General features: G+C 60.4%; 59 protein-coding genes, 2 tRNA genes and 2 pseudogenes (1 of these 63 only partly in view). 48 read left to right on the top strand and 15 right to left on the bottom strand.

Annotated features, from left to right (window positions below; genetic code table 11):
• A protein-coding gene (locus tag HCZ23_RS04800; protein ID WP_167600566.1) for a hypothetical protein crosses the window boundary here: on the top strand, window positions 1–736 show its 3' portion. The gene continues 359 nt to the left of window position 1, outside the view; 736 of the gene's 1,095 nt are visible here — the last part of the coding sequence; its start codon lies off the left edge, out of view; it ends in the stop codon at window positions 734–736.
• Between the two features lie 119 nt (window positions 737–855).
• Here the strand turns inward: HCZ23_RS04800 and HCZ23_RS04795 are convergent, their stop codons facing one another.
• Window positions 856–1,881 carry an alpha/beta hydrolase gene (locus HCZ23_RS04795; protein ID WP_167600565.1) on the bottom strand — a complete coding sequence of 342 codons (1,026 nt, stop codon included), beginning with the start codon at window positions 1,879–1,881 and terminating at the stop codon, window positions 856–858.
• A gap of 55 nt (window positions 1,882–1,936) precedes the next feature.
• On the opposite strand from HCZ23_RS04795, the gene HCZ23_RS04790 reads away from it, so the two are divergent.
• Together HCZ23_RS04790 and HCZ23_RS04785 are read left to right on the top strand one after the other, a co-directional pair.
• Complete coding sequence (locus HCZ23_RS04790) at window positions 1,937–2,548, top strand: GNAT family N-acetyltransferase (protein WP_167600564.1); 612 nt, start codon at window positions 1,937–1,939, stop codon at window positions 2,546–2,548.
• 102 nt (window positions 2,549–2,650) lie between these two features.
• Window positions 2,651–3,490 (top strand): fumarylacetoacetate hydrolase family protein, encoded by an 840-nt coding sequence (locus HCZ23_RS04785; RefSeq protein ID WP_167600563.1) that lies wholly within the window; start codon window positions 2,651–2,653, stop codon window positions 3,488–3,490.
• Here HCZ23_RS04785 and HCZ23_RS04780 read toward each other — a convergent pair.
• From HCZ23_RS04780 to HCZ23_RS04770, 3 genes are all read right to left on the bottom strand, one after another.
• Entirely contained in the window at window positions 3,487–3,888 is a 402-nt protein-coding gene (locus HCZ23_RS04780; RefSeq protein WP_167600562.1) for a hypothetical protein, read from the bottom strand. The genes HCZ23_RS04785 and HCZ23_RS04780 overlap by 4 nt on opposite strands.
• Before the next feature lie 72 nt (window positions 3,889–3,960).
• On the bottom strand, window positions 3,961–4,587 hold the full coding sequence (gene cobO / locus HCZ23_RS04775; RefSeq protein ID WP_167600561.1) for a cob(I)yrinic acid a,c-diamide adenosyltransferase: 627 nt from the start codon (window positions 4,585–4,587) through the stop codon (window positions 3,961–3,963).
• Between the two features lie 530 nt (window positions 4,588–5,117).
• The gene (locus HCZ23_RS04770; RefSeq protein WP_167600560.1) at window positions 5,118–6,038 is read right to left on the bottom strand and encodes a LysR substrate-binding domain-containing protein; all 921 of its coding nucleotides are present in this window, start codon (window positions 6,036–6,038) and stop codon (window positions 5,118–5,120) included.
• Between the two features lie 127 nt (window positions 6,039–6,165).
• On the opposite strand from HCZ23_RS04770, the gene HCZ23_RS04765 reads away from it, so the two are divergent.
• The 14 genes from HCZ23_RS04765 to HCZ23_RS04700 all read left to right on the top strand — a co-directional run bounded on the left by HCZ23_RS04765 (window position 6,166) and on the right by HCZ23_RS04700 (window position 21,296).
• Window positions 6,166–7,296, top strand: coding sequence for a TauD/TfdA family dioxygenase (locus HCZ23_RS04765; RefSeq protein ID WP_254869931.1), 1,131 nt, complete (start codon window positions 6,166–6,168; stop codon window positions 7,294–7,296).
• Window positions 7,293–8,033 (top strand): class II aldolase/adducin family protein, encoded by a 741-nt coding sequence (locus HCZ23_RS04760; protein WP_167600558.1) that lies wholly within the window; start codon window positions 7,293–7,295, stop codon window positions 8,031–8,033. Before HCZ23_RS04765 ends, HCZ23_RS04760 begins: the two co-directional genes overlap by 4 nt.
• A 57-nt stretch (window positions 8,034–8,090) precedes the next feature.
• Window positions 8,091–9,044 carry a LysR substrate-binding domain-containing protein gene (locus tag HCZ23_RS04755; protein ID WP_167600557.1) on the top strand — a complete coding sequence of 318 codons (954 nt, stop codon included), beginning with the start codon at window positions 8,091–8,093 and terminating at the stop codon, window positions 9,042–9,044.
• Window positions 9,045–9,146: 102 nt separating this feature from the next.
• Window positions 9,147–10,181 (top strand): ABC transporter ATP-binding protein, encoded by a 1,035-nt coding sequence (locus HCZ23_RS04750; RefSeq protein WP_368487295.1) that lies wholly within the window; start codon window positions 9,147–9,149, stop codon window positions 10,179–10,181.
• 104 nt (window positions 10,182–10,285) lie between these two features.
• Entirely contained in the window at window positions 10,286–11,398 is a 1,113-nt protein-coding gene (locus HCZ23_RS04745) for an ABC transporter substrate-binding protein (protein WP_167600556.1), read from the top strand.
• Window positions 11,399–11,455: 57 nt separating this feature from the next.
• Window positions 11,456–12,265 carry an ABC transporter permease gene (locus HCZ23_RS04740; protein ID WP_167600555.1) on the top strand — a complete coding sequence of 270 codons (810 nt, stop codon included), beginning with the start codon at window positions 11,456–11,458 and terminating at the stop codon, window positions 12,263–12,265.
• Complete coding sequence (locus tag HCZ23_RS04735; RefSeq protein ID WP_167600554.1) at window positions 12,262–13,074, top strand: ABC transporter permease; 813 nt, start codon at window positions 12,262–12,264, stop codon at window positions 13,072–13,074. The genes HCZ23_RS04740 and HCZ23_RS04735 overlap by 4 nt, the downstream gene beginning before the upstream one ends.
• A gap of 97 nt (window positions 13,075–13,171) precedes the next feature.
• The gene (locus tag HCZ23_RS04730) at window positions 13,172–14,332 is read left to right on the top strand and encodes an acyl-CoA dehydrogenase family protein (protein WP_167600553.1); all 1,161 of its coding nucleotides are present in this window, start codon (window positions 13,172–13,174) and stop codon (window positions 14,330–14,332) included.
• Window positions 14,333–14,337: 5 nt separating this feature from the next.
• Window positions 14,338–16,389 carry an acetate--CoA ligase family protein gene (locus tag HCZ23_RS04725; protein ID WP_167600552.1) on the top strand — a complete coding sequence of 684 codons (2,052 nt, stop codon included), beginning with the start codon at window positions 14,338–14,340 and terminating at the stop codon, window positions 16,387–16,389.
• Complete coding sequence (locus HCZ23_RS04720; RefSeq protein ID WP_167600551.1) at window positions 16,386–17,171, top strand: carnitinyl-CoA dehydratase; 786 nt, start codon at window positions 16,386–16,388, stop codon at window positions 17,169–17,171. Before HCZ23_RS04725 ends, HCZ23_RS04720 begins: the two co-directional genes overlap by 4 nt.
• 12 nt (window positions 17,172–17,183) lie before the next feature.
• Window positions 17,184–18,107: a 3-keto-5-aminohexanoate cleavage protein gene (locus HCZ23_RS04715; RefSeq protein WP_167600550.1), complete on the top strand. Its 924-nt coding sequence runs from the start codon at window positions 17,184–17,186 to the stop codon at window positions 18,105–18,107.
• Window positions 18,104–19,525: a carnitine 3-dehydrogenase gene (locus tag HCZ23_RS04710; RefSeq protein WP_167600549.1), complete on the top strand. Its 1,422-nt coding sequence runs from the start codon at window positions 18,104–18,106 to the stop codon at window positions 19,523–19,525. The genes HCZ23_RS04715 and HCZ23_RS04710 overlap by 4 nt, the downstream gene beginning before the upstream one ends.
• A gap of 13 nt (window positions 19,526–19,538) precedes the next feature.
• Window positions 19,539–20,273, top strand: a complete 735-nt coding sequence (locus HCZ23_RS04705) for a class II aldolase/adducin family protein (protein WP_167600548.1) — start codon at window positions 19,539–19,541, stop codon at window positions 20,271–20,273.
• Between the two features lie 15 nt (window positions 20,274–20,288).
• Entirely contained in the window at window positions 20,289–21,296 is a 1,008-nt protein-coding gene (locus tag HCZ23_RS04700) for an NAD(P)-dependent alcohol dehydrogenase (RefSeq protein ID WP_167600547.1), read from the top strand.
• A 21-nt stretch (window positions 21,297–21,317) separates the two neighbouring features.
• On the opposite strand, the gene HCZ23_RS04695 is transcribed toward HCZ23_RS04700, so the two are convergent.
• Complete coding sequence (locus HCZ23_RS04695; RefSeq protein WP_254869928.1) at window positions 21,318–22,154, bottom strand: NAD(P)-dependent oxidoreductase; 837 nt, start codon at window positions 22,152–22,154, stop codon at window positions 21,318–21,320.
• 560 nt (window positions 22,155–22,714) lie between these two features.
• Window positions 22,715–23,905: pseudogene (locus HCZ23_RS04690) on the bottom strand (IS3 family transposase).
• Window positions 23,906–23,907: 2 nt separating this feature from the next.
• On the opposite strand from HCZ23_RS04690, the gene HCZ23_RS18290 reads away from it, so the two are divergent.
• The gene (locus HCZ23_RS18290; RefSeq protein ID WP_167600827.1) at window positions 23,908–24,261 is read left to right on the top strand and encodes a site-specific integrase; all 354 of its coding nucleotides are present in this window, start codon (window positions 23,908–23,910) and stop codon (window positions 24,259–24,261) included.
• A gap of 255 nt (window positions 24,262–24,516) precedes the next feature.
• Here the strand turns inward: HCZ23_RS18290 and HCZ23_RS04680 are convergent.
• Window positions 24,517–24,606, bottom strand: a tRNA-Ser gene (locus HCZ23_RS04680).
• A 195-nt stretch (window positions 24,607–24,801) separates the two neighbouring features.
• On the opposite strand from HCZ23_RS04680, the gene HCZ23_RS04675 reads away from it, so the two are divergent.
• From HCZ23_RS04675 to HCZ23_RS04640, 8 genes are all read left to right on the top strand, one after another.
• Window positions 24,802–25,707 (top strand): DUF2059 domain-containing protein, encoded by a 906-nt coding sequence (locus tag HCZ23_RS04675; protein ID WP_167600545.1) that lies wholly within the window; start codon window positions 24,802–24,804, stop codon window positions 25,705–25,707.
• Between the two features lie 345 nt (window positions 25,708–26,052).
• Window positions 26,053–26,655 carry a 50S ribosomal protein L21 gene (locus HCZ23_RS04670; RefSeq protein WP_167600544.1) on the top strand — a complete coding sequence of 201 codons (603 nt, stop codon included), beginning with the start codon at window positions 26,053–26,055 and terminating at the stop codon, window positions 26,653–26,655.
• 22 nt (window positions 26,656–26,677) lie between these two features.
• Window positions 26,678–26,947: a 50S ribosomal protein L27 gene (gene rpmA, locus HCZ23_RS04665; RefSeq protein WP_167600543.1), complete on the top strand. Its 270-nt coding sequence runs from the start codon at window positions 26,678–26,680 to the stop codon at window positions 26,945–26,947.
• A gap of 491 nt (window positions 26,948–27,438) precedes the next feature.
• Window positions 27,439–27,921 carry a GNAT family N-acetyltransferase gene (locus HCZ23_RS04660; RefSeq protein WP_254869955.1) on the top strand — a complete coding sequence of 161 codons (483 nt, stop codon included), beginning with the start codon at window positions 27,439–27,441 and terminating at the stop codon, window positions 27,919–27,921.
• A 9-nt stretch (window positions 27,922–27,930) separates the two neighbouring features.
• Complete coding sequence (locus tag HCZ23_RS04655; protein WP_167600541.1) at window positions 27,931–28,470, top strand: GNAT family N-acetyltransferase; 540 nt, start codon at window positions 27,931–27,933, stop codon at window positions 28,468–28,470.
• Between the two features lie 78 nt (window positions 28,471–28,548).
• Window positions 28,549–29,598: a GTPase ObgE gene (gene obgE / locus HCZ23_RS04650; protein ID WP_167600540.1), complete on the top strand. Its 1,050-nt coding sequence runs from the start codon at window positions 28,549–28,551 to the stop codon at window positions 29,596–29,598.
• Window positions 29,586–30,710 carry a glutamate 5-kinase gene (gene proB, locus HCZ23_RS04645; RefSeq protein WP_167600539.1) on the top strand — a complete coding sequence of 375 codons (1,125 nt, stop codon included), beginning with the start codon at window positions 29,586–29,588 and terminating at the stop codon, window positions 30,708–30,710. Before obgE ends, proB begins: the two co-directional genes overlap by 13 nt.
• On the top strand, window positions 30,707–31,972 hold the full coding sequence (locus tag HCZ23_RS04640; protein WP_167600538.1) for a glutamate-5-semialdehyde dehydrogenase: 1,266 nt from the start codon (window positions 30,707–30,709) through the stop codon (window positions 31,970–31,972). The genes proB and HCZ23_RS04640 overlap by 4 nt, the downstream gene beginning before the upstream one ends.
• A 69-nt stretch (window positions 31,973–32,041) precedes the next feature.
• Here HCZ23_RS04640 and HCZ23_RS04635 read toward each other — a convergent pair whose 3' ends face one another.
• Window positions 32,042–32,677: a histidine phosphotransferase family protein gene (locus tag HCZ23_RS04635; RefSeq protein WP_254869927.1), complete on the bottom strand. Its 636-nt coding sequence runs from the start codon at window positions 32,675–32,677 to the stop codon at window positions 32,042–32,044.
• A 66-nt stretch (window positions 32,678–32,743) separates the two neighbouring features.
• Between HCZ23_RS04635 and HCZ23_RS04630 the strand changes: the two genes are divergently transcribed.
• From HCZ23_RS04630 to HCZ23_RS04620, 3 genes are all read left to right on the top strand, one after another.
• A complete protein-coding gene (locus HCZ23_RS04630) occupies window positions 32,744–32,923 on the top strand; it encodes a DUF3553 domain-containing protein (RefSeq protein ID WP_167600825.1) in 180 nt (59 codons plus the stop codon).
• Between the two features lie 188 nt (window positions 32,924–33,111).
• Window positions 33,112–33,900, top strand: a complete 789-nt coding sequence (locus tag HCZ23_RS04625; RefSeq protein ID WP_167600537.1) for a GNAT family N-acetyltransferase — start codon at window positions 33,112–33,114, stop codon at window positions 33,898–33,900.
• Between the two features lie 104 nt (window positions 33,901–34,004).
• Window positions 34,005–34,778: a 1-acyl-sn-glycerol-3-phosphate acyltransferase gene (locus HCZ23_RS04620; RefSeq protein ID WP_167600824.1), complete on the top strand. Its 774-nt coding sequence runs from the start codon at window positions 34,005–34,007 to the stop codon at window positions 34,776–34,778.
• A gap of 5 nt (window positions 34,779–34,783) precedes the next feature.
• Here the strand turns inward: HCZ23_RS04620 and HCZ23_RS04615 are convergent, their stop codons facing one another.
• Window positions 34,784–35,410, bottom strand: coding sequence for a thiamine phosphate synthase (locus HCZ23_RS04615; RefSeq protein ID WP_167600536.1), 627 nt, complete (start codon window positions 35,408–35,410; stop codon window positions 34,784–34,786).
• 116 nt (window positions 35,411–35,526) lie between these two features.
• On the opposite strand from HCZ23_RS04615, the gene HCZ23_RS04610 reads away from it, so the two are divergent.
• Window positions 35,527–36,276 (top strand): RNA methyltransferase, encoded by a 750-nt coding sequence (locus tag HCZ23_RS04610; RefSeq protein ID WP_175580871.1) that lies wholly within the window; start codon window positions 35,527–35,529, stop codon window positions 36,274–36,276.
• Window positions 36,277–36,350: 74 nt separating this feature from the next.
• On the opposite strand, the gene HCZ23_RS04605 is transcribed toward HCZ23_RS04610, so the two are convergent.
• On the bottom strand, window positions 36,351–36,764 hold the full coding sequence (locus HCZ23_RS04605; RefSeq protein WP_167600535.1) for an SH3 domain-containing protein: 414 nt from the start codon (window positions 36,762–36,764) through the stop codon (window positions 36,351–36,353).
• Between the two features lie 188 nt (window positions 36,765–36,952).
• On the opposite strand from HCZ23_RS04605, the gene ctaA reads away from it, so the two are divergent.
• Window positions 36,953–38,110 carry a heme A synthase gene (ctaA, locus tag HCZ23_RS04600; RefSeq protein WP_167600534.1) on the top strand — a complete coding sequence of 386 codons (1,158 nt, stop codon included), beginning with the start codon at window positions 36,953–36,955 and terminating at the stop codon, window positions 38,108–38,110.
• On the top strand, window positions 38,111–39,592 hold the full coding sequence (locus HCZ23_RS04595) for a carboxypeptidase M32 (RefSeq protein ID WP_167600533.1): 1,482 nt from the start codon (window positions 38,111–38,113) through the stop codon (window positions 39,590–39,592).
• 62 nt (window positions 39,593–39,654) lie between these two features.
• Here HCZ23_RS04595 and HCZ23_RS04590 read toward each other — a convergent pair whose 3' ends face one another.
• From HCZ23_RS04590 to HCZ23_RS04580, 3 genes are read right to left on the bottom strand one after another with little or no spacing between them, the layout of a single operon-like run.
• Window positions 39,655–40,833 (bottom strand): HD family hydrolase, encoded by a 1,179-nt coding sequence (locus HCZ23_RS04590; protein WP_167600532.1) that lies wholly within the window; start codon window positions 40,831–40,833, stop codon window positions 39,655–39,657.
• Window positions 40,834–40,839: 6 nt separating this feature from the next.
• Entirely contained in the window at window positions 40,840–41,109 is a 270-nt protein-coding gene (locus HCZ23_RS04585; RefSeq protein WP_167600531.1) for a hypothetical protein, read from the bottom strand.
• A 13-nt stretch (window positions 41,110–41,122) separates the two neighbouring features.
• Window positions 41,123–41,776 carry an alpha/beta hydrolase gene (locus tag HCZ23_RS04580; protein ID WP_167600530.1) on the bottom strand — a complete coding sequence of 218 codons (654 nt, stop codon included), beginning with the start codon at window positions 41,774–41,776 and terminating at the stop codon, window positions 41,123–41,125.
• 386 nt (window positions 41,777–42,162) lie between these two features.
• Between HCZ23_RS04580 and HCZ23_RS04575 the strand changes: the two genes are divergently transcribed.
• The 15 genes from HCZ23_RS04575 (at window position 42,163) to HCZ23_RS04505 (ending at window position 52,416) form a co-directional block, all read left to right on the top strand.
• The gene (locus tag HCZ23_RS04575) at window positions 42,163–42,624 is read left to right on the top strand and encodes an Rrf2 family transcriptional regulator (protein ID WP_167600529.1); all 462 of its coding nucleotides are present in this window, start codon (window positions 42,163–42,165) and stop codon (window positions 42,622–42,624) included.
• Window positions 42,625–42,660: 36 nt separating this feature from the next.
• On the top strand, window positions 42,661–43,710 hold the full coding sequence (locus HCZ23_RS04570; protein ID WP_167600528.1) for an aminotransferase class V-fold PLP-dependent enzyme: 1,050 nt from the start codon (window positions 42,661–42,663) through the stop codon (window positions 43,708–43,710).
• 76 nt (window positions 43,711–43,786) lie between these two features.
• Complete coding sequence (gene sufB / locus HCZ23_RS04565) at window positions 43,787–45,328, top strand: Fe-S cluster assembly protein SufB (protein ID WP_167600527.1); 1,542 nt, start codon at window positions 43,787–43,789, stop codon at window positions 45,326–45,328.
• Entirely contained in the window at window positions 45,328–45,573 is a 246-nt protein-coding gene (locus tag HCZ23_RS04560) for a hypothetical protein (protein WP_167600526.1), read from the top strand. Before sufB ends, HCZ23_RS04560 begins: the two co-directional genes overlap by 1 nt.
• Entirely contained in the window at window positions 45,570–45,881 is a 312-nt protein-coding gene (locus HCZ23_RS04555; protein WP_167600525.1) for a heavy metal-binding domain-containing protein, read from the top strand. The genes HCZ23_RS04560 and HCZ23_RS04555 overlap by 4 nt, the downstream gene beginning before the upstream one ends.
• Before the next feature lie 3 nt (window positions 45,882–45,884).
• Window positions 45,885–46,097, top strand: a complete 213-nt coding sequence (locus HCZ23_RS04550) for a hypothetical protein (RefSeq protein WP_167600524.1) — start codon at window positions 45,885–45,887, stop codon at window positions 46,095–46,097.
• A gap of 12 nt (window positions 46,098–46,109) precedes the next feature.
• Window positions 46,110–46,733, top strand: a complete 624-nt coding sequence (locus HCZ23_RS04545) for a hypothetical protein (RefSeq protein ID WP_167600523.1) — start codon at window positions 46,110–46,112, stop codon at window positions 46,731–46,733.
• 117 nt (window positions 46,734–46,850) lie between these two features.
• Entirely contained in the window at window positions 46,851–47,408 is a 558-nt protein-coding gene (locus HCZ23_RS04540) for a hypothetical protein (RefSeq protein ID WP_167600522.1), read from the top strand.
• A 123-nt stretch (window positions 47,409–47,531) separates the two neighbouring features.
• Complete coding sequence (locus tag HCZ23_RS04535; protein ID WP_167600521.1) at window positions 47,532–47,798, top strand: hypothetical protein; 267 nt, start codon at window positions 47,532–47,534, stop codon at window positions 47,796–47,798.
• Between the two features lie 123 nt (window positions 47,799–47,921).
• Complete coding sequence (sufC, locus tag HCZ23_RS04530; RefSeq protein ID WP_167600520.1) at window positions 47,922–48,683, top strand: Fe-S cluster assembly ATPase SufC; 762 nt, start codon at window positions 47,922–47,924, stop codon at window positions 48,681–48,683.
• Between the two features lie 59 nt (window positions 48,684–48,742).
• Window positions 48,743–49,981, top strand: a complete 1,239-nt coding sequence (sufD, locus tag HCZ23_RS04525; RefSeq protein ID WP_254869954.1) for a Fe-S cluster assembly protein SufD — start codon at window positions 48,743–48,745, stop codon at window positions 49,979–49,981.
• A gap of 4 nt (window positions 49,982–49,985) precedes the next feature.
• The gene (locus HCZ23_RS04520; RefSeq protein ID WP_167600518.1) at window positions 49,986–50,480 is read left to right on the top strand and encodes a YIP1 family protein; all 495 of its coding nucleotides are present in this window, start codon (window positions 49,986–49,988) and stop codon (window positions 50,478–50,480) included.
• Window position 50,481: 1 nt separating this feature from the next.
• The gene (locus HCZ23_RS04515) at window positions 50,482–51,699 is read left to right on the top strand and encodes a cysteine desulfurase (protein WP_167600517.1); all 1,218 of its coding nucleotides are present in this window, start codon (window positions 50,482–50,484) and stop codon (window positions 51,697–51,699) included.
• Window positions 51,700–51,757: 58 nt separating this feature from the next.
• Window positions 51,758–52,234, top strand: a complete 477-nt coding sequence (locus HCZ23_RS04510; RefSeq protein ID WP_167600516.1) for a hypothetical protein — start codon at window positions 51,758–51,760, stop codon at window positions 52,232–52,234.
• Between the two features lie 105 nt (window positions 52,235–52,339).
• A tRNA-Arg gene (locus HCZ23_RS04505) sits at window positions 52,340–52,416 on the top strand.
• A 61-nt stretch (window positions 52,417–52,477) separates the two neighbouring features.
• Here the strand turns inward: HCZ23_RS04505 and HCZ23_RS04500 are convergent.
• Complete coding sequence (locus HCZ23_RS04500) at window positions 52,478–53,323, bottom strand: site-specific integrase (protein WP_167600515.1); 846 nt, start codon at window positions 53,321–53,323, stop codon at window positions 52,478–52,480.
• On the opposite strand from HCZ23_RS04500, the pseudogene HCZ23_RS04495 reads away from it, so the two are divergent.
• A pseudogene (locus HCZ23_RS04495) lies at window positions 53,301–53,714 on the top strand (integrase core domain-containing protein); the annotation flags it as partial. The gene HCZ23_RS04500 and the pseudogene HCZ23_RS04495 overlap by 23 nt on opposite strands.
• 37 nt (window positions 53,715–53,751) lie before the next feature.
• On the opposite strand, the gene HCZ23_RS04490 reads toward HCZ23_RS04495, so the two are convergent.
• Entirely contained in the window at window positions 53,752–54,027 is a 276-nt protein-coding gene (locus HCZ23_RS04490) for a hypothetical protein (RefSeq protein ID WP_167600514.1), read from the bottom strand.
• Window positions 54,028–54,037 lie beyond the last annotated feature (10 nt).

Below are 54,037 nucleotides of genomic sequence, written 5' to 3'. Positions count from 1 at the left end.
CCCGCCAGCCGATTTCCACAGCGCAACGCTTTTCGGCGATGAAATCTTCATCGTTGGAGGATTGCGCTATCCTGACGAACGCGACCAGAGCGATACGCTTGTTTTTCGTTTGCAGCTTTCCGATTTCTCGATCCACTTGGTGGAATCTTGCGGGAATGCTCCATCTTGGCTGTATGACCACACTGCCGAACTCGACAATGCCCGGCAAACGATAGTGTGTTCAGGGGGACAGGTCACTCATGAACCCACGGGTCGGACTGTAGAGAACTTAACGACATGGGAATTCGATCTATCGACGAACACGTGGTCATCCTTAGAAACCAAGCCGTTTCAAAGGTGGATATTGGTCCGGGAGGATGAGGGTTACAATGAGTTATGGGGTATTGAGCAGGTTGCCCGTGCGAGTCAGTCGACAAGAATAGATGACTTTGCAGAGAAATATCGAACAGATTTTGCTGCAAGAGGTCACGAAGTTGATGCCGAACTGTTTGAAGCGCGATTTACACCGCCGCTTCCCCACACACCAATTGAAGCGACCGACCGCTACGGCGACGATTACCGTGTACACCGATTTTTGGTTGAAGGTGTCGTCGTGCGGATATTCGAAGATATGCATGAAATCGTGGTAAATGTTGAAGGGGAACTGTCGCCAGATTTGTTAGCATCGCTTGAGCGTTTCGGGCTGGAAACCTACAGCGCTATTGAAGGTGTGCCTTACAAATCAATTCGTTTGTGATCCTAGCAATCGCTTCGGAAACACCAAAGCAGACATTGAATGAGAAACAGTGGACGGCAGCTCCGCCCGCCTATGAGTCTTTCCCAATTCGCGCAAAACCATCTCCAAACTTCGCCCCTTTACCTTCCCCCCAGATGCGCCATCCCCTCGATCCAGTCGAACATCGTGTTCAGTGCATCGGGCGCGTAGGCGTATCGGCCTTCGAGCAAAAAACGGGCGACAGCAACGCGCGACCAATCGCTGGACAATTGCCAGTTATACTCCGGGGCTTTCAAAAGCCCGTGCGTCGCATGGGGAAACACAACGATGCGGGCGGGGATGCGGGTGCGGTCGGGGCGACTGCCGAGAGTTTCACGGAAAATCTCCGGGTTTCGGACGGGATCGACGTTCAAATCCTCCGCGCCCCAGAGCGCCAGTAGGGGGATGTCCAGCGTTGAGAGGGCCTCTCTAGCGTCTGCGCCTCGGTTCAGGCGGATGAATTGCCACCGGTCGGGGGACATGCCGTCTGGCCTGTTGTCCGGCGTTGCATTTGGGCCAAAGAGGCGGTCGTCTTCGATCTCTTGCGCGGCGAGCGTGGCCGTGATGGCCTCTGGGTCATAGCCTTCGCGCGTCAGTCGCACGGCGGTGTAATAGTCGCCCTGATCCTGCCAGGAGACCGCCGCGCCGATGGTCACCAGAAAATCCACATCTGTACGCGTCAGGCCCGGGAGGACCCAGCCCGCCTGAGAAAAACCGAGGGCGCCGACTGGGGTGCCTTGGAACCGCTCTTTGAGAACCGCAAGAACCGCGCGGGTCTCCGCTGTCCGGTCCGGCATGGTTTGCCGCAACCAGTTGCCCTCGCTTTCGCCAACACCCGGCTTGTCCCAGGACGCGACGGCAAAGCCCCGGTCGAGAAAGGCATTGATCAGGGGCGCGTAGCCGCCCGAGGACGTCCGATCCTGCGCGCCGTCGCCATGCACGAGCGCCACCACCGCAATGGGCGTGTCGTCGGGCAGCCAAATCGTTCCCGCGATGCGCGCGCCTGAGACCGTGACAAAGACCGTCTCGCTGGGGTGGCGCGCCAGATCGTGATCGCCCAGCCGCCAGATCACGACACAAACCAAGAGGGCCACAAACCCGACCGCCCCCAATACCCATCGCTTCATTTGAAATCCGTTACCTTTGTCACCATCTACGCTCTGTACCTATGGAGCGTGTTTAATGAGTACAATATTCCAAACCGAGCCCTTCACTGTGGAACAAGGTGTCAAACCGCAGCATCGTGCGCAGGCGGCGCAAGGATATTGGCGCGCTTTCTCGCGAAAGCTGCGCTATCCTCTGGGGCCCGAGAAAAAGGCCGTCGCCTTTCTTGAGCGCGTCATGGACCCGAGCCACGCGATGTCCGCCGTGTCCAAAGACGGTGCGTTTCTCGGCATGGCGGGGTTCAAATCGCCTCAGGGCGCGCTTGTCGGAGGGGACATGCGGGATATGGCGCGTGTCTATGGCTGGATCGGCGGGAGTGTTCGGGGCGCATTGCTCCATGTTCTGGAGCGCACATGCGACGGCGATACGCTCTTGATGGACGGGATTTTCGTGGAACCGGAGGCGCGGGGCCAGGGTGTGGGGACCGCGCTTTTGAACGCGATAGAGGTCTATTGCGCCCGTCAGGGGCTGCGCCAGATCAGGCTCGATGTCATCGACACCAATCCGCGGGCGCGCGCGCTTTATGAACGGCTGGGATTTGCGGAACGTTCTGTCTTGTCGCTGGGTCCGTTGCGGTCTGTCTTTGGGTTTTCCTCTGCGACCGAAATGACGAAAGCCATCGTGCGCTGAGGGGGCATGGGGCACTTTGGCGATGATCAAAGCGCCTGTGCAGGATTTTTGCTTTACCTTTTCGGCGGAAAAGCCATCCTCGGCTCAACTGGAGGACCCGCTATGAAATTCACACGTTTTGGCCCCAAAGGGGCGGAAAAGCCCGGTTTGATCGACGCCAAGGGCCGGCTGCGCGATCTGTCGGATCATTTGGACGACCTGTCGGGCGATGTTTTGACGCGGCTCCGCGAGTTCAACCGGCTCGACATCGAGACGCTGCCCTTGATCACCGAAGAGGTGCGGTTGGGGCCTTGTGTCGGCGGCACGGGCAAATTCATCTGCATCGGGCTCAATTTTGCGGATCATGCCGAGGAGAGCGGGATGGAATTGCCGAAAGAGCCGGTGATTTTCGCGAAATATACCTCTGCGATTTGTGGGCCGAACGATCCGATCCTGATTCCGCGCGGGGCGGAAATGGTCGATTGGGAAGTCGAATTGGGGCTGGTGATTGGCAAGCCCGCGAAATACGTCAGCGAAGACAAGGCGTTGGAGCATCTGGTGGGCTATTGCCTCGTGAACGACGTCTCCGAGCGCGGGTTTCAACTCGAGCGCGCTGGGCAGTGGTCGAAGGGCAAGTCCTCGGACAATTTCGGCCCCGTCGGCCCGTGGCTGGCGACGCCTGACGAGATCAAAGACCCGGACGCTCTGGCGATGTGGTGTGACGTGAACGGCGAACGCATGCAGGATGGGACGACCGCGACGATGATTTTCAAACCGGCCTTCCTGATTTCCTATCTGTCGCAGTTTTTCACGCTTTATCCCGGCGACATCATCTCGACCGGCACGCCCGCCGGTGTCGGCATGGGCAAGGTGCCGCCGCGCTATCTCAAGGACGGCGATGTGGTCGAGCTGGGCATTGAGGGCCTCGGCACCCAGCGACAGCTCTGTGTGGCGGACGGTTAGGAGCCTGGCTGAAGCTGCAGGTTGCCGATTGAGAATTGGCAACTTGCGCCGTGGTGATAGGTGCATCCGGGGCCTTGATCGAGATCGAAACTGCCCTGTGTGGCGCTTTGGGCGTTGGGCCTGAGCGCGATCAGGCATTGGGTCGTCTCGTAGTCGTCGTCCATGATGACATAATTCCCGAGCTGATCCTGCATCAGCGTGCCGGTCATCTGGCCAAGACAGTTATGGGTGCCGACGGTCAATTCGACCCGGTTGCCCGTCAGCTGAAAGCTGACGTGATAGCCGTCGCTGCCCGCCCGGTAGGTGCCGGAGTAGAGCTGGAGCGGCGGCTCCTGCGCCGACAGGGGCAGGGGGATGCTGACAAGAGCGAGGCAAAGGGCTTTGAACAGGTCGGTCATGCGTAAAATCCATTGAAGAGGCAGATCAATGGAAAAAGCTTACGACAAAACCGCGTAGCTTCGATCAGAAAATCAAAGCTCCACGCCCTTTTGCGCCTTCACCCCGTCCTTGAACGGGTGTTTGACCAGCGTCATCTCGGTCACTAGATCGGCGGCCTCGATCAATTCGGGCTTGGCGTTGCGGCCGGTGAGGCAGACGTGGGTCATCTCCGGCTTTTGGGTCAAAAGGAAATCGACCACCTCGTCGATGTCGAGATAATCGTAGCGCAGCGCGATATTGATTTCGTCCAAGAGGACGAATTGGATCTCCGGGTCGAGGATCTGTTCCTTGGCGATGCGCCAGCCGTTTTGCGCCGCCGCCACATCGCGGTCACGGTCTTGAGTTTCCCAAGTAAAGCCCTCGCCGGAGACGAAAAACCGCACTTCGTCAGAGAACCGCTCGCGCAAGAGGGTCTTTTCGCCGGTCTCCCAGCTGCCTTTGATGAATTGCACGACGGCGGCGGGCATGCCGTGGCCGATGCAGCGCATGATCATGCCGAAGCCGGACGAGGATTTGCCCTTGCCATTGCCGGTGTGCACCATGATGAGACCTTTTTCCTCGGTCTTCGTCGCCATCAACTTGTCCCGCGCGGCTTTGATTTTGCGCATTTTTTCATTGTGGCGGGCGGTGATGTCGTCGGGGGAGGGTGCATCGGTCATGGCGTTTCCTGACAGTTTTTGTTTCTGCCGGGAAACTGGCAGCCAAAGAGAGAGCTGTAAACAGGGAAAGGCGCAAAACCGGGGGCTTCGTCCAGGATTTCAACCATGACAGGGCATCTGGATGTTCTGATCAACAATGGGGCAATGTGGCTGGCAAGCAGCGGTGCCTCCTATGCGGCCTGCCCAATGCTGCGTTGCAGACCGTATCTGATCCCTTCTTCGTGGCAAAGTGGAGTGAGTTTAGGATTTATGGACCCCATAAAATAAGGGTTTTTCTACTGATTTCTGGGAGGAATGGGTATCATCGGCAGTCGAAGGTGGCATAGGAAAATGGCATAGGTGTCGAAGGAGCCTGAGGAAAATATTTCGACCACTGACGGCACATCGCTGCTCTGCGTCGTGTCCTGTCTTCTAAGTGTTGTGAACAGTTAAGTGTCGTGAACAGTGATGGGGGCCGTTTTCAGAATAGAAGACTGAGAAAACTCCAGACGAGTTTATATTCCACGAACGCTCACCGTCCGAAATCTCGCTCAAACGTTAAAGCTGTCTGCAAACCTGGTGCGATGAAGGTCTTCCGCGGTTGCCATCCAGTCAATAAAGTTTTGGCTCGTTTCCGACAGAGGGGATTTCGCGGTGACGAAATAGGAGGTGCCGAGATCGACCTCGCCCTCCGGCCACATCCGCAAAGACCCGTCGCGCAGCGCGCCATCTGCGATGGATTTCCAGCCAAGCATGAGCCCCTGACCGGCCTGCACGGCCTGAACCGCCTGCACATAATTGTTGAAACTTTGCCCTGAGAGCCTCTCGCGAGAGATGCCTTTTGCACGGAAGTAATCCTCCCACCCGGCCCAATGGCTGTTGTGCAGGCTGCGGACATGGATGAGCGGCGCGCGGTCGAGGCCGATGCCCTCGGCTTGTAGGCGCTCCAGAAAGGCGGGGGCTGCCACCGGGCAGACGCGTTCGTCAAAGAGCTTTTGCGTGACGCCCTCGCGCCAGCCGCCGGTGCCGTAGCGGATCGCGATGTCGATGCCGGGCGCCAGATGGGGCAGGTCGGTTGCGGGCGCCTGCACGTTGACGGTGATTTCGGGAAAGCGCGCGTAGAAATCCGGCAGACGCGGCATTAGCCAATAGGTCGCCATGCCCAGCGTGCAGGAAATGGTGATCTGATTTCCGGCCTGTCCGGTGAGGCTGCGGATGTCTTCAAGCGCCGCCGAGATTTGTCCCAATCCGTCGCGCACCGCACGGGCGAGAATCTCCCCGGCCTCGGTCAGTCCGGCGGGGCGGCGGGTGCGGTCGATCAGCGGCGCGCCGACATGGGATTCGAGCGCCTTGAGCGCCTGGCTCACCGCCGGTTGCGTGACGTTCAACAGGGTGGCGGCCTGTTGCATCGAGCCGTGGCGGGCGACGGCTTCGAACGTGGTGAGCAGGCGGAGCGGGGGGAGGCGGTCCATATCATTACCATTTGCTTATATTAAATTAAGACTAAACGCGCTGTTCGGATTTGAAAAGCCGTGAGATGGTTTGGGTCAGAAACCCTCCCTAATCCACTCGAAAACGCTGAGAAATCACATGAATGTCATGAACGCACCCATCGCCGCCCCGGTTCTCAAAGAGCAGGGTTTGGATGTCATCCTGTCCGACGGCCAGCCGCATTACTTTAACTACTACTGGCTGCGCGACAATTGCCCCAGCTCGTTCAATAGCTCCACCCGCGAGCGCAGCTTTGACATTTTCCACCTCGACGACGCGCCGACGCCGAAGGCCGCCGAGATCGTCGGGGATGCGCTTGAGATCGTCTGGTCAGGTGAGGATCACGTCACGTTCTTTCCGCTGAGCTGGCTTGAGACCTACGCCATCGCAGGCCCGCGCAAAGACCCGGCGGATTTGCCGCGCGAGGCTTGGTATGGTGATCACTTTCCGAAGGTGCCGCGCTTCAGCCAGCCGGAGCTGATGGCCGACCCGGAGGTGCGCCGCAAATGGATCGAGGCGATGCTGGTCGAAGGCTTTGTGATCCTCACCGACATGCCCGACAGCAACGAGGCGCTGACGGAGACCGCCAATTTGATCGGCCAAGTGCGCCCGACTTTCTTTGGCGATTATTTCGACGTAAAAACCTATATCAACCCGACCAACACGGCCTATACCTCCGCCGCGCTGGAGTTGCACACCGACACGCCAGCCGAGGAACATGCTCCGGGCGTTCAATTCCTGCATTGCCGCGCCAATACGGTGCAGGGCGGCGAGAGCCTCTATGCCGATGGCGTCGCCGTGGCCAATGATTTCCGCCAACGCGACCCGGAGGGGTTCAAGCTGCTCTCCGAGGTTTCCATTCCCTTTTATTGCGAGCATGATGACTATGACATGCGGTCGCGTCAGACGGTGATCGAACTGGATCAGCATGGCGAAGTCTCCGGCCTGACGATCAGCCAGCACATGCTCGACATCATCGACCTGGATCAGGCGTTGCTCGACCGTTATTACCCGGCCTTCTGCCGCTTCGGGCGGATGTTGCAGGAAGAGAAATACATGATGCGGTTCCTGATGAAGTCCGGCGAATGCATGGTGTTCGACAACCACCGCATCGTGCACGGGCGTGCGGCCTATTCGGCGACCAGCGGTGATCGCTATCTGCGTGGCTGCTACACGGACCGCGCCGAGATGCGGTCGACCTATCGCGCGCTTGTCAGCGAAGGGCGGTTCAAGGCATGAACACCCACGTTTCTCCCGATCAAACGCTCGTTGATCCTGTCGCGTTGCGGCAGGATCTGGCGGATGCCTTCCGGATTTGCCACCAGCTGGGCTGGAGCGAATCCGTCGGCAATCATTTCAGCGCAGCGGCCTCTGACGACGGGGCGCGGTTTCTTTTGAACCCGCGCTGGCAGCATTTCGCGACGATCAAGCCCGAAGACCTGTTGCTGCTCGACAGCCATGATCCAAGTGTTCTGGAGGGGCCGAACGCGCCCGATGCCTCGGCCTGGTGCGTCCATGGCACGCTGCATCGGCGCAAACCGGAGGCGAAGGTGTTGTTGCACTGCCATTCGCCCTATGCCACCGCGCTGGCTTGTCTCAAGGACCCCACCGTCGTGCCCATCGACAACAACACTGCGCGGTTCTATGGGCGCACGGCCTATGACCTCGATTTCGGCGGCATCGCCGATGCGGAAGAAGAGGGCGAGCGGCTGGCGGAGCGTCTGGGCGACAAATCGGTTCTGGTGATGGGCAACCATGGGGTGACCATCGTGGGTGACACTGTGGCGGATGCCTTTGAGGATCTGTATTTCTTCGAGAAAGCCGCGCAGACGCTCATTCTGGCGCGCTCGACCGGGCAACCTTTGGCGGTGCTTTCGGACACGGTGGCGCAGAATACCGCCGATGGTTGGGTCGCCTATCGTGGCATGGCCCAACGCCATTTCGAGTATCTGAGATCGCAACTTCCGCCGCTTTAGTCCCTCTGCGGCACCTGTCTTAAAGTCAGATGTTTTGATCTCGATAGACTGCTCCCGATGCGCTATGCCTCGGGGGCGTCTTTTTATGTCAGGAGAGCTGCCATCAAACGTTTTCCCTCTATCCAGGCGCTGCGCGTTCTTGAAAGCGTCGTGCGCAACGGGGCGCTGTGGCGTGCGGCCTCTGAACTGAATGTCACACGCAGCGCCGTCAGCCATCAGCTTCGTCTCATGGAGCGGGATCTGGGCTTCAAGATCGTCGAACGCAGCGGCAACCGCACCGAGATCACGCCACGTGCGCGTGCCTATGCCGAGGATGTGCGCCGGGCACTCAATATCATTGCAAGCTCCACCGCGCGGGTGTCGCAAGACCGGCTGAACGGGCGGCTGTCCGTGAGTGCGCCGCCGGGCTTTGCCGCCGCCTGGTTGTGCCTCAACATGGGGGATTTTCTGGCCGCAAACCCGGAAGTCATTCTCAATGTCGTCAGCAGCCATCAGCTCGCGGATACCAGCAACCCGGAGGTCGATACCTTCATCACCTTTGGTCATGAACCGCGCGCCCATGTGGCGGCTGAGCCTTTGTTGTCGGTCGAATTCACGCCGCTGTGCAGCCCGGCTTATCTCAGCCGATACAAGTCGTTCAACGATCCGAACATCCTCACACGGGCGACGCTTTTGCATATGCATGACTTCACCGATTGGGAAAACTGGATGCAATTGTCGGGCATGCCGATGGAAAATGCGCATCGCGGCATTTGCTATTCTGACATGAACATCGTGCATACGGCGGTGATCGCGGGCGAAGGAATCGCGATTGGCGATACGGTGCTTTGGGCGTCGGATCTGCGCGAAGGGCGATTGATGCGACCCTTTGCACAATCTTTGCACTCTGATACCGGCTATTTCCTCTGTACGCCGGAGGAAAATCTCGAAAATCCGCTCGTGGTCGAATTCCATAACTGGTTGAAAACACGTCTGGAAGTGAGCCGGATTGGCCCGGATTTTAGACCGTGACAAATTTTGTTTGTCACGCGGAACAAGAAGTTTCATTTGCAGTTTGGCAAGCCACCTCGCACCCTCGGGGCATAACGCACAGACTGAGAAAGCGAGACGATTGTGGCAAACACAACGCAGATCGAAGCCCATTCCGTTGGAAAAATGTTCGGGGATTTCCACGCTTTACGTGACGTGTCCTTGGACGTCAAGGAGGGCGAATTCCTCTCTCTTCTTGGGCCATCTGGCTCAGGGAAGACCACGTTTCTGACAATGCTCGGCGGTTATCAGAACCTGACCTCGGGCAAATTGTTCCTTGAGGGGCAGGACATGACCAACTGGTCGGCCAAACAACGCGGGTTTGGCATGGTGTTTCAGGGCTACGCCTTGTTTCCGCATCTGAGCGTGGCCGAAAACATCGCCTTTCCACTCAAGGTCAAGAAATGGTCCAAGGCACAGATGGCGGATCGCGTCGATCAGATGATCGAAATGGTCGGCCTCTCGGGCCACGCCCACAAGAAACCCAAGGCACTTTCGGGCGGTCAGCAACAGCGCGTCGCTCTGGCGCGCGCGCTGGCCTATGAACCGAAGGTGCTGTTGCTCGATGAGCCTTTTTCAGCGCTCGACAAGAACCTGCGCGGCCAGATGCAAGAAGAGCTGCGGCGGCTGCACCGGGATCTGGGTACGACCTTCGTTTTCGTGACCCACGATCAGGAGGAGGCGCTGGCGCTCTCGACCCATGTGGCGATCTTCAACCAAGGCGCGCTGCAACAGATCGGCACGCCGACCGAGGTCTATGAGCATCCCGCGAACCGCTTCACGGCGGAATTTCTGGGCGACATCAATATCATGTCGCTGGACGCCGAGAAGGGTGGGGTTGCCGGGACGAAGATTGACCTGCCTGCCAATGCCTCTGCTTTCGACCATATCGCGCTGCGTCCCGAACACATGCGGCTTGCGGGTGAGACGGACGTCAACAAACTGCCGGTGACGGTGCGCGACATGGTCTATCTCGGTTCGAAATCCCGTCTCGTGCTTGAGACCAAGGCGGGCGAAGAGTTGATGTTCTACATCGACAACGGCCCCGGCCTGCCGCCGCCCGATCTGGGCGCGGGGCTTCAGGTCGCCTGGGACACCGGCGACAGTTTCGCCCTTTGACACATCCTACCGCATGCCTTCTCAAGAGCCGCAACACGGGCGCTCGACAGAGAAGCCCTGCGCAATAACCACAACACATCCAACACCAACCAACAGGTGAGACAATGCACAATAACTTCCAGAAAGACCTCGTCGACATTCTCAAGGAACGGAGTGCGAAAGGTCAGATTTCCCGTCGCCAATTGATGCAGGGCTTCGCTGCGCTCATGGGCACCTCCGCCATCGGTCTGGGCGCTACGCCTGCGCGCGCCGAAGACGGTCGGCTGGTCTTTGTGAACTGGGGCGGGGATGCGCTCGATGCGATGGATGCGGCCTTTGGCAAACCCTTCGCCGAGGAAACCGGCATCAAGGTGTTCTACGACGGCTCCGGCCCGACCGAAGGCGCGATCACCGCGCAGGTGCAGGGCGGGCGTCCGACCTGGGACCTTGTCGATGCCGAACCCTTCTCGGCGCAGGCGCTGGGTCGCAAGGGCATGATGCAACCTATTGATTACGACATTGTCGATCCGGCGAAACAGCGCGAGGGGTTCCAGTGGGAATACTCCTCCTCCTGCTATTTCTACTCCTATGTGATCGCCTATGACGCGACCAAATACGACACGCCGCCGACCTCTTTGGCCGATTTCTTCGACGTCGAGAAATTCCCCGGCAAACGTTCCATGTACAAATGGGGCGCGGGCATGTGGGAGGCCGCTTTGCTGGCCGATGGCGTGGCGCCTGCGGACCTCTATCCGCTCGATCTGGACCGCGCACATGCCAAGATCGAAGCTTTCAAAGAGCATATCGGTGCCTTCTGGGGCGGCGGTGCGGAAAGCCAGTCTCTGTTGCTCAATGGCGATGTCTCCATGGCGCTGATCTGGAACACCCGCGCGGGTCTGTTGCATAAGGACACAGAGGGCGAAATCACCTTCACCTGGGACGGCGGCATCATCGGGCCGGGCGGCATCGGGGTGCTCAAGGACAACCCGGGCGGCACGGAGGCGGCGATGAAATACATCGCGGCCACCCAGGAACCGGAACGTCAGGTGGTGCTGTTCGAGATGCTGGGCAACGGGCCGAGCAACCCGGCCGCCGATGCGCTCATTGCGGAAGAGGACCGCTGGCTCAATCCGATGGACCCGGCGAACCTGCCGAAACAGGTCGCGCTCAACACGGATTGGTACGAAGAGAACTACAGCGCAGCACTTGACGCCTATCTCCAGATCATTTCCGCCTGATCCATCTGACTTGGCCCTCCGTTTGTCATGAACGGAGGGCGCGCAAAAGGAAGATCCATGCGCCCCTATCTCCTTCTTATCTGCCCGGTGCTTTTGTTCCTGGGCGCGAGCTACCTGTTGCCGTTTCTCGGCATCGTTCAGCTCAGTTTTACGGACCCGGACCCCGGTTTCGCGCAATATGGCCACGTTTTGAGTGATCCTTTATCGCTGGGCGTGATCGGGCGCACGCTGCGGCTCTGTCTGATCGTGACCGTGGTCTCGGTGACCAGCGCCTATGTCATCACCCTTCTCTGGGTGCGTGGCTCGCCCTTGGTGCGGATGATCACCGAACTTTGCATCATGATCCCGTTTTGGATTTCTATCCTGAGCCGGGCGTTTGGGTGGCTGTCCATGCTCTCCAACCGCGGCCTTCTGAACACCTGGCTTCAGGACCTTGGGCTGATCGACAGTGCCATCCAGATGACGCGCAACGAGTTTGCCGTCGTGGTCGGCATGTCGCATTACCTCATTCCCTTCGCCGTCTTCCCGCTGGCCACCGCCATGCGCAATGTCGATGAGCGCGTGCTCACGGCCGCCGATGGCATGGGGGCCTCTCGTTTGCGGATTTTCTGGCAGGTCTACCTGCCGATGACGGCGAGCGGCATCATGGGGGCAACGCTCTTGGTCTTTGTCTTCTCCATCGGCTTTTACGTCACGCCCGCGCTTTTGGGCGGGGGGCAGTCCGTCTTGGTCGCCGAGCTGATCTACCTCTGGATTTTCCAGATCCCGCAATGGGGCATGGCCGCCGCCATGAGTGTGGTTCTGATGATCGCGGTGGGGGGCATTCTCTACCTTCTCATTCGCCGCTACGAGGATGTGACGCCATGACCCGACTTCGTCCCGGCGTGATCGCCACGCTTTTGTCCTCCCTTGTTGCGCTGTTCCTGTTGATGCCGCTCATCGCGGTGGTGCCGGTCAGCTTCACCTCGCGCCGCTACCTCAGCCTGCCCAATGGCGACTGGTCCTGGCGGCACTACCAGTCGCTGTTCGAGAACCCCGAGTGGGGCCACAGCCTCATGACCTCGGTGCAGGTCGGTGTGCTGGCCAGCCTCCTGTCGGTCGCGCTTGCAACGGCGTTTTGCGTCGGCATCTGGCTCCTGCGTCCGCCGTTCGCGATGCTGATGACCGGCTTTGTGCTCTTGCCGATGGTCGCACCGCCGGTGGTGTCCTCGCTCACGCTGTTCTTCTTTCTGACGCAGCTGTCGCAGTGGAACAGCCTGATCGCCTATGACACTTTGGGCGGGGTGGTTTTGGCCCATACGGTGATGGTCGTGCCCTATGCGGTGGTCGTGCTCATGGTCTCTCTGAGCCAGGTCGACCGGCGCATGGATTTGGCCGCACAATCCATGGGCGCAAACCTGTTCACCCGGATTTTCGGGGTGATCCTGCCCAACATTCGCTTTGGCATGCTGGGCGCATTGTTCCTGTGTTTCCTTCTGTCCTGGGACGAAATCGGTGTGACGCTTTTCGTCACCTCGGTGGAAACCATCACGCTGCCACGTCGGATGTGGATGGGGCTGCGCGACAATGTCGATCCTGCCATCGCCTCGATCTCCGTGCTTTTGATCCTTGTGGTCACGCTGGTGATCCTCGCCCGTGCCGCTCACCTTTGGCGAAAGGTGCGCGGCCCCAGTTGATCCGAATTCCCACTTAACCCTTCCGCAGCGCACGGACCTCTCGCGCGCTGTTTCCTCCCTGACAATAACATCCTTTCAACATGAAAGAGGGTGACCCATGCATTTTGGCCTGACCACTGAACAGGAGATGATCGTCTCCACCGTCCGCAGCTTCGTTGAAAACGAAATTTACCCCCATGAAACGCTGGTCGAACGCACCGGCGAAGTCCCCGCCGAGATCGGCCAGGAGATCAAACAGAAGTGCATTGATCTGGGTTTTTACGCCTCGAACTTTCCCGAAAGCGTCGGGGGGCCGGGTCTCTCGCATCTCGAATTCGCGCTGGTCGAGCGTGAATTGGGCCGTGGCTCGATGGCGCTGACCCATTTCTTTGGTCGGCCCCAGAACATTCTGATGGCCTGCGAAGGCGAGCAGATCGAAAAATACCTGATGCCCGCCGTGCGCGGCGAGAAAATGGACGCGCTGGCGATGACGGAACCGGACGCGGGCTCTGACGTGCGCGGTATGAAATGCTCCGCCGTGCGCGATGGGGGCGATTGGGTGATCAATGGCTCCAAGCACTTTATCTCTGGCGCGGAACATGCCGATTTCGTGATTGTTTTCGTAGCAACCGGGGTCGATGAGACGCCGCGCGGGCCGAAGAAACGTATCACCTGTTTCCTCGTCGATCGCGGCACGCCCGGCTTTGAGATTGCACGCGGGTACAACTCCGTGTCGCACCGCGGTTATCAGAACAGCATCCTCTATTTCGATAATTGCCGTCTGTCGGATGCGCAGGTGTTGGGCGAGGTCGATGGCGGCTTCGACGTGATGAACGAATGGCTCTACGCCACACGCATCACGGTTGCGACCAACTCCGTGGGCCGGGCGCGCCGTGTGTTCGACCACGCCCTGAGCTACGCCGCCGAGCGCAAACAATTTGGCCAGCCCATCGGAAAATTCCAGGGCGTGAGCTTTCAGATCGCCGATATGATCACCGAGATCGACGCCGCCGATTGGCTGACGCTCTCCGCCGCCTGGCGACTGGACCAAGGCCTTCCGGCCAATCGCGAGATCGCTTCGGCTAAGGTCTACGCCTCCGAAATGCTGGCGCGTGTCACCGATGCGGCGCTGCAAATCCATGGCGGGATGGGGCTCATGGACGAGCTGCCGATTGAGCGGTTCTGGCGCGATGCCCGCGTCGAACGCATCTGGGACGGCACCTCGGAAATCCAGCGCCACATCATCAGCCGGGACCTGTTCCGGCCTCTGGGGGCGTGACGCGGATGGGTGCCCTGAGCCGGTTCATCTCGCCCAAGGCCATCGCCGTGATCGGCGGCGGCACATGGTGCGAAAACGTCGTGCGCCAATGTCGCGACACCGGGTTCACCGGGCCGATCTGGCCGGTGCACCCCAAGAAAACAGAGATCGGCGGTCTGCCGGCCTATCCCGACCTCGCCAGCCTTCCTGGCGTGCCCGATGCCGCCTTCATCGGCGTGAACCGTGAACTGACCGTCAAGGTTACAGCGGAACTGTCCAAGATGGGCTGCGGTGGCGCGGTGTGTTTTGCGGCGGGGTTCAGCGAGGCCGTTTCCGAACTGGCGGATGGTGCAGAGTTGCAGGCCAAACTGGTCGAAGCCGCAGGCGAAATGCGTGTTTTGGGGCCGAATTGCTACGGAATCGTCAACGCCCTCGACGGCATGGCGCTTTGGCCAGACCGCCACGGTATGGCGCCGGTCGAGCGCGGTGTCGCCGTCATCGGGCAATCCTCCAACGTGTTGATCAACCTGACGATGCAGCGCCGCGGCCTGCCTCTGGCCGCCGTGGTCGCAGCGGGCAATCAGGCGCAGACCTCGATGTCTGATCTCGGCATCGCGCTTTTGGAAGACCCGCGCATCACCGCTTTGGGGCTTCATATCGAGGGGATCAGCGACCTTCCGGCCTTCGAAGAGCTGGCCCGTCGCGCGTCCGATCTCGGCAAACCCATCGTCGCGCTCCGTGTCGGCAGTTCGCAACAGGCGCAGGCCGCCGCTGTTTCCCACACCGCCTCTTTGACCGGGTCGGATGCAGGCGCGCGTGCCTTGCTCAAACGTCTCGGCATCGCGCAGGTGGACACGCCGACCGAACTCGTGGAAACGCTGAAACTCCTGCATGTCACCGGCGGGCTGCGTTCCAACCGCATCGCGTCTGCGTCCTGTTCGGGGGGCGAGGCCTCTCTCATGGCCGATATGGGCGAGGTGGCGGGTGTGGTCTATCCGCCGCTCAACGCCCAGCAAAGCGATGGCCTGCGGGCCGCGCTGGGGCCCAAGGTCGCCTTGGCCAACCCTTTGGATTACAACACCTATATCTGGGGCGACGAGGCGGCTCTGACCGCCACCTTCACGGCGCTCTGCGATGCCGATCTGGGGCTTGGCTGTGTCGTGGTGGACTATCCACGCGACGACCGGTTCGAGGCGCCCGATTACGATCAGGTGTTGCGCGCGGTCGCCAAGGCCCGTGAGGTGACCGGCACGCCGATGGCCATGGTGTCGCTCCTGTCCGAGGGCCTCTCTGAGGCGGTGGCGCAGCGGGCGCTTGATCTTGGCGTCGTGCCGCTGTGTGGCATGGGAGATGCGCTTCGGGCGATCCGTGCGGCGGCCGAAGTGGGCGCGCGTGCGGGCGACAACCAACGTCCCGCGCCGGTGCTGCAACCGGTGAACGGCCATGGCGATCCGCGTGTCTTCTCAGAGGCCGAGGCCAAGGCGCTTTTGTCCGGCTTTGGTGTTCGCGTGCCGAAATCCCAGCGCGCGACGACGGCGACAGAGGCGGGCGCTCAGGCCGAGGAGATCGGCTTTCCCGTTGTGCTCAAAGGCGAAGGCATCGCGCATAAGACCGAGGCTGGGGCGGTGGTTCTCAACCTCACCGAGGCCCGCGCGGTCACCGAGGCCGCAGAGGCCATGCCCGCCGCGAGCTTTCTCGTCGAGGAGATGATCACCGGCACCGTGGCCGAGCTGATCGTCGGCGTGACCCGCGATCCGGCGCATGGATTTGTCCTGACGATGGGCATGGGCGGCATCCTGACCGAACTCATTCGCGATACGGTGTCGGTCTTGATCCCGGCCCGCCGCGACGAGGTACAGAGCGCCTTGTCCGACCTGAAAACCGGCGCGCTTTTGACCGGCTATCGCGGTCGCACGCCCGCCAATCTCGACGCCGTGATCGACACGGTCATGGCGCTGCAAGAACTGGTGACGGAGCACGCCGCGGCCTTGCATGAGATTGAAATCAATCCGCTGATCTGCCGCGCCGAAGATGCGGTGGCGGCGGATGCACTTATCAGAATGGAGGAGCAGCCATGAGCGCTCAAAACGTCCTGACCGACCGCCGCGGTGCGGTTCTTGAGGTCACGCTGAACCGGCCCAAGGCCAATGCCATCGACATGGCGACGAGCCAGGAGCTTGGCGAGATTTTCACCGCTTTTCGCGACGACCCGGAGCTGCGTGTGGCGATCGTCACCGGCGCCGGGGAAAAGTTCTTTTGCCCCGGTTGGGATCTCAAGGCTGCAGCCGACGGCGAGGCGGCGGATGCGGATTACGGCAAGGGCGGCTTTGGCGGCTTGCAGGAGCTGCGCGGGCTGAACAAGCCGGTGATCGCGGCGGTGAATGGCATCGCATGCGGCGGAGGGTTGGAGTTGGCAATCAGTGCCGACATCATTCTGGCGGCAGATCATGCCACTTTTGCCCTGCCGGAGATCAAATCCGGCACGGTGGCCGATGCGGCTTCGATCAAGCTGCCGAAACGCATTCCCTATCACATTGCGATGGAGCTTTTGTACACCGGGCGCTGGTTCGATGCCGAGGAGGCGCATCGTTGGGGGTTGGTGAATCGCATCCTGCCCGCCGCCGATCTGATGGCCGAGGCGCGTAAGATGGCGGATGAGCTGGCCTCCGGTCCGCCGCTGGTCTTTGCGGCGATCAAGGAGATCGCGCGCGAGGCGGAGGACATGAAATTCCAGGACGCGCTCAATCGCATCAACACCAGCCAGTTCGAAACCGTTGAGCGGCTCTACCGCTCAGAGGATCAGAAAGAAGGCGCGCGCGCCTTTGCCGAGAAACGCGATCCGGTCTGGAAGGGCCGGTAAAGGACCAAGACAATGCCACTTCAAATGAACCGAAAACTCTTCCTCACCGCCGCGATCACAGGCGCCGCCGCGACGCAGGACAAAAGCCGCCTCGTGCCGCGTTCGCCGCAAGAGATCGCCGAAGCCGCGATTGACGCCGCCAAGGCGGGCGCCGCCGTGGTGCATTGCCATGTGCGCGACCCGGAAACCGGCGCACCCTGTCGCGACCGTGGGTTTTTCCGTGAGCTGACCGACCGCATCCGGTCGTCCGAGGTGGATGTGGTGTTGAACCTCACCGCAGGCACCGGCGGCGATCTCACCTTTGGTGCGCCGGAGGCCCCGATGACGCTCAACGCCGCCGAGACCGATATGGCGGGGGCGACGGAACGCATGGCGCATATCCGCGATTGCCTGCCGGAGATTTGCACGCTCGATTGCGGCTCGATGAATTTCGGCGATGGCACCTATGTGATGACCAACACGACCGAAATGCTGCGTGCCATGGGGCGGATGATGACCGAGCTGGGCGTGAAGCCGGAGATTGAGGCCTTTGATACGGGCCATCTGTGGTTCGCCAAACAGCTGGTGAAAGAGGGCGTGCTCGAAGACCCGGCCTTGGTGCAGCTTTGCATGGGGGTGCCCTGGGGCGCGCCGAATGATCTCAACACCTTCATGGCGATGGTGAACAACATTCCCGAAGGTTGGAATTGGTCGGCCTTTAGTCTGGGCCGCGATCAGATGCCTTACGTGGCTGCGGCGGCGCTGGCCGGGGGCAATGTGCGGGTCGGGCTGGAGGACAACCTCTATCTCGACAAGGGCGTGCTGGCCACCAATGCGCAGCTTGTCGAACGCGCGGCGAGCCTCTTGTCCAACATGGGCGCGACGCTCATGGGGCCGGGCGAGGTCCGCGCCCAGCTTGGCCTCGTCAAACGCGCGATGCCGGAGGCCGTGGCATGAGCCGGGCGGCCATCATCGGTGGCGGTGTCATCGGCGGCGGTTGGGCGGCGCGGTTCCTGCTCAATGGCTGGGATGTCAGGGTCTTCGACCCGGACCCGGAGGCGGCGCGCAAGATCGGCGAGGTTTTGGACAATGCCCGCGCCTCTTTGCCCGCGATCTACGATCGACCTTTGCCACCGGAAGGCAGCCTGAGCTTTTGCGACAGCATTGCAGACGCCGTGACCGGCGCCGATTGGGTGCAGGAAAGCGTGTCGGAGCGGCTCGATCTCAAGCACCGGGTCTATAGCGAAATCTCGCTCTTTCTGTCGGACGGCGTGTTTATTGCCTCTTCGACGTCGGGGTTCAAGGCCTCCGATCTGGCAGCCAAAGGCGCGCCGGTGGTGGTCGTTCACCCGTTCAACCCGGTCTATCTTCTGCCGCTTCTGGAAATCTCCGGCGCGCCGGGGCTTTGCAGAAAAGCGGCAGAGGTTGCCACTTCCATCGGGATGCATCCACTCATTCTTAAAACCGAAATCGATGCGTTCATCGGCAACCGGTTTCAGGAAGCAGTCTGGCGCGAGGCGCTTTGGATGCTCAAGGACGGCATCGCCACCACAGAAGAAATCGACGACGCAATCCGCATGGGCTTTGGCCTCCGCTGGGCGCAAATGGGCTTGTTCGAGACCTATCGCATCGCCGGGGGCGAGGCCGGGATGAAGAGTTACATCGAGCAATTCGGCCCGTCGCTTCAGTGGCCCTGGACGAAGCTCACCGATGTGCCGGATCTGGATGACGCGCTGATCGCGACGATCAGTGATCAGTCGGATGCACAATCCGGTCATCTGACGATCCGTGAACTCGAACGTCTGCGCGACGACAATCTTGTCTCCATCTTGCGTGCGCTCCGTCATACCAGCAGCGGGGCAGGCGGGGTGGTCGCCAGGCATGAGGCGGATTTGGCCACCGGCGGCGAGATCGACGGTTTGCCAGTCACGCTGCGCCGGGTGGTGCCGGTGACCTGGACCGATTACAACGGCCATATGAACGAAGCCGCCTACCTCGAACTTGGCACCTGGGCGACCGACGGGTTGATGCAGCTCATCGGCGCGGATGCCGCCTATGTCGCCTCTGGCAAAAGCTTTTTCACCGTCGATACCCGGATCCGCTACCTCGACGAGGTGCATCGGGGTGAGGCGCTGACAGTGACGACGCTGGTGCTTGAGGGCGCGGGCAAAAAGATGAAACTGTTTCACCGTGTGCTCAAGGCGGATGGTACGATCTGTGCCACCATCGAGACGCTGTTACTGCACACCGACCTGACCACCCGCCGCGCCTGTGCGCCGGAGGCGCCTGTCGCAGGCGCGCTTGCGCATCTTGCCATGACCCACGCCGATTTCCCCGCCGAAGGCGCGGGCGGGTCGGTCGGGCATCGCAGCTAACCCGGAGAGAGACATGACCCCCGAAGAGCAAAAGACCCGCGAAGACCTCGCCGCCTGCTACCGTCTGGCGGCGCTCTATAAGTTCACCGATCTGATCTACACCCATATCACCGCCCGCGTGCCGGGAGAGGACGGGCATTTCCTGATCAACCCCTACGGCTGGCGATGGGAGGAAATCACCGCCTCCACTCTGGTCAAGATTGATGTGGACGGCAACAAGGTGGACGACAGCCCCTATCGGGTGAACCCGGCAGGCTTCACCATCCATTCCGCCGTGCACATGAACCGTCACGACGCCGCCTGGATCATGCACACGCACACCCGCGCGGGCGTGGCGGTGTCTTGCATGGAGGAGGGGCTTTTGCCGCTCAACCAGATCTCGCTGCAATTCCACAACCGCATCGGCTATCACGATTTCGAGGGCATCGCGCTTGATCTCGAGGAACGCGAGCGCATCGTCGCCGATATGGGGATGTATCCGGTCCTGATGCTGCGCAACCACGGGCTGATCGCCACGGGGCGAAGCGCGGCGGAGATGTTCAACAACATGTTCTACCTCGAGCGGGCCTGCGAAATTCAGGTGGCGGCGACTTCGACCGGCCAGCCGTTGCGTTTGATCGGCGATGACATTGCCGGGCGGGTGCATGAGCAATACATCCAGATGAATGAGGAAGATGGCGATCTGGACCTGGAATGGCAGGCGCATCTGCGCTCCATCGAGGGGATCGGCGCCGACTACCGCAGCTAAAACGAAAGACAGCCCATGAAACAGATCACGCTCAAAGCCCCCGGCGGGCTCGACAACCTTGTGGTTGAGGATGCGGCGGAGCCCGCGGCACCGGGGCCGGGAGAGATCACCGTGCGACTGCGCGCCAGCTCGCTCAATTTCCACGACTACCGGGTCTGCGCCGTCGAGGGGGCCTTGCCCGATGGGCGCATCCCGATGGCCGATGGCGCGGGCGAGGTGGAGGCCGTGGGCGAAGGCGTGAGCGCGTTTCGTCCCGGCGATGCCGTCGTGTCGTGCTTTTTCCCGGATTGGCAGGAGGGCGATGACCGGCCTTTCGATTTTTCCACCACGCCGGGCGACGGGCGCGACGGCTATGCCCGCGAACGCGTGACCTTGCCCGCCAATTGGGTCACCCATGCGCCGAAAGGCTGGAGTGCGGCCGAAGCCGCGACGATCACCACCGCCGGGCTGACCGCCTGGCGCGCTTTGGTGGTCGATGGCGGGATCAAGGCCGGGGATACGGTGGCGGTTCTGGGCACTGGCGGCGTGTCGATCTATGCGCTGCAACTGGCCAAGGCGATGGGCGCGCGGGTGATTGCCACGTCCTCCTCGGACGAGAAGCTCGAACGCCTGCGCGCGTTGGGCGCGGATCACGTCATCAACTATCGCGCGACGCCCGACTGGGGCATGGAGATGCGCCAGCTCTCCGGCGGGCGTGGGGTCGATATTGTGGTCGAGGTCGGCGGTCCCGCGACGCTCACGCAATCCATCGTGGCCGGGCGCCCCGGCGCGCATATCGCGCTGATCGGCGTGTTGACGGGACGGGCAGGCGAAGTGCCTACGGCGGCGCTGATGGCGCGGCAACAGCGGCTTCAAGGGCTGATCGTCGGTTCGCGCCAGCATCAGCTCGATTTCGTCAAAGCCCTCGATGTGCTGGACATCCGCCCGGTGGTGGACCGGACATATCCGCTCGCCGAGCTTGCGGAGGCTTTCCGGTATCAGGAAAGCGGCGCACATTTCGGCAAGATTTGCGTCGAGATGTGACGATTTGATCCGGCGCGTGGTTTAATAGCCGCGCGCAGGATCGACGATGCTGTCACAGGTCTCGCCATCCCGCAGTGCGCGGGCACAGGCGATGACCTGACGCACCAGTTCCTCGGGCAGGGTGTGGCTGGCGAGATGCGGGGTCAGGCGCAGGTTTGGGTGCGCCCAGAATGGATGGTCGGCGGGCAGGGGCTCTTGCCGAAAGACATCGAGTGAGGCGGCGGCGATCTGGCCGCTGTCGAGCGCCGCGATCAGATCGTCCTCCACAAGATGTTCGCCCCGCCCGATCTGGATCAGCCGCGCGCCGGGGGCGAGACGGGCGAAAAGATCGGCGTTGAGTACACCTTCGGTCGCCTTGGTCAGAGGCAGGAGATTGATCAGATAATCCGCGCCGGTTGCGGCCTTCGCCGCGGCCGTATCGCCGGAGAAATAGCGCACACCCGGAAGGGGATCAGCGGGGGCGGAGCGGCTGGCGACGCGCAGCGTAAAACCCAGAGCGGTGAGGCTTTTGACCACCGCTTGCCCCATGGTGCCATGGCCCAGAAGCGCGACGCTCACGGACCCCGGTGACCGGCCCAAGACATCTGTCCAAAGACGGGCTTTGGCATTGGCGCGGAGATGATCGAATTTGCGCTCGTAATGCAGCACCTCATGGGCGGCGAATCCCGCCATTTGATAGGCCTGCTGCGTGTCGCGAATTCTGGCAACCTTCATCTCTGGACGCAATCCAGGATGCGCCAAGAGCCGGTCGACACCGGCGCCTGCCGCGATCACCAACTCGAGCGCGGGGTAGGAGTCAAAGGCATCCGGCGCGGGTTCCCAACAGAGCGCGAAGCGGATGCGTTCCGGGGTCTCCATATCTTCGGGGCGCGAAAGGAGGACGTCATCGGCTTCGGCTGCAAAAACTGCGCCATAGTCTGATTTCAGGTCAAATCCCTGACTTAGATATACCCCGTATATATTTGATCCTGAGTTTTTTTTGGTCATTTTATACTTTGCGCGATGAGAGGGGGAGCTTGTGTCGTCACCGTTATCGAATTCGGTGGGGCGTTTTGCAACCGCAGTTCCGCTGAGGTTTCTGTTTGCGCTTATGAGGCAACAGCCTGAACCGCGCGGTATTGTGGGAGGCACAGGTGAGCGGGTGTCGTTCGGCGGGGGTAATGGTTTTTGCCACTGGTATCATCGGTCAGCTTGGAGGCTCATACCCAACACTATGAGTTTCCTTTCAGATTATGTGGTTTTGCTGCTCCTTGTTGGTCCTTTAGAGAATTTGAGCGGACAGATTTAAGGCTCGATGTTTGCTTCGAAACACAAGGATGACTATCTCCCGACGAAACTTGTCGTCTTAGAACTTCGCTTTCCCGTTGCAATTCGGAATTTGAGCTACTCCCCAAACCTTGGACAGTTTCCAGCGTAATTTAAGCTACTCTTTGCTCCTGCTGATCGGGTTGGGTTTCTTCTTTTCTCAGCCAATAGACCACGGCTGGCGGTCTGCCGCCAAGGGCGGAATGAGGGCGCTTGCGGTTGTAGAAGTCGATCCATTTCCCGACGCCCGCCTTTGCCTCCGATCCGGTCTCCTAGGCGTGCAGATAGACGCACTCGTATTTCAGGCTCCGCCAGAGCCGTTCCACGAAGATATTGTCGAGGAACCGGCCCGTGCCATCCATGGAGATGCGCACGCCTGAGCGCCGTAACTTGTCGGTCCAGACAAACGAAGAGAACTGGCTGCCTTGATCGGTGTTCATGATTTCTGGCGGGCCGAACTTATGGATGGCCTCGTTCAGCGCCTCGACACAGAACTCGGCTTCCAGCGTGTTCGAGATGCGCCAGGCCAGAACCTTGCGCGTGTACCAATCCATGATCGCCACCAGATACAGGAACCCGCGCCGCATCGGCAGATAGGTAATGTCTGCGGCCCAGACCTGGCCGGGCCGATCCACGCGCAGTCCCCTGAGCAGGTAGGGATAGGTTTTATGCCCCTTCGCCGCCTTGCTGGTGTTGGGCTTCTGGTAGATCGGCATCAGGCTCATCAACCTCATCAGCCGGCGGACGCGCTTTTCGTTGACCAGGTGTCCCTCGTTGCGCAAGTGCCATGTCATCTGCCGCACGCCAAAGAACGGTGTCTCAAGGAATTGTTCATCAATTTGGCGCATGAGCGCGAAGTTCAGCGCCGTCTCGCCCTTCGGCATGTAGTAGAACGAAGACCGCGAGATCGACAGCAATCGGCACTGCTTGCCGATGGACAGACCCGAAGTGGCTGGCTCGATCATCTCCCGCCTCACTTTCCTGTCCACGGCTTGAGCTTTCTGGACAAAAAATCGTTGGCCACCGCGTTCTGCCGCTCTCTTGAACGCATGGCGCTCGCGGCCTCACCCCACGATCTTGGCGTGCAACTCCTTGACCTGCTCCTCGTCAATCTCGGGGGCTTTCTTGCCACCACGTTCGAACACGCCGGATGCGCCTTCCAGCAACGCCCGCTTCCAGGTGTGGATCATCGTCGGATGAATCCCGAACCGGCTTGCCAGCTCGGCTACCGTTTGCTCACCCTTCAGCGCTTCAAGCGCCACCTTCGCCTTGAACTCAGGCGAATGCTGCTTCCGTTTCGACATCTCTGATCTCCTTCTCGTCGAAGATCAGCAGACAGCAAATCGTAGCCTACGTCAGTGTCCGATTTTCGGGGGGTAGCTCACCCTATGTATTTTCGAACAAGACGGAGCATGGTTACAACAAAGATCCGTCAAATTTGTTCTGGGAATACGGGCAAGAAACCGGGTTTGGAGCACGGTTGCATGATCTGAGGCATAAGTTTGCGATTGAGCGTCTCAGAGAGGGTTTGTCTATCTATCGTGTCCAACAATACATTGGCCACGGCTCGGTGCTGACAACCGAGCGATATTACCTGAGATATCTCACCCAAGCACAACAGGATAAGGTCAAATCCGATGGCAACAACGGCTTCCGATGAAATGCCTCGCAACTGACTACAGGAATACAGAACGGCCCCACAATTTTGCGGGGCCTTTTTTGTAGCAACATCATATGGCGAAGCCGCCCAATGCAACCCCCTGCAACGTGCTGAGAAGGAAAAGGTGGCATAGTTGGTAAACTCAGAGGCTGAAAAAGCGTCATAGTATGACGCTTTTTGCGGCCACGTTGCGATATAAGAAGACAGCACTGCTCGCGTGCCAATCAAATATATCATTTAATATCAGCTGGATAGTGGCGGAGAGACAGGGATTCGAACCCTGGGTCCCCGTAAAGGGACAACGGTTTTCGAGACCGCCCCGTTCGACCACTCCGGCACCTCTCCGCGGGGGTCTGGTGGCGGGTGATTTATCCTCGCATTCGGGGCGGCGCAACCCCTTTCGTGACATTCTTTTCAGCATATTTACGCGCAACCGCTCGCAAAATCATGCCGGTCGGGCACAAATACGTGTGTGGCCTTGTTCTGCGCTTCACTCTTTGTTTAGCTGTCTGGGTGACACTGTGATCGGAAGGGACCGAAATGACTGCGACTGCCTCTCCTACGATGTTTTCCTGCCTGTCCGGCTTTGCGCCGCGTGGCGGTGTGAAAGACGGTGTGAAATATGCGCTCTTGTCGACGGCGCTCTGTCTTTGCGGTGTGGGCGCGCAGGCGGCCCCCGATGACGCGCAGCTGACGACGCTGATGCAGGCGATGATGTTCGAGGATGTCGTCAATGTGCTCTGCGACGAGGGCGCTGAGATGTCCGAGGATTTCGTCGAGGCAGGCTATGGCGTGCCGAAACCGATGTGGGACAGGATGCTCACGCGTCTCTACGATGAAAAAGTGATGGCCAAGGCGTTTCACGAGGAGATGGGCGAGGCGCTTGGAGATGCCGATCTGGCACCGATGATCGCGTTTTACGAGTCGGACCTGGGCCAAAAAATCGCCCGGCTCGAACTCGAAACCCGCAAGGCGATGTCGGATGAAGCGACCCAAGACATGGCCAGTGAGGCCTGGGCCCAGCTTGACCCGGACACGGAGCGCGCGCATCTGATCGAGGACTACGTGCAGGTCAACGATCTGGTCGAGATGAATGTCGTGGGCGCGATGAACAGCGACATCGCCTATTATCAGGGCCTCTGGAGCGCAGGGTTCGAGAGCGCGCCGGGGTCGAGCGACAGCGACATCTTGAACGAGATTTGGGCGTCTGAGCCCGAGGTGCGCGCGGATGTGTCGGAATGGGTCTATGGCTTCTCGACCATGGCTTATCAGACATTGTCGGACGATGAATTCGAGGCCTATATCGATTTCGGTCGCACGGAGGCCGGGCAAAAGCTCAATCACGCGCTTTTCTCCTCTTTCGATGCGGTCTATGAAGATGTCTCGCGTGGCCTTGGCGCCGGCACTGCGAAGCTGATGCAGGATTTCGACGGCCAACAGCTCTGAGCGACGTCATCGAGAACATCTGAGCGGGGCAGGGTGCTGCCCCGGCTCTGGTCAGTGCAAGACCGACCTGTGAAGCAGTGATGTGAAACAGGCTTACAAGACGGGCGTCATCGCCAATATACGCTTGACTTTTCAGCCCCGATTCCCGATATACGCGCCACCCGGCGGACCCTTGGTGCGACCGGGTGATGTGTTTTTGTCCGGAAGTTTTCCAGGAAAACAGGGCTAAAACCGCATCCTACATGAAAATCTCGTCCCCAAAGGGGCGCGCTGTTTGAGGCACCCAACGCCGAAACGTTACGATTTCGGGGCCACAGAACGCGGGTATATCGAAAGGAAGACTGCATGTTTGCGGTTTTGAAAACTGGCGGTAAGCAATACAAAGTGCAGAGCGGCGACGTTCTTCGCGTGGAAAAACTTGCCGCTGATGCTGGTGAAAAAATCCAGTTCAACGAGATTCTGATGGTTGGCTCCACCATCGGTGCCCCCCTCGTGGAAGGCGCCGGCGTGCAAGCCGAAGTCATCGACCAGATCAAGGGTGAGAAACTCATCCACTATGTGAAGCGTCGTCGTAAGCACTCTTCGCAGCGCAAAAAAGGTCACCGTCAGCAGCTCACGCTGCTCCGCATCACCGACATTCTCGAATCCGGTGCGGACAAATCCGGTGTCAAAGCTGCCATCGGCGCGGGCTCCGTTTCCGCAGCTCCGGCTGCTGCCGCTGCTCCGAAGAAAGCTGCGGCCAAAGCTGAGGCCGCTCCGGCTGCCGCTTCCGCTGCCGGTGCAGACGATCTGACCGCCATCACCGGTGTGGGTCCGGCCGCCGCCAAGAAATTGGCCGAAGCAGGCATCACCACCTACGCTCAGCTCGCCGCTGTCGACGTCGACACCTTCGACGCCGTCAAAGTGAAGCCCGAGTGGGTCGCACAAGCCAAAGATCTGGCTCAGTAAGTTACGTTAAGGAGAGAACACCATGGCACATAAAAAAGCAGGCGGCTCATCCCGTAACGGTCGCGACTCCGCAGGTCGTCGCCTCGGCGTCAAACTCTACGGTGGCCAGTCCGCCATTTCCGGCAACATCATCGTCCGCCAGCGCGGCACGAAGTTCTGGCCGGGTGAGGGCGTTGGCCTTGGCAAAGATCACACGATCTTCGCAACCACCGATGGCGTTGTGACCTTCCGCAAAGGTCTCAAAAAACGCACCTTCGTGGACGTGCTTCCGGTGGCTGAGGCCGCTGAGTAAGCCGACCCGCAGTCCAAACATCGGACATCACAATTGGGGGATCGGCGAAAGCCGGTCCCTTTTCTTTTGCGCTTTCTGACTTAAAGCGTTTCTCAAAAAAAACTTGAGGCATTCAATTTTTGAGAAACGCAGCTATATAAATTCAGTGTGGCAACGTTTTTCGCTCAATCTGGTTCAGATGAAACGAAAAACGCTTTAAATAAAAATCAGAAGGCCTTGAAAAATTTTAAACTTTCAGGCCAAATCAGCTTTCGCGCATGGTTTTGTTCAGTCGAGGTTAACGGAACTGTCGTATCGAGGCGCTAGAGTGTGTCTTCTCATACGACGTCCTGGCGGGACAAAACCCTCTTCAGGGAGGAAGAGGACGCGAAAACTCTTTTGGAGGAAGAGAGATGAAAATGGAGACCGTGAAAGACAGAGCCGCACAGGCTGTTTCGGGCACTGTGGAGGGCGCCGTTGCGCAACCGGTGATCGAAACCGATCGCTTTGTCATGCGCCCGCCGCGTCTTTCGGATGCGGGTCTGTTGAACATGTACGCCAGCGACATCCGCGTGGCGCGCAATTCGCGATCCCTGCCACATCCCATGCCGCCCGGCGCGACCGAAGCCTTCGTGGCCCGCGCGTTGAAACCCGAGACCCGTGAAAAAGTCTGGATTCTCGACGGTTCCGCGCATGGTCTGTCCGAAGTTCTGGGCGTGATCTCCCTCAAACCGCTTGACCGCGATCAATGCGAAGTGGCCTTTTGGGTGGCGCCGAGTTTCTGGGGCACCGGGCTCGCCCGCACCGCGTTGAAGGCGCTGGTCGAGGCCAACCCATTGGGCGCCAAGACCCTGTTTGCGGAGATTTTTCAGGACAATCAGGCCTCGGCCCGTGTCGTGACCGCCGCAGGTTTTGACTATATCGGCGATGCAGAGACCTATTCGGTTGCCCGCGGTGGGCAGGTCCCAACCTGGACCTACCTGCGCAAACTCTAAGGACCTCGGATGTCGGGGTCACCATACTGGAAGACCCCGATGACCCAGCCCATTCTCACCACAAACCGCCTGACGCTCCGTGCCCTTCGACCTGAGGACGCGGGCGATGTCGTGCGCGCTTTGAACGATTTCGAGGTGAGCAAATGGCTGACTCCTGTGCCTTATCCGTACTCTGTTCACGATGCGAACTGGTTCACCCGTAGGGTGGCCTCGAAAGCCTTTGTCTTCGGACTTGAGTTTCAGGGTCGGATCATAGGCACCATCGGCTGCGAAGGGGAGTTTGGCTATTGGCTCGGTCGCGCCTCTTGGGGGCAGGGGTTGATGACCGAGGCGGCGCGGGCGGTGCTCTCCGCCTATTTCGCCAAAGGTCATGACCAGATCGAGGCCGGGTATTTCCGGGAAAACGCCCGCTCGTCACAGGTGCTGCGCAAAATGGGCTTTGTCGAGACAGGTCAGTCGCGCAGTTTTAGTCTTGCCCAAGGCCAAGAGGTCAACCGGATCGACATGATCCTGACCCGCGAGGCCTTCGAGGCGCGAAACGGCAATTGAGTTTAACGTGCGGGCAAGCTACATCTGCCCGAAAGCCCCCATCGACATCCGGTCGCAGGGGCAGCAAAGGATAAGACAATGAAATTCCTCGATCTCGCCAAGGTCTACATCCGCTCCGGCTCCGGTGGTAACGGTTGCGTGTCCTTCCGGCGCGAGAAATTTATCGAATATGGTGGCCCGAATGGCGGCGATGGCGGGCGCGGTGGTTCTGTGATCATCGAGGCGGTCGATGGTCTCAACACGCTCATTGATTTTCGCTACCAACAGCATTTCTTTGCCCAAAACGGCCAGGGCGGCATGGGCAACAACCGCACCGGCAAGGACGGCAAAGACATCGTGCTGCGCGTGCCTGCGGGAACCGAGGTGCTGGACGAGGACGAGGAAACCGTGATCGCCGATCTGACCGAGGTTGGGGATACGTTCATTCTGGCCAAGGGCGGCAATGGCGGCTGGGGCAACCTGCGGTTCAAAACCTCCACGAACCAGGCACCCGGCAAGGCGAACCCCGGTCAACCGGGCATCGACCGCACCATCTGGCTGCGGCTCAAACTGATCGCGGATGCGGGGCTTTTGGGTCTGCCGAATGCGGGCAAATCGACATTTTTGTCGGTGACTTCGAACGCGCGGCCTAAAATCGCGGATTATCCGTTTACCACGCTGCACCCGAATCTCGGTGTCGTCGGCATCGACAACGCGGAATTCGTCGTGGCCGATATTCCCGGTCTGATCGAAGGCGCCTCTGAGGGCCGTGGTCTGGGCGATCTGTTCTTGGGCCACGTCGAACGCTGCGCGGTTCTGTTGCACCTGATCGACGGCACGTCTGAGGATGTGGTGGCGGATTATGAGACCATCATCACGGAGATCAACAATTACTCGCATATTCTGGGTGATAAGCCCCGGATCACGGTGCTCAACAAGATCGACAGCCTTCTCGAAGAAGAAGTCGAAGAGAAACTGAGCGCCTTGCAAGAGGCCTCCGGTGGGCGGGTTTACACCATGTCTGGCGTCTCGCGTGAGGGCGTCGATACGGTGCTGCGCGCTTTGAAAGCCGAGATTTCAATGGACCGTCTTCGGATCAAACAGACCGAAGAGGGGGATGACGAGGAAGACACGCCTTGGCAACCCTGACGGCCTCCAAGCCCGCGTCTCTGGCCGGGGCGAAACGCATCGTGATCAAGATCGGCTCGGCGCTTTTGGTCGAGCGTGGCGAGCTGCGTGCCCAGTGGCTCGATGGGCTTGCGGAAGATGTCGCCATGCTCACGATGCGCGGCGCGCAGGTGATTTTGGTGTCGTCCGGCTCCATCGCTTTGGGGCGTGGTATTTTGGGACTGCCGTCGGGGGAATTGCCGCTGGAGCACTCGCAGGCCTGCGCCTCCGTCGGGCAAATCCGCCTCGCCCGCGCCTATCAGGAGGTGCTGGAACCCCGTGGCATCACCACCTCTCAGGTGCTTTTGACGCTGGAAGACAGCGCGGATCGCCGTCGCTACCTCAACTCGCGCGCCACGCTGGATGCGCTTTTGTCGCTGGGGGTCGTGCCCATCGTCAATGAGAACGACACGGTGGCGACCGACGAAATCCGGTATGGCGACAACGACCGATTGGCGGCGAATATCGCGGTGACGGTGGGCGCGGATCGGCTGGTGTTGCTGTCCGATGTGGACGGGCTTTATACGGCGAACCCCTCGGTCGACATGGATGCCAAACACATCCCGGTGGTCGAAGAGATCACGCCCGAAATCGAAGCCATGGCGGGCGATCCGGTCTCTGGCGTGTCGAAAGGTGGTATGAAGACCAAGGTGATGGCGGCCAAAACCGCAATTTCGGGCGGCTGCTCCATGGCCATCACCGAAGGTTCGCACATGCGCCCGTTGAAAGCGCTCGAAGAGGGCGCGCGCGTCACCTGGTTCCTGGCCAAAGAGGACCCTGCGCATGCCCGCAAACGCTGGATCGGCGCGATGAAGCCCAAAGGCGAAGTGCAGATCGACGCGGGCGCTGTGGCGGCACTTGCGAAAGGTAAATCTCTGTTGCCCGTCGGCGTCGAGGAGGTTGTGGGCCATTTTGGCCGCGGCGAACCAGTCGTGGTGCTCGGACCCGAGGGCGCGCGCATCGGGCTCGGGCTGTCGCGCTACACTTCTGACGAAGCCGAAGCCATCAAAGGCGCGCATTCCGAAGACATACAGGCGATCCTCGGCTATCCCGGCCGGGCTGCCTTGATCCATAGAGACGATTTGGTGACATGACCGATATTGACGTGAAAGACATGATGAAAGACCTGGGTGAGCGCGCGAAAGCTGCGGCGCAGGTGTTGGCGACGGCAACCTCCGAGGCCAAGGAACAGGCGCTTTTGGCTGCGGCAGACGCGCTTTGGGCCAACCGGGCGGAGATCATCGCCGCCAACGAAAAAGACCTCGAATTTGGCCGCAACAAAGGCCTGACGGATGCCATGATGGACCGGCTCAAACTCGATGAGCCGCGCATTCAGGGCATGATCGACGGGCTCAAGGCCATCGCGGGCCAAAAGGATCCGGTGGGCGATGTGATCGCCGAGTGGGATCAACCCACGGGGCTTCACATCAAACGCGTCCGCACGCCTTTGGGGGTGATCGGCGTGATCTACGAGTCCCGCCCGAATGTGACGGCGGATGCGGGCGCGCTGTGCCTCAAGGCCGGCAATGCCGTGATCCTGCGCGGCGGCTCCGAGAGTTTCCACAGCTCCGGCGCGATCCATGCGTGTTTGGCCCAAGGCCTGAAAGCCGCCGGTCTGCCTGAGGATGCGATCCAACGCGTGCCGACCCGCGACCGGGCGGCGGTGAGCGAAATGCTGACCATGACCGATTATATCGACGTCATCGTGCCGCGCGGTGGCAAGGGCCTTGTGGGGCTTGTGCAGCGCGAAGCCCGCGTGCCGGTCTTTGCCCATCTCGAAGGCATCGTGCATATTTTCGTCGACGCTTCTGCCGATCCTGAAAAGGCGATGAAGGTCGTGTTGAACGCGAAAACCCGGCGCACGGGGATTTGCGGGGCTGCGGAATGTTTGCTGCTTCACAAGGATATCGCCGACACGCTGGGGCGTGATCTGGTGGCGGCTTTGGTCGAGAAGGGCGTCGATGTGCGTGGCGATGCGGCGGTGCAAGGGCTGGTCGATCAGGTGACGCCCGCCACCGATGAGGATTGGGGACGTGAGTACCTCGACAGCATCATTGCCGCGAAAGTCGTGGCCGATGTCGATGAGGCCATCGCGCATATCCAGCGCTATTCTTCCTCGCACACCGAATGCATCCTCTCCGAGACGCCGGAAAACGTGAAGGCGTTTTTCTCCCGCATCGACAGTGCGATCCTGATGCACAATTCCTCGACGCAATTCGCCGATGGCGGGGAGTTCGGCATGGGCGCGGAGATTGGCATCGCGACAGGCAAGATGCACGCGCGCGGGCCGGTGGGCGCGGAACAGTTGACGAGTTTTAAATACCTCGTGACCTCGGACGGGGCGGTGCGCAGCTGACCCGGGCCGAAGCTGAGTATTTTGACTGCAATGAAAATAAGGCGCGCCTGTGATCCGGCGCGCCTTTTCTTATACCATCAGAGAAATCACCCCGTCGCCGGAGCCCTGTGTGATGCGGCGGCCAAGAGCCGAAGCCTGCAAGGGGGCGAGGATGAATTGCACTTGAGAGGGTTTCAACCCTTCGGTGCCCGTCACACTGCCAAGCCGGGCCCAGAGATCGGGCGCAGGTTCGAGCCGCGCGGAAGAGGCGCGGATTTTCCATTGGTTGTTGGAATAGGTCACCTTGATTTCGCCGCCACGGGGCAGGGCGGTTTCAAGGCACATCAGCATGAGACAGGCCAGTTTGACCTCTTCGCGCGGCAGGTCTTCGGCGGGCTCCCAGACATAGGTGAGCCGCGGGGTGGAGATCGCGTTCAGGATGCCGGAGATTTCGGCGCGCGAGGTCATCTGGCCGGCCGAGGCCATGCCGAAAGCGATGCGAAAGAATTTCACCCGGGCATTGGCATTGTCGACGCTTTCGGAGATAAGGCTAAGCTCAGGGCCGGTTCCCGCGCCCGACATGGCCATCAATTCGACACCGTTCGAGATCGCCCCCACCGGGCTGATCAGGTCGTGACAGATACGGGAACCGATCAGGGCGGCGATGTCGCGGGTCATGTCACGTTTCGTGTCTTTAGGCGCATCTGTAGGCGTGTCGTGGGTCATTCAAGTCTCCGTTTGTGGCCGGGTCAGGCCGGTATTTCGAGGAAGAAGCCGATGCAAAATCGCGATCTGGACGATCTCAACGCCATGCTGGAGCCGGGCCAGATGGTGCGCCACCCGCAGGAGCCCGATTGGGGGCTTGGGCAGGTGCAGTCGAACATCAATGGCAAGTTGACGGTGATGTTCCAGCATCAGGGCAAGGTTGTGATCGATAGTCGGCGGCTTGCGCTCCTCCCTGTTTTTGACTGAGGCCTCGAGGCGCATCGGGGCATCAGATCGCGTGGCATTTGCGCCCTATGGTGGCGCGAATTGGTCAAACATTCAACCTGAGCGGTATTCGTCCCGCATGGAACCCCGTCAGTCTGTTGCATTGAAATCAACAAAATCTTAAAACCCGCCCACCTGTTACCCGTCAGGGCCAAGCAAAAGAGATCGCCATGAGCGCAGAGGCGCAGCCGTTCCAGTTGAAATTCGCCGAGACCGAGGCCGATCTGCGCGCGGCGCAGCGTTTGCGCTATCGGGTCTTCGTCGAGGAACTGGGTTCGGATGGCGAGATGGTGGATCACGCGGCCATGTTGGAGGCCGACCGGTTCGACCCGGATTACCAGCATCTCATGTTGTTGGACCCGACACGCTCAGACGACCCTCTTGAGCACTGTGTCGGCGTGTACCGGCTTTTGACCGGAGAAAAGGCCGCCGAACTGGGGCATTTCTATTCCGAGGGCGAATACGATCTGACGGCTTTGAGGACCTCTGGCAAGCGGTTGTTGGAGCTGGGACGATCCTGCGTGGCGCGAGAGTATCGTGGTGGCGTGGCGCTGTTTCAGATGTGGGCGGGGCTGGCGAAATATGTGATCGAGGAGGGCTATGATGTGCTCTTCGGCACGGCCTCGTTTTTCGGCGCAGATGTGGCCCAGCATGCCGAGGCCTTGTCTTTGCTGCATCATCGTCACCTGGCGCCGGAGGCCCTGCGTGCCCGCGCACAAGAGGCGCATTTCCAGAACATGGATTTGGTGCCTGAGGATGAGATCGACCGCAAACGCGCGATGCTGGCGATCCCACCGCTGATCAAGGCCTATCTGCGGCTTGGTGGCACGGTGGGTGAAGGGGCGTTCTTGGATCGGGCATTCAACACGGTGGATGTGTTGTTGATCCTCGACGTCGACAAGATCTCCGAGCGTCAGCGGGCGATGTACACCAAGGGTCTCACAGGAGCCGGGTCATGAGCGGTGTGTCGAATGGCCCCCAGAATGGCCCCCAGAATGGACCACTGTGGGAAAGCCGCATTCCGCCGTCCGAACCCGCACCGGTCAAAGGCGGCACCTGGCGGATGATCCGTCGCGGTCTGCCGATCGTTTTGCTCATCGTCATCTGCATGGTGGCGATGTTTGCGACCCGCGCGGTGGAGCGGCTGTTCTACGGTCTGCGCCGTCCGTGGTCGTCGTTTTTCCCGCGCTTCGTGTCACGCAACGCGCTGCGGCTGATGGGCATCAAGCTCAGCGTCAAAGGTCAGCCGATGCGCCACCACGGGGCGGTTGTGGCGAACCATTCGACCTGGCTCGATATTTTCGTCCTGAACGCCGTGCAGCGGATTTTCTTTGTCTCCAAAGCCGAGGTCGCAAACTGGCCCGGCATCGGCACGATGGCCAAGGCGACCGGCACGGTGTTCATCAACCGCGACCGCAAAGAGGCCGCCGAGCAGAAGCGCGTGTTCGAAGAGCGGTTGCACCTCGGGCATAAACTCTTGTTTTTCCCGGAAGGCACGTCGTCGGACAGCCTTCGGGTTTTGCCTTTCAAACCCACGCTTTTTGCCGCCTTTTTTACGCCTGAGCTGCGCGATGAAGTCTGGATTCAACCCGTCACGGCGCGCTACATCGCGCCTGAGGGCCAAGACGTGCGGTTCTACGGCTGGTGGGGCGAGATGGAGTTCGGCCCGTCTCTGGTACAAGTTTTGAAAGCCTACCCGCAAGGCCGTGTCGAGGTGATTTTCCATGATCCGATTGCGGTGAAAGACGTCAAGGATCGCAAGGAGATGGCCGCACGCTGCGAGGCGGCTGTGCGGTCGGGATTGCCGGAAATCCCGGCGGAGTATGTGGATGTGTGAGGGGGTTACCCCATCGCCGCGATCAAATCTCCAAGTGCTGCCACCGGGTCTTCCGCGCCCCAAATCTCCTCGCCCACGGCGAAGAAATCGGTCACGGGGGTCAGCTCTTTGACGATCTCGACCGATAGCGCGCCCTCGGCCACCACGGGCACTTCGATCATGGCCGACCACCAGTCGAACAGATCGCGCGGCGCCTTGGTGCCGTCGCCCAGGTCGGTGTCGCCCACGGGGCCAAAGGCCACGTAATCCGCGCCCGCTTCGCCCGCCGTCATGCCGTCATGACGCGAGGCGCCGCAAAACGACCCGACGATGGCGTCATCGCCCAGGGTCTTACGCACCTTGCGGATCGAACGCGCGCCATCGGTGAGGTGCACGCCATCAAGGCCGTGACGCTCCGCGAGCGCCACATGGCTCTCGATCACGATCGCCACATCGCGAGCATGGCAGACCTCGCGACAGGCGTCGGCGGCCTTGCCCAGCACATACTCATCCTTGGAGGCCAAAGCGAGGCGCACACAGGCCACCTCATGCGCATCCAGCACAGCTGCCAGTTTCGGCGCGAAGTCGTCCGGCTCGAAAGCGGTCGGCGTCAACAGGTAGATCTGCGGCAGTTCGGATTGCGGCTCGGACATTTGGGCACCTCAGGTGGAGTTTTGCCCGCTATAGCGTAAGCGACGCGCCGGGGGAAGCCTTGCTCATAGGGGGAAATGCCGGTAATCGGCAGGCAAAGCCGAAAGGAAACGCCGCCATGTCCGAAACGCCAGACGTCATCACCCCCGCCATGATCCTTGTCCGTCCGCAGATGGGCGAGAACATCGGCGGCGCGGCCCGTGCGATGTGGAATTTCGGGCTGGACCGGATGCGCGTCGTGGCGCCTCGGGATGGCTGGCCGAACCAGAAAGCGGTGGCGATGGCCTCAGGTGCAGGGCGTCTGCTGGATGAGGCGGGGCTGTTCGGCACGGTGCGCGAGGCGGTGGCCGATTGCGATTACGTCTTTGCCACGACCGCCCGGATGCGCGGCATCACCAAACCGATCATGACGCCGGAGCGCGCCATGGAGCACGCCCGCGCTTTGGTCGCGGAGGGCAAGAAGGTCGGCGTGATGTTCGGCCCGGAACGTGCAGGGCTTGAGAACGAAGATGTGGTCGAGGCCAATGCCATTGTGACTGTGCCGGTGAACCCGGCCTTTGCCTCGCTCAATCTGGCGCAGGCGGTGTTGCTCATGTCCTACGAATGGGGGCGTCAGACGACGGAGACCCCGCCCGAGGTCATGGAGATGGCGAAAACGGACTGGGCCGGACATGTGGAGGTCGAAAAGCTCGGCGATCACTACGAAGAGGTGATGGAAGAGGCCGGGTTCTTTTTCCCCGAGCACAAGGCCGAGAATATGAAGCTCAACCTGCGCAACCTCTGGTCGCGCATGCCTTTGACGCGGGCCGATGTGCAAATGCTGCATGGGGTGATGCGCCAGATGAAGCGCTGGAAAGACCGCAGCTAAGCTTTGGTCACTTTGGACATGCGGACAAGAGCGCGAGGGATGCCCCCGCGCTCTTTTGTTTTCCATGTCGTGGATTACGACTGCGGGCGCACCACGAGCGGATATTGCCCTTCGAAGGCGGGTTTGCTTGGGTCGGGTTTCGCTTGCGGCACCACCAACAGACCGTCGGGCTGAGGTGCGGACTCTGTGACCGGAACAAGGTAGCTGCCCGAAACCCAAAGCGGCGCGGAGCCATGCGCAGAGACCTTCACCCAACCGCCGCTTTGCCCCAGAGCGGTGAGCGGCGTGCCGGGGGCATAGGCGGTCACCGCGTGATAGCCGGTGCCGGGGCCAGAACGCGCGTTGAGCGTCACGCCGGGTTTGACCTTGTAGTCCGCATGCGCCACCGCCTGCGTTTGTGCCGTGGCGGCGGTGGGGGCGAGCATCGGGGCGGTGATGAGCGCGGCGCCCATCAGGGTGGCGGCGAGGAATGTGCGTTTCTGTGTCATGAGACGTCTCCTTTCGTCTGTTCGAGGGAGAAACGCGGCAGGTGCCGGGCGGGGTTCCCGACAACTTCGGCCCTCGGCGGTAAGTTGCCACACCGGGGCCCGCGAAATTCATCCCGAAACGCTTGCCCTTCGCGGTGGACGAACCTAGGGTCTGGGCACGCAACGAGACGAGACTCCAAGAGACCCAAATGGCACAAAAACGCAGCATTTTCGAAGAGGTGGGCACGGATCAAAAGCCCAAATCCGCAACGGAGTCCAAACCCAAAGGCGGGCTGATCGAAAAGGGCAACCGCGGCGCGCGCAGGGGCATCCGGGTGTGGCTCATGGTGATTTTCGCGCTGGTGATGATGATGATCGCCGTGGGCGGCCTGACGCGGCTCACGGACAGCGGGTTGTCGATCACCGAGTGGAAGCCGGTGACGGGCGCCGTGCCGCCGATGGATGAGGCCGCGTGGCAGGCGGAGTTCGAGAAATATCAACAAATTCCGGAATATACGCTGCAAAACGAAGGCATGAGCCTGTCGGAGTTCAAGTCGATCTACTGGTGGGAATGGGGCCATCGCCAGCTTGGCCGTGTCATTGGCCTCGTCTGGGCGCTTGGCTACGTGGGATTTGCGGTCGCCAAAAAAGTCCCGACCGGCTGGCACAAACGGCTGATTTTTATCGGTGCCTTGGGCGGGCTTCAGGGTGCGATCGGCTGGTGGATGGTGTCGTCGGGGCTGACCGGCGAGATGCTCGATGTGGCCTCTTATCGTCTGGCGGTGCATCTCGGACTGGCCTTTATTATCCTCGGTTTCATCGCCTGGTATGTCTTTCTCTTGGGCCGCACCGAGGCCGAATTGATGCAGGCGCGCCGGGCCAAGGATGCGAAACTCTTCGGCATGTCCACGGGCATGCTGCATTTCGCCTTCCTGCAAATCCTCTTGGGCGCTTTGGTCGCGGGCATTGACGCCGGGCGCGGCTATACCGATTGGCCGTTGATGGGCGGGCAAGTGTTGCCGCCGGACCCTTTCTACATCGAGCCTGTCTGGCGCAATTTCTTTGAGAACCCGGCTCTGGTGCAATTCATCCACCGCGTCGCGGGCTACCTGTTGTTTGCTTTCGGTGTCGTGACCTGGCTCAAGGGCCGTAAATCCGCCAATAAAACCACCGTGGCCGCCTTCAACATGATGGGCGCGCTGCTGTTCCTGCAAGTCGTTCTCGGCATCGTCACGGTGCTGCATGGCGCGCCTTTGGTGTTGGGTCTTGCCCACCAAGTCGGCGCCGTGGCGCTCTTTGTGGCGATCTCCCGCGCACGGTTCATGAGCCAATTTCCGAAACCCCAATCGGTCCGGGAGGGCCTTTGAATGTCTGCCTATGATGAGTTGATGAGCTACACCCGTGAGACCGAAGCGCTTGGCGCGATCATGGGGCGGCTGAGCTGGGATCAGGAAACCATGATGCCGCGTGGCGCTGCCGAACAGCGGGGCGAGGAAATGGCCGCTTTGGAGGGCGTGCTGCACGCCCGGCGCACCGATCCGCAAATCGGCGCTTGGTTGGAGGCAATCGACGCTTCTGTCTTGGGCGAGGTGGGGTTGGCCAAACTGCGCCACATCCGCCGGTCGTTTGAGCGCAACACCAAGGTGCCCGCCAAACTTGCCGCCGAGATTGCGCGGGTGACATCCGTTGCGCAAGGCACCTGGGCCGAGGCGCGGGCGCGCGATGATTTCGCCCATTTCGCGCCGACCTTCAAAGAGGTGGTGCGCCTGCGCCGCGAAGAGGCGGCCGCTTTGAAGGAGGGCACCGATTACGACCTCTGGGACGCGCTGCATCAGGATTACGAACCCGGCTCGACGGGGGCAGAATTGGACGCCATGTTCGGCGCGCTGCGCCCGCGTCTGGTGGCGCTGCGTGATAAAATCATGGGTGCGGATCAGCCCAAGGGCCTCTCGGGCACCTTCGATGAGACCAAACAAATGGCTCTGACCGAAGGCTTGGCCGCCGCCTTCGGCTATGATTTTGCCCATGGCCGGGTCGACAAGGCGGTGCATCCGTTTTCTTCTGGCTCGGGCCTCGATGTGCGCATCACCACGCGCACCAAGCCGGAAGACCCGCTCAACTCGATCTATTCGACGATCCACGAGACCGGGCATGCGTGCTACGAACAAAACATCTCGCGCGATTACCTTTTGACGCCGCTCGGCGAGGGCGTGTCGATGGGTGTGCATGAAAGCCAGTCGCGGATTTTCGAAAACCAACTGGGTCGTTCGCGCGCCTTTACCGAATATCTCTACGGCCAGATGCGCGACACCTTTGGGGACATCGGTGTGAACAGCGCCGAAGCGTTCTACGCCGCCGTCAACCGCGTCACGCCAGGCTATATCCGCACGGAAAGCGACGAGGTGCAGTACAACCTGCACGTGCTGCTGCGCTTTGATTTGGAGCGCCAGATCATCGGCGGCGCGCTGGAGATCGACGACCTGCCGGAGGCTTGGGACACGCGCTTTGAGGCGGATTTCGGGGTCAAGGTCGACAAGGTCTCGAACGGCTGTTTGCAGGACGTGCACTGGCCTGTCGGGCTCTTTGGCTATTTCCCGACCTATTCTTTGGGCAATGTCTACGCGGGCTGTCTGCACAAGGCGCTCCGGGCAGAGATTTCCGATCTCGATGCACAGATGGCCAAGGGCGACACATCCAAGGCGACCCGCTGGCTGGCCGAGAATCTGCAACAGTTCGGCGGCCTGCGCGAGCCGCGCGACACCATCGTACATGCCTGTGGCTTTGAGCCCACCGAGGCGCCGCTTTTGGACTATCTCGAAGAGAAATTCGCGGGCATCTACGGGTTTTGAGTATTTTTAGCAGCAAAGGAGACGGGGTATAGTGCGTTTCCTTTGCTGGTTAAATACTCATTTTAGAGAGCGTCCCGCGCGACGAACCAAGGTTCGCATTTGGCGCGGATATAGGGCCAGAGCTTCGGGCAGCCGCGGTCGATTTTGACGCCGACGCGGCTGTCGAGTTGGTGCAGTTTCACGTCATAGGTCCGCCAGGAACCACCGTCATCGGCGAGGTTGTGCAGCACCGGCTGGCAGCGGTCGATGGATTTGGCATAGATCGCGGTGGGTGTTTCGGCGGCCTCGAAGTCGTCCCAGATGGCGCGGAACTCCTGCGCCTGATCGGCGGGCAGGAGGCCAAAGAGCCGGTCGGCGGCGCGGAGTTCGGCCTCTTCCTGGGCTTTCAAGGCTTCGGGGGTCACAGCGCCGTGGATCGGCGTGTCGCCCGCGTCAACCTCGACGATGTCGTGCAGCAAAAGCATTTTGAGCGCCAGATCGACGTCCACGCCGTCGCCCGCATGATCCGCGAGCGTGAGCGCGTAGAGCATGATGTGCCAGCTGTGCTCGCCAGTGTTTTCCTTGCGCGACCCATCGGCAATCGGTGTGGCGCGGTAGACGGTTTTCAGGCGGTCCGCCTCGCACCAGAAGGCGAAGCGTTGCGTCAGAATGGGATCGGTGGCCTCGCCCTCAAACGCTGCTTGGGTGAAGGCGAAAAGCTCCGGCAGGATGTCTTTGGTCTTCACGGCGCGGCCTCGGCGGAGGTTGCCCGCAACGATCTCGCGCTCTTCCTCCAATTGCACTTTGGCGCCAATGCTTTGCAGTGCAGGCGCGAGGTAGTCGATGGATTTCGCAAAGCGCGCGGTCTCCGTCTCCATCGCTTCGAATTCGGTCCAGATGGCACGGAAAGTCGTCGCCAGATCCTCGGGCAAAAGCCCATAGATGCGGTCGGCGGCGGCCGCCTCGCGCGCGGCGATGTCGTCGGTGTCGTAGAGAATGTGGATCGGGTGATCGCCCGCGTCGACCTCGACGATGTCATGCAGCATGAGCATCTGGATCACGCTGTTCAGATCGACCTGATCCGAGGCCAGCGGCGCCATGAGAAAGGCCAGAAGACAGGCGTGCCAGCTGTGTTCGGCGGAGTTTTCGAACCGGGAGCGGTCCATGACCTGATTGGCGCGCTCCACCGTCTTGAGCCGGTCGGCCTCCATCAGGAAAGCGTATTGGGCGTCGAGGCGGGGGGAGGCGCTGTCTTTGGGCATGGGGTCCTAGTATTCGATGTCATCCTCTGAGCCCGGCGGAGGCGCGGAGGCTTCGAGGCCAGCCTTGGCCTCGGCGATGCGTTTGTGCAGGTACTGACGCGCGCGGGCCTCCGAGAGGCGAACGCGCGCGGCGGTGAGGAAGGCTTCTTGCGTGGTGATGGACGAGGCGCCGATCACGCGGGCCACGTCCTGGATCAATTCATCGGTGCCGACAATGTCGAGCGCCGCGATGGTCTCTTTCGCCAGATCGTCGGCGATGTCCTCCATGATCCCCATTGCAATCGGCTCCTTAGCGGGTGTTTTCGGTCAGGCGACGGCGGACATATTCGTCCACGGAGCCGATCATCTGTTCCATATGCGGGTCTTCAAAGAAGTGGCCCGCGCCCTCGACTTCCTCATGGGTGATGGTGATGCCTTTTTGCTCGTGGAGCTTGTTCACCAGGGACTGCGTGTCCTTCGGCGGCGCCACACGGTCGGCGGTGCCGTTGATGATCAGGCCGGACGAGGGGCAGGGGGCCAGGAAGGAGAAGTCGTACATATTCGCCGGCGGGGCGACGGAGATGAAGCCGGTGATCTCCGGGCGACGCATCAGCAATTGCATGCCGATCCATGCGCCGAAGGAGAAGCCCGCGACCCAGCAATGTTTCGCATTGGGGTTCATCGACTGAAGATAATCGAGCGCGGAGGCGGCATCGGACAGTTCGCCCACGCCTTGGTCGTATTCACCCTGAGACCGGCCCACACCGCGGAAATTGAACCGCAGCACGGTGAAGCCCATGTTGTGGAAGGCGTAATGCAGGTTGTAGACGACGCGATTGTTCATCGTGCCGCCAAATTGCGGGTGCGGATGAAGAATGATGGCGATGGGGGCGTCTTTTTGCGGTTGCGGGTGGTAGCGGCCTTCTAGCCGGCCTTCGGGGCCGGGAAAAATCACTTCGGGCATAGTCGTCCCTGTCTCCTCATGTCGCTGCGGCCTCATAGGCGGGTCCCGTAGGACATCATCAGGCCGTAGCGCGCTTTTGTGGCAAAGCCGATATGGCGGTTTTGCACTCGTGTTTGTGGCGCGGGCGCTTTATAGTTGACGAAATTGCTCAGGCTATTTAGAAGCATTCTAAATTGACCAGAGGCAAGGCGCACGCGGGTGGTATGGAGGTAAGGCTCTCACGCGCGCACGTCAATGTTTTTGCGCGGCTTTTCGCGGGTCCGCGTCGAGGAATCGGCGAAAGTCGGGGGCGGTAAGGCCGACAAAGACCAGAAGACGCGGCAAAAATGCGGTTGAAGAGAGGGCGTCTGGCCGAAAGGCGGGGCTCAAAACGAAGGGGAAAGCCGATGAAACTGTCCACGAAAGGGCGTTATGCCATGGTGGCGCTGGCCGATCTGGCGCTGCAAAAGGACGATAGCCTGTTGTCGCTGGCGGAGATCGCCAAGCGTCAGGATATTTCTCTGCCTTATCTCGAGCAGCTCTTCGTCAAACTGCGCCGCGCCGAGCTTGTGGCCTCCGTGCGGGGGCCGGGTGGCGGCTACAAACTGGCGCGACCGGCGTCCGAGATTCGCGTCTCCGACATTTTGGGCGCGGTGGATGAGACTGTTTCCGCCATGCACACGGGCGCGGGCGCCTCGGGTGGTGTGTCGGGCTCAAGGGCGCAGTCGATGACCAACCGCCTCTGGGAAGGTCTCTCGGCGCATGTCTATGTCTTCCTGCACCAGACGCGCCTTTCGGATGTGGTGAAAAACGAGCTGCGGCCCTGTCCTGCGGTGCCGACCCTGTTCGCCGTTGTCGACGAAGACTAACCGCTCTTTTGAGTATTTGACCAGCAAAGGAAACCCGTGACCAAGACGCGCACATATCTCGACTGGAACGCTACCGCGCCTTTGTGTCAGGCGGCGCGTGAGGCGATGCTGGCGGCCATGGATGTGGTCGGCAACCCGTCGTCGGTGCATGGCGAGGGGCGCGCGGCCAAGGCTTTGATGGAGCGGGCGCGGGCGCAGGTGGCCGAAGCGTTTGGCGCGCAAGGCGCGGATATTGTTTTTACCTCGGGCGCGACGGAAGCGGCGGCTTTGGCGCTCTCAGGCCGTGGGATACACTGTGCCGAGGTCGAACATGAGGCGGTGTCCTCGTGGTGCGTGGCCGATTTGCCCGTGGATCGTGAGGGGCGTGTGACGGTGACGGCACCGGATCAGAGTGCGCAACAGATTGCCAATTCCGAGACCGGGATCATTCAGGACCTGCCCGAAGGTCTGGCGGTTTGCGACGCGACGCAGGGCTTTGGCAAGATGCCGCTGGCTTTCAACTGGCTGGGCTGCGATATGGCGCTGGTGTCGGCGCATAAGCTCGGCGGGCCGAAGGGCGTCGGCGCTTTGGTGTTGAAACAGGGTCTGGATGTCGAGGCCGGGATCAAGGGCGGCGGTCAGGAGATGGGGCGCCGGAGCGGCACCGAGAACCTGATCGGCATCGCGGGCTTTGGCGCGGCGGCGGCGGCGGCGGCGAAAGCCTTGGCCGACGGCGTTTGGGAAGAGGTCGCGGATAAGCGCGATCATCTTGAGGCGCTGATTGCGAATGAGATCGAAACCCCTATTTTTGTGGGGAAAGACGTGGCGCGCCTGCCCAATACGATGAGCCTGATCACGCCCGGTTGGAAGGGCGAGACGCAGGTGATGCAGATGGATCTGGCGGGGTTTGCGGTCTCCGCAGGCTCGGCCTGTTCGTCGGGAAAGGTCAAGGCGTCCAAGGTGTTGACCGCGATGGGATACACCGAAGACGAGGCGGCCAGCGCGCTTCGGGTGTCGATCGGCCCCGAGGTGAGCAAGGAAGATTTGGAGCGGTTCGCCACGGCGTGGCTGGCCGCCCACGGGCGCTGGCGCAAACGCGCGGCGTGAAGATAAACGAGAGGGTCAGAGGCCCCGGATAGCACATGAGGCGCAAGCCTCCAGAGATACGGTAAGGAGTGATCCCATGGCGGATGACGTACAATTGAAGGACCAAGTCAAAGAGGGCGTCGAGGAAGAAACCGTCGCCGCCGTTCAGGCGCTGGCCGGCAAGTATAAATACGGCTGGGACACGGAAATCGAGATGGATTATGCGCCGAAGGGCCTCTCCGAGGACATCGTGCGCCTGATTTCCGCCAAGAACGAAGAGCCGGAATGGATGCTGGAGTGGCGTCTTGAGGCCTATCGCCGCTGGATCACGATGGAAGAGCCGGATTGGGCGATGGTCGAGTACCCTGAGATCGATTTCCAGGACCAATATTATTACGCGCGTCCGAAATCGATGGAGAAAAAACCGAAGTCTTTGGATGAGGTCGATCCAAAACTCCTCGCAACCTACGAAAAACTCGGCATTTCTCTGAAAGAGCAGATGATCCTCGCGGGTGTCGAAGGCGCGGGCGAGGTGCCGGCGGACGGCGACAATTCCGAGCGCAAGGTCGCCGTGGATGCGGTGTTCGACTCTGTGTCTGTGGGCACGACCTTCAAGAAGGAATTGGAAAAGGCAGGCGTCATTTTCTGTTCCATCTCGGAAGCGATCAAAGACCACCCGGAGCTGGTGAAAAAATACCTCGCCTCCGTGGTGCCGGTGTCCGACAACTACTATGCGACGCTGAACTCCGCTGTCTTCTCCGACGGATCTTTCGTTTACATCCCGCCGAACACGCGCTGTCCGATGGAACTGTCGACCTATTTCCGCATCAACGCGGAGAACACCGGCCAGTTCGAGCGCACGCTGATCATCGCGGACAAGGGCAGCTACGTGTCCTACCTCGAAGGCTGCACCGCGCCGCAACGTGACACCGCACAGCTTCACGCGGCCGTGGTCGAGATCGTCATCGAGGAAGATGCCGAGGTGAAATACTCCACGGTGCAAAACTGGTTCCCCGGCGACGAAGAGGGCAAGGGCGGCATCTACAACTTTGTGACCAAACGCGCCGATTGCCGGGGCGACCGGGCGAAGGTGATGTGGACGCAGGTCGAAACCGGCTCAAGCGTGACTTGGAAATACCCGTCCTGCGTGCTGCGCGGCGACGACAGCCAGGGCGAATTCTATTCCATCGCCATCACCAACAACCATCAACAGGCCGACACCGGCACGAAGATGATCCACCTGGGCAAGAACACCAAATCGCGGATCGTCTCCAAAGGCATTTCGGCAGGTCTGGCGCAGAACACTTATCGCGGTCAGGTCTCGATGCACCCGAAGGCGAAGAATTCCCGCAACTATACGCAGTGCGACAGCTTGCTGATCGGTGACAAATGCGGGGCGCACACCGTGCCCTATATCGAAGTGCGCAACAACTCCTCGCGGGTTGAGCACGAGGCGACCACCTCGAAGGTGGATGACGAACAAATGTTCTACTGCCGCCAGCGCGGCATGGACGAAGAGGAAGCTGTGGCGCTGATCGTCAACGGCTTTGCCAAGGAGGTGCTGCAAGCGCTGCCGATGGAATTCGCCATGGAAGCGCAGCAGCTGGTGGCGATTTCGCTTGAGGGGTCCGTGGGGTGATGATGCATCGCGGGGATCACGTAAGCGACGCGCCGGACATCTCCGGCATGATCGGCGGCACGCTTCGGGTGAAACCGGGGACCAAGACCGTGATCTCCGCTATGATCAACCGCGATTTGATCCTCTCGGAAGGCGTCGAAGCGGAGCTGACCGGGATGGTTCAGAACAACGTGTATCTCAACCGCGGTGCGCTCACCGGCGAGGGCCTGATCGGCGGCACAATCCTGAAGGACGGCAAGACATGATCACCACCACGACCCCCTCCATCGAGGGCCGCAAGATCTCCGCCTATCATGGCATCGTCACCGGCGAAGCAATCATGGGTGCCAATATCGTGCGCGATCTCTTTGCGCAGGTCACCGACATCATCGGCGGGCGTTCCGGCGCCTATGAGCAGAAACTGGGCGAAGGCCGCGAGACCGCCATTCGCGAGATGCAGGAGCGTGCGGCCGCCATGGGCGCCAATGCCGTCGTCGGCGTCGATCTCGATTACGAGGTGATCGGCCAGATGCTCATGGTCTCCGCCTCCGGCACCGCCGTGACAGTGGAGTAACACATGCGCTTCGATCTTTTTCCCGTTTTTCTCGCAAGCTCTGCCGGCATCGGTCTCGGTGTGTTTATCGGCGTTTTCATCGGGCTTCTCGTTCGGGTGAAGGCCGGTAAGCGCGAGGGGTTGTTCATGAACTCCGTCGCCGCCACCGCCTTTCTTGCCTCTGTCGCGGCGCTGGTGATTTCCGCGCTGATCAAATTGGTGACCTACTCCGGCTGACATGATCCATAAATGACCCTGCAAAGCGCACATATGCCCACGTTTGGCCCCGACGGGCCGGAGCTGACCTTCCCCGAGGAGGTCAGGGATGTCGTGTGCGCGCAATATGATGCGGCGGAGGTGATCCTTGAGTATGGCTCCGGCGGCTCGACGGCTTACGGCGCGGCGCAGGCCGGAAAGACGCTCTATTCGGTCGAAGGCGACAAGGCCTGGCATAAGGCCATGCAGAGCCATTTCGCGGCCCATTCGCCGAAAGCAGACCTGCATCTGATCCATGCCGACATCGGCGAAACCAAGGAATGGTCCTGGCCCAAGGGCAATGGCAAATGGTTCCGCTATCCGGACTATTGCTTTGGCGTCTGGCAGCGCGACGATTTGAAAGCCCCCGATCTGGTGCTGATCGACGGCCGGTTCCGGGCGGGTTGTTTCTTCGCGACGATGGTCTCGATCACGCGCCCCACGCGGGTTCTGGTCGACGACTATGTCGGGCGCGAAGACAAATACGGCATCATCACAGAGTTTGCCACGCCCACCGGTTTTCACGGTCGGATGGCGCAATTCGACCTCTCGCCGATCTCGACACTTCCGTCGGCGGCGCTTTACGGCCTGCTCAAAGCCTTTCAGGTGAAAGCATGACCCTGGCTTTTGTTTCCCAAACCGACCTGTCTTGTGCTCCGGCTCTGCCCGAATTTTGCCACGATTCCTTGGTAAACGCGGTTAACGTGGGGCTTACGCAAGGTAAAAGGTATCGTGATGGATCAGCATCAGGACTTTCTAAGCCGCATTGGCCGCGTCTCGGCGGCGCCGAAATCGCGCCTCGAGGGGATGGGGCCGGCACAAACGCGCACCCATGGCCGCAATCAACGCCTCACCGAAATGCTCGAACGGCATCAGGCGCAGGGCGTGCATGGCCGGAGCTATGCGGGCGAACCGCGGCTCAAACTCTCGCAGATCATGTCCTATGTGCTGGCCTTCGCCATGGGCGGAATGGCTGCGGTGATCGCGCGCGTGCTGCGGTTTCAAATCTCCGGGGCGCAAGCGATGGGGTCGGCGGACGCCGATCTGGCGCTCGACGTGATCTTCGCGATCTTTGTTGCCTTTATCCTGCGCGAACTGGTGTCTCTGTCGGCGGTCAAACGCATGGGGACACAATTTGCGGGGATTTTGCTGGCGATCGTCACGATGCACAATGTGGTGCACGAAATGCCCGACCTGTTCTCGAAACTCTTCTCCCAACAATGGGTGCAATATGTGACGGGCACGACCGAGCCGGGCACGCTCTATTTCCGGGGCACCAGCTATCACATCTGACCGCCCGCGCGGGTGACGCTGCGTCATTCGTATCGGGCGCAAGATTGCCCGTAACCTGCCCAAATCTTTCCCAAATTCCCGGCCAATCTGTTCATGAAGACAGAAAAGAGGGGCAGGGAGAAGATGCAGCTACAGCACGCTCAGTTCGCCGACAGGATCAAACGGATCGAAGCCGGGGGGCCGAATACATTCGCCACCGTCTACACGGGGCTACAGGATGTGGACACGCCAAAGGGCAAACGCGTTTCGGGCGTCAGCCATCATGGTGTCGTGCAGGAAGAGCGTCTGCTCAAACGCACGCTTTTGGCCATGGGGCTCAAGTCCGGGCTTCTGAAACTGATCGCACTGGGCTCCGGCCTTTTGATCTTTTTGCATTTTTCGGGCGTCTGATCGCATCAGACCCCCGTTCTGATAGGGCGCGCCCGCGCGCCTCAACCTCCACGCACATGAAAAACACACAGGCGCCTGCCGGGTTCTCCCCGCGCGGGCCCTTCCTCGTGAAAGGGTAATAATATGTTGGAAATCAAAAACCTCCACGTCAAACTTGAAGAAGAGGACAAGCAAATCCTCAAAGGCGTCGACCTGAAGGTCGGCGAGGGCGAAGTGCATGCCATCATGGGGCCGAACGGCTCTGGCAAATCGACCACCTCCTATGTGCTTTCGGGCCGTGACGGCTATGAGGTGACCGAGGGCGAAGTGTTGCTCGACGGCGAAAACATCCTTGAGCTGGAGCCGGAAGAACGCGCTGCCGCCGGACTGTTTTTGGCCTTCCAATACCCGGTCGAGATTCCGGGCGTCGGCAACATGACCTTCCTGCGCACCGCCGTGAACGCGCAACGCAAAGCGCGCGGCGAAGAAGAGCTCTCGGCCACCGACTTTCTCAAAGAAATCCGCGCCAAGGCGAAATCGCTCAAGATCGACGCCGAGATGCTCAAGCGCCCGGTCAACGTCGGCTTTTCCGGCGGTGAGAAAAAGCGTAATGAAATCCTTCAGATGGCGATGCTTGAGCCGAAGCTTTGCATCCTGGACGAAACCGACTCCGGCCTCGACGTGGACGCAATGAAACTGGTGTCCGAGGGCGTGAACGCGCTGCGCGACGGCAAACGCTCCTTCATCGTCATCACCCACTACCAGCGTCTGTTGGATCACATCAAACCGGACGTCGTGCACATCATGTCCAACGGTCGGATCATCAAGACGGGCGGCCCCGAGCTGGCGCTTGAGGTCGAGAACAACGGCTATGCCGATCTTCTGGCCGAGGTGGAGCAAGCCTGATGAAACGCGCAGAGTTGAAACAACGCAAGTTGGACGCCACCAGCGCCCGTGTTGAGGGCATGACCCTGCCTGCAGGGGCTGCCTGGGCCGAGGCGCTGCGTCAGGACGCTTTGAACCGCTTGCTCGCCATGGGCTTGCCGCAGGGGCGTGACGAATATTGGCGCTGGACCCGTCCGGACACGCTGAACGCCGATGCGCCGAAACTCGCCACGGTGTTCGTCGCCAAGGAAGCGCCGGTGTTTTCCGGCATTGATCGGCTAAAGATCGTTTTCGTCGATGGTGTGTTCGATGCCGAAGCCTCGGATGCGCTCGACGGCGAGAACCTTGAGATCATGCGTCTCTCGGATGCGCTCTCCGCCGACATCCATTGGGTGAAAGACGCTTACGGCGTGCAGGAGAAAAAGGCGCAGACCCCGGTCGAGCGGCCTTTCGCGACGCTCAACACTGCCTTTGCCACGGACGGCGTGGTGATCCGCGCCACGGGCAAGGTCGCGAAACCTGTGTCGCTCATCTATCTGCACCGCAATGAGACCTCGGACGCGATCCTGCACCATGTGATCCGCGTCGAAGAGGGCGCTGAGCTGACCGTGTTGGAAAACGGCCCGGCGGCGGCACGGTTCAACAAGGTGATGGAGGTCGAGGTGGCGGACAAGGCCGCCTTCCACCACGTCCGCGCGCAAGGCCGCGATCACGAACGTCGCGCCGTGACCCATATCTTTGGCACGGTCGGGCAGGAGGCTTTGTTCAAAAGCTTCACCATGACCGCCAACGGTGTGCTGACCCGCAACGAGGTCGTGCTCGACATCCAGGGTGACGATTCCATGGCGCATGTCGCGGGTGCCGCACTTGGCGATGGTGATTTCCATCACGACGACACGGTCTTCATCACCCATGACGCCGAGCGCTGTGAAAGCCGTCAGGTGTTCAAAAAGGTGCTGCGCAACGGGGCGAAAGGCGTGTTTCAGGGCAAGATCCTCGTGAAAGCGGGCGCGCAAAAGACCGATGGCTATCAGATCAGCCAAGGCCTTTTGCTCGATGGCGACAGCCAGTTCCTCGCCAAGCCGGAGCTTGAGATCTACGCCGATGACGTCGCCTGTTCGCACGGTTCCACCGTGGGGGCGATCGACGAGGACGCGCTGTTCTACCTGCGTTCGCGTGGCGTGCCGACGGCGGAGGCGACCGACCTTTTGACGCTGGCGTTCTTGGCCGAAGCCATCGAGGAGATCGAGGATGAGGCCATCGCCGAAGACATCCTGCATCGTCTCGAAGGCTGGCTGACCCGCCGCCGCGCAGGCTAAGCGAATGGGCGTCGTCACCGACATTGCAAAGAGCTACCGCGCGCCGCGCGCGGTGCTCCGTCACCGGCTGGCGGGCGGGGAGAATGAGGGCAGTGCCCTTGTGACCCTGATGCTGGCCTGTGGGCTGATTTTCGTGGCGCAATGGCCGCGTCTGTCGCGGCTTGCGTTCGAGACCGGCCAAGAGGTGCAAATGCTGATGGGGGCCACGTTGCTCAGTTGGCTGTTCATCATGCCTTTGGTCTTCTACGTGTTGTCGGGGATTGTCGCGTTTGTTCTGCGTGTGCTCAAGACGCCCGCCACCGGATTCGAGACCCGCATGGCGCTGTTTTGGGGCCTTCTCTGTGCCGCGCCCCTGTGGCTTTTGTGGGGCCTGACCGCGGGCTTTTTGGGCGATGGGGCGGCTACAACCGCGGTGGGCGTTTTGGCGCTGGCCGCTTTGATCTATTTCTGGGGCGCAATGCTGTCCGAAGTCGCCCGCAAGACCAAGAAAGAGAGCTGAGATGTTTGACGTCAACGCCATTCGTGCCGATTTCCCGATCCTGTCGCGGCAGGTCAACGGTCAGCCTCTGACCTATCTCGACAGCGGCGCCTCAGCGCAAAAGCCGCAGGTGGTGATCGACGCGATCACCAAAGCTTATTCCGAGGAATACGCCAATGTTCACCGTGGCTTACACTATCTTTCTAATCTTGCGACCGACAAATACGAGAACGTCCGCCAAGTGGTCGCCAAGTTCCTGAACGCCGGTCATGAAGACGAGATCGTCTTTACCTCCGGCACCACCGAGGGGATCAACCTTGTCGCTTATTCCTGGGCGATGGAGCAGTTGCAGCCGGGCGATGAGATCGTGCTCTCCGTCCTGGAGCATCACGCCAATATCGTGCCTTGGCAATTCCTGCGCGAACGTCAGGGCGTGGTTCTGAAATGGGTCGATTGCGCGCCGGACGGAAGCCTTGATGCGCAAGCCGTGATCGACGCCATGGGGCCGAAGGTCAAACTGGTTGCCGTGACGCATATGTCCAACGTGACCGGTACAAAAGTCGACGTCAAAACCATCTGTCATGCCGCGCGTGAGAAGGGCATCGCCACGCTCATTGATGGGTCTCAGGCCTCGGTGCATGGGCCTGTCAATGTGCAAGACCTCGGCTGCGATTTTTATCCCATCACCGGGCATAAACTCTACGGGCCGTCGGGCTCCGGCGCGATCTATATTCGCGCGGAACGTCAGGCTGAGATGCGGCCTTTCATGGGCGGCGGCGACATGATCGACACGGTGACCAAAGACACCGTCACCTATGCCAAGCCGCCGCTCAAATTCGAGGCCGGAACACCCGGCATCGTCCAGACCATCGGCATGGGCGTGGCGCTCGATTACCTCATGCAGATCGGTATGGAGAATGTCGCGGCCTATGAGGCCAAGCTGGCGGCCTACGCCTCCGAGAAGCTGCAAAACCTCAATTGGCTCAATGTCCAAGGCACGGCGCCGGGCAAGGGCGCGATTTTTTCCTTCACCATGGAGGGCGCGCATCCGCATGACATTTCGACGGTTCTCGACAAGAAAGGCGTCGCGGTGCGCGCGGGCAGCCATTGCGCCATGCCTCTGATGCAGCACCTGGGTGTCACCGCCACCTGCCGGGCGTCTTTCGCGATGTACAACACCACCGAAGAGGTCGACCGTCTGGTGGACGCACTGGAGCTTTGCCGGGAATTCTTTGGCTGAGAGACAAGCCTTGCCTGAAACGGGAGGCCGTGTCACGCTTCGCATGAGGAGTTCGGTGATGCGGCGTTTCATGTTTTTTCTAATGCTCGGGATGGGGATAAGCCCGCTCATGGCGCTGGCGGATATTCAACCGATGTCGGGGACGTGGCAGGGGCAGGTGGCGCTTTTGGCCCATGATGACTGCCCGCCGCAGATGGCCGAGCAAATGCCGAATGCCTTTGCCGAGACCGGCAGCTACGGCCCGCAGCAGATCACCTTTCCCGACCCTTTCACACCAGAGAGCCTTGCGGGAGATTTCACTTGGGTCAGACTGGCGGAAAACCATTGGCGCGCTGCGTTTCAAGAGGTGACCGAGACCGGCGTGGGACCCTTGGTGGCCGGCCAAAGCATTGATTTGTTTGTGCGATCTGAAACCGAGCTGGAACAGCTCTCCCGCTTGCAGGTCACCTTTCCTGCGGCGATGGCGCAAATGCTGGGCACATCGGCGCCCTGCATGGTCTCGTCGCGGGTCGATCATCGCTATGTCGGACCATGACAGGGCGGGAGACGGCGCGGGAGAGGCGAAGCAATTTGCGATGAAAACCGATTGCGCGCCGGTTTTTCATCCCCTATAGAAACCCCACTGACGCGGTCAGCCCGCGCACCCATAGCTCAGCTGGATAGAGCGCTGCCCTCCGAAGGCAGAGGCCTCAGGTTCGAATCCTGATGGGTGCGCCACAAAATCAATAGCTTACAGAAAACGCGATATGCACGTACCTGTTACGCGTAACAAAAACTGTCATTTGCGGCGACGTTCCATGGCTGTTTTTGCACTGTGCATGAAGTCTGGGGCGTGGTGGCCGTAGATCTTTTCTATGGTTTCAGGGCTTGTCACAAAGAAGCCCGCCGCGTCCCAAATGCTCACGCCGTTTTGGAATGCCCAGGTGATGGACGTGTGTTTGAGGGTGTGAGGTGTGACGCCTGAAAGGCCTGCATCTTTCACGGCATTGGCGAATCCACGCTTTGGGTCTTTAATCAATCCACCATTATATTCGACGGCCCAAACGGCACCTTGAGCTTTCCAGCGCTTAAGGTGTGCGAGAAGTTGGCGAGGGATGGGGGCAGGGGTTCTGCGCTTCTTGGTCGACCGCTCTGACGCGCTCATGCGATACATGATGCCATGATCCAGATCGAACCAACCTCCTATGGTGTTCTTCTCAAAACCCATTCTGATGATCGCGTCTTTCCGCGTGCCGGTATAGAGGCCGATGAGAATGAACCGTGCGATGTGTTTGGCCTTGTGGCCTCGATACGCCGTCCAAATCAGACGTGCGGCCTCATCTCGCGTCAGCCATCGTTCCTTCGCTTCTGGCTTCTCAGGCGGAGTGACAAGCGGCGCGCTCGTAAGGAATCCTTCTCTTTGGCAATAGTTCAGCGCGGCCTGTAACGTCCCGAGCTCCCTTCGCACGGTGCCTGCAGAAACTGGCGCCCACTCGATGAGCTCGCCTTCTGCATCGCGCTTAATGACCTTCTTCCGAAACTTCGCATAGCGCCTGCAAGTCTCACCCTTGACGTGCGAAACTTTGAGTTCAGCCCAGAATGGTATGAGTGCATCAAGCGCATACAGTCGGGAATGTCTGGCCATACGCGTGGATCGCAAGCTGAACTTTGGCAACGTCATCGACGCTTTGAGTGACCTGTTCATCCTGCGCGGCGTGCCGGCGTTCATACGTTCCGATAATGGGCCTGAGTTCGTTGCTCGGGCCGTCCAGGACTGGATCAAGGCTGTCGGCGCGAAGACGGCCTACATTGAACCGGGTAGCCCTTGGGAGAATGGATATTGTGAAAGCTTCAACGCTCGGTTCCGCGACGCGTTCTTGAACGGTGAGATCTTCTACAGCCTGCGCGAGGCTCAAATCCTGATCGAAGAATGGAGGAAACACTTCAACACGAAACGCCCCCACAGTGCTCTGGGCTACCGCCCACCGGCCCCCGAAACCATCATCCAGATGGACCAAAGGCCGATCATGCACTAACAATCAAATTGGACCACTCAAGTGGGGCGGATCAAGATTAATTGTCATCTTCCAGATTTGACGGTTCCGCCCTGCTATTGACTGCCTCAGTTATCCTTACTCCTCTGAGTTCCTTTTCCACCTCGCGCAGCATTTCAGCCAAAGCCATTTTCGTCGCTTCGAATCCCGAAATGTCGGCCTCGGAGAAAGCCGTTAAGAGCTCGTTGCGATAAGTCGCCAGCTCAATTCTCAGTGGTGAAGGAGATCGGTCCTGTTGAACCTTCTCCGCCCCTTCTTGGAGGGGATTGGTCAGTAAAAGTGTCTGAATATTCACGGTGGTCCTC

Source organism: Celeribacter sp. HF31, assembly GCF_011806455.1.
Lineage (GTDB): Bacteria > Pseudomonadota > Alphaproteobacteria > Rhodobacterales > Rhodobacteraceae > Celeribacter.
The sequence above is the reverse complement of the archived record's forward strand: the minus strand, read 5'-3'. Positions and strand labels throughout refer to the sequence as shown.

Bases quoted from the DNA above. Each gene is read 5' to 3' on its own strand.
- HCZ23_RS04795 (WP_167600565.1), bottom strand. From the start codon at position 1,881: ATGAAGCGATGGGTATTGGGGGCGGTCGGGTTTGTGGCCCTCTTGGTT.
- HCZ23_RS04790 (WP_167600564.1), top strand. From the start codon at position 1,937: ATGAGTACAATATTCCAAACCGAGCCCTTCACTGTGGAACAAGGTGTC.
- HCZ23_RS04785 (WP_167600563.1), top strand. From the start codon at position 2,651: ATGAAATTCACACGTTTTGGCCCCAAAGGGGCGGAAAAGCCCGGTTTG.
- HCZ23_RS04780 (WP_167600562.1), bottom strand. From the start codon at position 3,888: ATGACCGACCTGTTCAAAGCCCTTTGCCTCGCTCTTGTCAGCATCCCC.
- cobO (WP_167600561.1), bottom strand. From the start codon at position 4,587: ATGACCGATGCACCCTCCCCCGACGACATCACCGCCCGCCACAATGAA.
- HCZ23_RS04770 (WP_167600560.1), bottom strand. From the start codon at position 6,038: ATGGACCGCCTCCCCCCGCTCCGCCTGCTCACCACGTTCGAAGCCGTC.
- HCZ23_RS04765 (WP_254869931.1), top strand. From the start codon at position 6,166: ATGAACGCACCCATCGCCGCCCCGGTTCTCAAAGAGCAGGGTTTGGAT.
- HCZ23_RS04760 (WP_167600558.1), top strand. From the start codon at position 7,293: ATGAACACCCACGTTTCTCCCGATCAAACGCTCGTTGATCCTGTCGCG.
- HCZ23_RS04755 (WP_167600557.1), top strand. From the start codon at position 8,091: ATGCGCTATGCCTCGGGGGCGTCTTTTTATGTCAGGAGAGCTGCCATC.
- HCZ23_RS04745 (WP_167600556.1), top strand. From the start codon at position 10,286: ATGCACAATAACTTCCAGAAAGACCTCGTCGACATTCTCAAGGAACGG.
- HCZ23_RS04740 (WP_167600555.1), top strand. From the start codon at position 11,456: ATGCGCCCCTATCTCCTTCTTATCTGCCCGGTGCTTTTGTTCCTGGGC.
- HCZ23_RS04735 (WP_167600554.1), top strand. From the start codon at position 12,262: ATGACCCGACTTCGTCCCGGCGTGATCGCCACGCTTTTGTCCTCCCTT.
- HCZ23_RS04730 (WP_167600553.1), top strand. From the start codon at position 13,172: ATGCATTTTGGCCTGACCACTGAACAGGAGATGATCGTCTCCACCGTC.
- HCZ23_RS04725 (WP_167600552.1), top strand. From the start codon at position 14,338: ATGGGTGCCCTGAGCCGGTTCATCTCGCCCAAGGCCATCGCCGTGATC.
- HCZ23_RS04720 (WP_167600551.1), top strand. From the start codon at position 16,386: ATGAGCGCTCAAAACGTCCTGACCGACCGCCGCGGTGCGGTTCTTGAG.
- HCZ23_RS04715 (WP_167600550.1), top strand. From the start codon at position 17,184: ATGCCACTTCAAATGAACCGAAAACTCTTCCTCACCGCCGCGATCACA.
- HCZ23_RS04710 (WP_167600549.1), top strand. From the start codon at position 18,104: ATGAGCCGGGCGGCCATCATCGGTGGCGGTGTCATCGGCGGCGGTTGG.
- HCZ23_RS04705 (WP_167600548.1), top strand. From the start codon at position 19,539: ATGACCCCCGAAGAGCAAAAGACCCGCGAAGACCTCGCCGCCTGCTAC.
- HCZ23_RS04700 (WP_167600547.1), top strand. From the start codon at position 20,289: ATGAAACAGATCACGCTCAAAGCCCCCGGCGGGCTCGACAACCTTGTG.
- HCZ23_RS04695 (WP_254869928.1), bottom strand. From the start codon at position 22,154: ATGGAGACCCCGGAACGCATCCGCTTCGCGCTCTGTTGGGAACCCGCG.
- HCZ23_RS04675 (WP_167600545.1), top strand. From the start codon at position 24,802: ATGACTGCGACTGCCTCTCCTACGATGTTTTCCTGCCTGTCCGGCTTT.
- HCZ23_RS04670 (WP_167600544.1), top strand. From the start codon at position 26,053: ATGTTTGCGGTTTTGAAAACTGGCGGTAAGCAATACAAAGTGCAGAGC.
- rpmA (WP_167600543.1), top strand. From the start codon at position 26,678: ATGGCACATAAAAAAGCAGGCGGCTCATCCCGTAACGGTCGCGACTCC.
- HCZ23_RS04660 (WP_254869955.1), top strand. From the start codon at position 27,439: ATGCGCCCGCCGCGTCTTTCGGATGCGGGTCTGTTGAACATGTACGCC.
- HCZ23_RS04655 (WP_167600541.1), top strand. From the start codon at position 27,931: ATGTCGGGGTCACCATACTGGAAGACCCCGATGACCCAGCCCATTCTC.
- obgE (WP_167600540.1), top strand. From the start codon at position 28,549: ATGAAATTCCTCGATCTCGCCAAGGTCTACATCCGCTCCGGCTCCGGT.
- HCZ23_RS04640 (WP_167600538.1), top strand. From the start codon at position 30,707: ATGACCGATATTGACGTGAAAGACATGATGAAAGACCTGGGTGAGCGC.
- HCZ23_RS04635 (WP_254869927.1), bottom strand. From the start codon at position 32,677: ATGACCCACGACACGCCTACAGATGCGCCTAAAGACACGAAACGTGAC.
- HCZ23_RS04625 (WP_167600537.1), top strand. From the start codon at position 33,112: ATGAGCGCAGAGGCGCAGCCGTTCCAGTTGAAATTCGCCGAGACCGAG.
- HCZ23_RS04620 (WP_167600824.1), top strand. From the start codon at position 34,005: ATGATCCGTCGCGGTCTGCCGATCGTTTTGCTCATCGTCATCTGCATG.
- HCZ23_RS04615 (WP_167600536.1), bottom strand. From the start codon at position 35,410: ATGTCCGAGCCGCAATCCGAACTGCCGCAGATCTACCTGTTGACGCCG.
- HCZ23_RS04610 (WP_175580871.1), top strand. From the start codon at position 35,527: ATGTCCGAAACGCCAGACGTCATCACCCCCGCCATGATCCTTGTCCGT.
- HCZ23_RS04605 (WP_167600535.1), bottom strand. From the start codon at position 36,764: ATGACACAGAAACGCACATTCCTCGCCGCCACCCTGATGGGCGCCGCG.
- ctaA (WP_167600534.1), top strand. From the start codon at position 36,953: ATGGCACAAAAACGCAGCATTTTCGAAGAGGTGGGCACGGATCAAAAG.
- HCZ23_RS04595 (WP_167600533.1), top strand. From the start codon at position 38,111: ATGTCTGCCTATGATGAGTTGATGAGCTACACCCGTGAGACCGAAGCG.
- HCZ23_RS04590 (WP_167600532.1), bottom strand. From the start codon at position 40,833: ATGCCCAAAGACAGCGCCTCCCCCCGCCTCGACGCCCAATACGCTTTC.
- HCZ23_RS04585 (WP_167600531.1), bottom strand. From the start codon at position 41,109: ATGGGGATCATGGAGGACATCGCCGACGATCTGGCGAAAGAGACCATC.
- HCZ23_RS04580 (WP_167600530.1), bottom strand. From the start codon at position 41,776: ATGCCCGAAGTGATTTTTCCCGGCCCCGAAGGCCGGCTAGAAGGCCGC.
- HCZ23_RS04575 (WP_167600529.1), top strand. From the start codon at position 42,163: ATGAAACTGTCCACGAAAGGGCGTTATGCCATGGTGGCGCTGGCCGAT.
- sufB (WP_167600527.1), top strand. From the start codon at position 43,787: ATGGCGGATGACGTACAATTGAAGGACCAAGTCAAAGAGGGCGTCGAG.
- HCZ23_RS04560 (WP_167600526.1), top strand. From the start codon at position 45,328: ATGATGCATCGCGGGGATCACGTAAGCGACGCGCCGGACATCTCCGGC.
- HCZ23_RS04555 (WP_167600525.1), top strand. From the start codon at position 45,570: ATGATCACCACCACGACCCCCTCCATCGAGGGCCGCAAGATCTCCGCC.
- HCZ23_RS04550 (WP_167600524.1), top strand. From the start codon at position 45,885: ATGCGCTTCGATCTTTTTCCCGTTTTTCTCGCAAGCTCTGCCGGCATC.
- HCZ23_RS04545 (WP_167600523.1), top strand. From the start codon at position 46,110: ATGACCCTGCAAAGCGCACATATGCCCACGTTTGGCCCCGACGGGCCG.
- HCZ23_RS04540 (WP_167600522.1), top strand. From the start codon at position 46,851: ATGGATCAGCATCAGGACTTTCTAAGCCGCATTGGCCGCGTCTCGGCG.
- HCZ23_RS04535 (WP_167600521.1), top strand. From the start codon at position 47,532: ATGCAGCTACAGCACGCTCAGTTCGCCGACAGGATCAAACGGATCGAA.
- sufC (WP_167600520.1), top strand. From the start codon at position 47,922: ATGTTGGAAATCAAAAACCTCCACGTCAAACTTGAAGAAGAGGACAAG.
- sufD (WP_254869954.1), top strand. From the start codon at position 48,743: ATGACCCTGCCTGCAGGGGCTGCCTGGGCCGAGGCGCTGCGTCAGGAC.
- HCZ23_RS04520 (WP_167600518.1), top strand. From the start codon at position 49,986: ATGGGCGTCGTCACCGACATTGCAAAGAGCTACCGCGCGCCGCGCGCG.
- HCZ23_RS04515 (WP_167600517.1), top strand. From the start codon at position 50,482: ATGTTTGACGTCAACGCCATTCGTGCCGATTTCCCGATCCTGTCGCGG.
- HCZ23_RS04510 (WP_167600516.1), top strand. From the start codon at position 51,758: ATGCGGCGTTTCATGTTTTTTCTAATGCTCGGGATGGGGATAAGCCCG.
- HCZ23_RS04500 (WP_167600515.1), bottom strand. From the start codon at position 53,323: ATGGCCAGACATTCCCGACTGTATGCGCTTGATGCACTCATACCATTC.